The 55286-nt window shown below is 71.4% G+C and carries 53 protein-coding genes, 3 tRNA genes and 1 riboswitch (1 of these 57 only partly in view); of the genes, 29 read left to right on the top strand and 27 right to left on the bottom strand.

Translation table 11 applies throughout. The features are described 5' to 3' along the window. The 3 genes in view from AS594_RS22080 to AS594_RS22070 are tightly spaced (at most 41 nt apart) and all read left to right on the top strand, a layout consistent with a single transcriptional unit that may run on beyond the window. Positions 1-878, top strand: the 3' portion of a protein-coding gene (locus AS594_RS22080; protein ID WP_069932340.1) for a carbohydrate ABC transporter permease. It extends 154 nt beyond the left edge of the window; the window shows 878 of its 1032 coding nt (coding positions 155-1032); its start codon lies beyond the left edge, outside the window; the stop codon is at positions 876-878. Next, a complete protein-coding gene (locus tag AS594_RS22075) occupies positions 875-1750 on the top strand; it encodes a carbohydrate ABC transporter permease (RefSeq protein ID WP_069928658.1) in 876 nt (291 codons plus the stop codon). The genes AS594_RS22080 and AS594_RS22075 overlap by 4 nt, the downstream gene beginning before the upstream one ends. Before the next feature lie 41 nt (positions 1751-1791). Further along, complete coding sequence (locus AS594_RS22070; RefSeq protein ID WP_069935291.1) at positions 1792-3273, top strand: GH1 family beta-glucosidase; 1482 nt, start codon at positions 1792-1794, stop codon at positions 3271-3273. Positions 3274-3348: 75 nt separating this feature from the next. On the opposite strand, the gene AS594_RS22065 is transcribed toward AS594_RS22070, so the two are convergent. Further along, positions 3349-4221 (bottom strand): SCO4651 family lipoprotein, encoded by an 873-nt coding sequence (locus tag AS594_RS22065; RefSeq protein ID WP_069935290.1) that lies wholly within the window; start codon positions 4219-4221, stop codon positions 3349-3351. Between the two features lie 208 nt (positions 4222-4429). Between AS594_RS22065 and AS594_RS22060 the strand changes: the two genes are divergently transcribed. The 3 genes from AS594_RS22060 (at position 4430) to AS594_RS22050 (ending at position 6026) form a co-directional block, all read left to right on the top strand. Further along, positions 4430-4963, top strand: coding sequence for a hypothetical protein (locus AS594_RS22060; protein WP_069935967.1), 534 nt, complete (start codon positions 4430-4432; stop codon positions 4961-4963). A gap of 82 nt (positions 4964-5045) precedes the next feature. Next, positions 5046-5417: a cupin domain-containing protein gene (locus tag AS594_RS22055; protein WP_069930691.1), complete on the top strand. Its 372-nt coding sequence runs from the start codon at positions 5046-5048 to the stop codon at positions 5415-5417. Positions 5418-5585: 168 nt separating this feature from the next. Continuing rightward, positions 5586-6026: a CBS domain-containing protein gene (locus AS594_RS22050; protein ID WP_079144469.1), complete on the top strand. Its 441-nt coding sequence runs from the start codon at positions 5586-5588 to the stop codon at positions 6024-6026. A 132-nt stretch (positions 6027-6158) separates the two neighbouring features. On the opposite strand, the gene AS594_RS22045 is transcribed toward AS594_RS22050, so the two are convergent. The 4 genes from AS594_RS22045 to AS594_RS22030 all read right to left on the bottom strand — a co-directional run bounded on the left by AS594_RS22045 (position 6159) and on the right by AS594_RS22030 (position 10491). Beyond that, positions 6159-6458, bottom strand: a complete 300-nt coding sequence (locus tag AS594_RS22045; protein ID WP_069928654.1) for a DUF3303 family protein — start codon at positions 6456-6458, stop codon at positions 6159-6161. A 211-nt stretch (positions 6459-6669) separates the two neighbouring features. After that, positions 6670-8196, bottom strand: coding sequence for a glycoside hydrolase family 18 protein (locus AS594_RS22040; RefSeq protein WP_069935289.1), 1527 nt, complete (start codon positions 8194-8196; stop codon positions 6670-6672). A gap of 172 nt (positions 8197-8368) precedes the next feature. Then, on the bottom strand, positions 8369-9805 hold the full coding sequence (locus AS594_RS22035; protein WP_069935288.1) for a sensor histidine kinase: 1437 nt from the start codon (positions 9803-9805) through the stop codon (positions 8369-8371). Beyond that, complete coding sequence (locus AS594_RS22030) at positions 9802-10491, bottom strand: response regulator transcription factor (protein ID WP_069928651.1); 690 nt, start codon at positions 10489-10491, stop codon at positions 9802-9804. Before AS594_RS22030 ends, AS594_RS22035 begins: the two co-directional genes overlap by 4 nt. A gap of 76 nt (positions 10492-10567) precedes the next feature. Here AS594_RS22030 and AS594_RS22025 point away from each other — a divergent pair, with 76 nt between their 5' ends. Beyond that, complete coding sequence (locus AS594_RS22025; protein ID WP_079144843.1) at positions 10568-11155, top strand: hypothetical protein; 588 nt, start codon at positions 10568-10570, stop codon at positions 11153-11155. 17 nt (positions 11156-11172) lie between these two features. On the opposite strand, the gene AS594_RS22020 is transcribed toward AS594_RS22025, so the two are convergent. Continuing rightward, positions 11173-12039: a spermidine synthase gene (locus tag AS594_RS22020; protein WP_069935287.1), complete on the bottom strand. Its 867-nt coding sequence runs from the start codon at positions 12037-12039 to the stop codon at positions 11173-11175. 81 nt (positions 12040-12120) lie between these two features. Beyond that, entirely contained in the window at positions 12121-12612 is a 492-nt protein-coding gene (locus AS594_RS22015) for a hypothetical protein (protein WP_176741104.1), read from the bottom strand. A gap of 237 nt (positions 12613-12849) precedes the next feature. Between AS594_RS22015 and AS594_RS22010 the strand changes: the two genes are divergently transcribed. Beyond that, the gene (locus AS594_RS22010; RefSeq protein ID WP_069935286.1) at positions 12850-14187 is read left to right on the top strand and encodes an NsdA family TPR-like regulatory protein; all 1338 of its coding nucleotides are present in this window, start codon (positions 12850-12852) and stop codon (positions 14185-14187) included. Positions 14188-14212: 25 nt separating this feature from the next. Here AS594_RS22010 and AS594_RS22005 read toward each other — a convergent pair whose 3' ends face one another. Next, a complete protein-coding gene (locus tag AS594_RS22005; protein WP_069935965.1) occupies positions 14213-14809 on the bottom strand; it encodes a histidine phosphatase family protein in 597 nt (198 codons plus the stop codon). 202 nt (positions 14810-15011) lie between these two features. Between AS594_RS22005 and AS594_RS41210 the strand changes: the two genes are divergently transcribed. From AS594_RS41210 to AS594_RS21975, 7 genes are all read left to right on the top strand, one after another. Continuing rightward, the gene (locus AS594_RS41210; protein ID WP_079148730.1) at positions 15012-15962 is read left to right on the top strand and encodes a phosphatase PAP2 family protein; all 951 of its coding nucleotides are present in this window, start codon (positions 15012-15014) and stop codon (positions 15960-15962) included. Beyond that, positions 15847-17115 carry a hypothetical protein gene (locus AS594_RS22000; protein ID WP_069935285.1) on the top strand — a complete coding sequence of 423 codons (1269 nt, stop codon included), beginning with the start codon at positions 15847-15849 and terminating at the stop codon, positions 17113-17115. The genes AS594_RS41210 and AS594_RS22000 overlap by 116 nt, the downstream gene beginning before the upstream one ends. Then, positions 17106-18701 (top strand): hypothetical protein, encoded by a 1596-nt coding sequence (locus AS594_RS21995; protein WP_069935284.1) that lies wholly within the window; start codon positions 17106-17108, stop codon positions 18699-18701. Before AS594_RS22000 ends, AS594_RS21995 begins: the two co-directional genes overlap by 10 nt. After that, complete coding sequence (locus AS594_RS21990) at positions 18698-20053, top strand: AAA family ATPase (protein ID WP_069935283.1); 1356 nt, start codon at positions 18698-18700, stop codon at positions 20051-20053. The genes AS594_RS21995 and AS594_RS21990 overlap by 4 nt, the downstream gene beginning before the upstream one ends. Positions 20054-20160: 107 nt before the next feature. Then, positions 20161-20502, top strand: coding sequence for a hypothetical protein (locus tag AS594_RS21985; protein ID WP_069928646.1), 342 nt, complete (start codon positions 20161-20163; stop codon positions 20500-20502). 155 nt (positions 20503-20657) lie between these two features. Continuing rightward, a complete protein-coding gene (locus AS594_RS21980; RefSeq protein ID WP_069935282.1) occupies positions 20658-21308 on the top strand; it encodes a hypothetical protein in 651 nt (216 codons plus the stop codon). Next, positions 21299-21372, top strand: a tRNA-Lys gene (locus AS594_RS21975). The genes AS594_RS21980 and AS594_RS21975 overlap by 10 nt, the downstream gene beginning before the upstream one ends. A gap of 121 nt (positions 21373-21493) precedes the next feature. On the opposite strand, the gene AS594_RS21970 is transcribed toward AS594_RS21975, so the two are convergent. Continuing rightward, the gene (locus tag AS594_RS21970; protein ID WP_079148728.1) at positions 21494-22810 is read right to left on the bottom strand and encodes a M6 family metalloprotease domain-containing protein; all 1317 of its coding nucleotides are present in this window, start codon (positions 22808-22810) and stop codon (positions 21494-21496) included. A 326-nt stretch (positions 22811-23136) separates the two neighbouring features. Between AS594_RS21970 and AS594_RS21965 the strand changes: the two genes are divergently transcribed. Then, positions 23137-24939, top strand: coding sequence for a putative bifunctional diguanylate cyclase/phosphodiesterase (locus tag AS594_RS21965; RefSeq protein ID WP_069935281.1), 1803 nt, complete (start codon positions 23137-23139; stop codon positions 24937-24939). A gap of 22 nt (positions 24940-24961) precedes the next feature. Here AS594_RS21965 and AS594_RS21960 read toward each other — a convergent pair whose 3' ends face one another. The 3 genes from AS594_RS21960 to AS594_RS21950 form a co-directional block, all read right to left on the bottom strand. Next, positions 24962-26023 carry an LLM class flavin-dependent oxidoreductase gene (locus AS594_RS21960; protein WP_069928643.1) on the bottom strand — a complete coding sequence of 354 codons (1062 nt, stop codon included), beginning with the start codon at positions 26021-26023 and terminating at the stop codon, positions 24962-24964. A 302-nt stretch (positions 26024-26325) separates the two neighbouring features. Further along, positions 26326-27045: a maleate cis-trans isomerase family protein gene (locus AS594_RS21955; protein ID WP_069928642.1), complete on the bottom strand. Its 720-nt coding sequence runs from the start codon at positions 27043-27045 to the stop codon at positions 26326-26328. Positions 27046-27047: 2 nt separating this feature from the next. Next, on the bottom strand, positions 27048-27833 hold the full coding sequence (locus tag AS594_RS21950; RefSeq protein WP_206281718.1) for a maleate cis-trans isomerase family protein: 786 nt from the start codon (positions 27831-27833) through the stop codon (positions 27048-27050). A gap of 106 nt (positions 27834-27939) precedes the next feature. On the opposite strand from AS594_RS21950, the gene AS594_RS21945 reads away from it, so the two are divergent. Together AS594_RS21945 and AS594_RS21940 are read left to right on the top strand one after the other, a co-directional pair. Then, a complete protein-coding gene (locus AS594_RS21945) occupies positions 27940-28890 on the top strand; it encodes a D-2-hydroxyacid dehydrogenase (RefSeq protein WP_069935279.1) in 951 nt (316 codons plus the stop codon). Next, the gene (locus AS594_RS21940; RefSeq protein WP_069935278.1) at positions 28883-30292 is read left to right on the top strand and encodes an amidase; all 1410 of its coding nucleotides are present in this window, start codon (positions 28883-28885) and stop codon (positions 30290-30292) included. The genes AS594_RS21945 and AS594_RS21940 overlap by 8 nt, the downstream gene beginning before the upstream one ends. Here AS594_RS21940 and AS594_RS21935 read toward each other — a convergent pair. Next, the gene (locus AS594_RS21935) at positions 30261-30773 is read right to left on the bottom strand and encodes a DUF3830 family protein (RefSeq protein ID WP_069935277.1); all 513 of its coding nucleotides are present in this window, start codon (positions 30771-30773) and stop codon (positions 30261-30263) included. The genes AS594_RS21940 and AS594_RS21935 overlap by 32 nt on opposite strands. Positions 30774-30869: 96 nt before the next feature. On the opposite strand from AS594_RS21935, the gene ehuB reads away from it, so the two are divergent. The 6 genes from ehuB (at position 30870) to AS594_RS21905 (ending at position 34904) form a co-directional block, all read left to right on the top strand. Next, a complete protein-coding gene (gene ehuB / locus AS594_RS21930) occupies positions 30870-31772 on the top strand; it encodes an ectoine/hydroxyectoine ABC transporter substrate-binding protein EhuB (RefSeq protein WP_079148727.1) in 903 nt (300 codons plus the stop codon). Further along, positions 31769-32443: an ectoine/hydroxyectoine ABC transporter permease subunit EhuC gene (gene ehuC, locus AS594_RS21925; protein ID WP_069935276.1), complete on the top strand. Its 675-nt coding sequence runs from the start codon at positions 31769-31771 to the stop codon at positions 32441-32443. Before ehuB ends, ehuC begins: the two co-directional genes overlap by 4 nt. Further along, the gene (gene ehuD / locus AS594_RS21920) at positions 32440-33090 is read left to right on the top strand and encodes an ectoine/hydroxyectoine ABC transporter permease subunit EhuD (RefSeq protein ID WP_069928635.1); all 651 of its coding nucleotides are present in this window, start codon (positions 32440-32442) and stop codon (positions 33088-33090) included. Before ehuC ends, ehuD begins: the two co-directional genes overlap by 4 nt. After that, positions 33080-33835: an ectoine/hydroxyectoine ABC transporter ATP-binding protein EhuA gene (ehuA, locus tag AS594_RS21915; RefSeq protein WP_069935275.1), complete on the top strand. Its 756-nt coding sequence runs from the start codon at positions 33080-33082 to the stop codon at positions 33833-33835. Before ehuD ends, ehuA begins: the two co-directional genes overlap by 11 nt. A gap of 165 nt (positions 33836-34000) precedes the next feature. Next, a complete protein-coding gene (locus AS594_RS21910) occupies positions 34001-34759 on the top strand; it encodes an IclR family transcriptional regulator (RefSeq protein WP_069935274.1) in 759 nt (252 codons plus the stop codon). A 71-nt stretch (positions 34760-34830) separates the two neighbouring features. Continuing rightward, positions 34831-34904 (top strand) — tRNA-Lys (locus AS594_RS21905). A 59-nt stretch (positions 34905-34963) separates the two neighbouring features. Here the strand turns inward: AS594_RS21905 and AS594_RS21900 are convergent. The 3 genes from AS594_RS21900 to AS594_RS21890 form a co-directional block, all read right to left on the bottom strand. Continuing rightward, positions 34964-35554, bottom strand: coding sequence for a lytic polysaccharide monooxygenase auxiliary activity family 9 protein (locus tag AS594_RS21900; protein WP_069928632.1), 591 nt, complete (start codon positions 35552-35554; stop codon positions 34964-34966). A gap of 119 nt (positions 35555-35673) precedes the next feature. Next, positions 35674-36894: an SPFH domain-containing protein gene (locus AS594_RS21895; protein ID WP_069935273.1), complete on the bottom strand. Its 1221-nt coding sequence runs from the start codon at positions 36892-36894 to the stop codon at positions 35674-35676. Between the two features lie 10 nt (positions 36895-36904). Next, positions 36905-38248: a peptidoglycan-binding protein gene (locus tag AS594_RS21890; RefSeq protein ID WP_069935272.1), complete on the bottom strand. Its 1344-nt coding sequence runs from the start codon at positions 38246-38248 to the stop codon at positions 36905-36907. A 172-nt stretch (positions 38249-38420) separates the two neighbouring features. Between AS594_RS21890 and AS594_RS21885 the strand changes: the two genes are divergently transcribed. The 3 genes from AS594_RS21885 (at position 38421) to glxA (ending at position 42860) form a co-directional block, all read left to right on the top strand. Further along, positions 38421-38494, top strand: a tRNA-Lys gene (locus tag AS594_RS21885). Positions 38495-38982: 488 nt separating this feature from the next. Further along, the gene (locus AS594_RS21880; protein WP_069935271.1) at positions 38983-40929 is read left to right on the top strand and encodes a glycosyltransferase family 2 protein; all 1947 of its coding nucleotides are present in this window, start codon (positions 38983-38985) and stop codon (positions 40927-40929) included. Continuing rightward, positions 40926-42860 carry a radical copper oxidase GlxA gene (glxA, locus tag AS594_RS21875; RefSeq protein WP_069935270.1) on the top strand — a complete coding sequence of 645 codons (1935 nt, stop codon included), beginning with the start codon at positions 40926-40928 and terminating at the stop codon, positions 42858-42860. The genes AS594_RS21880 and glxA overlap by 4 nt, the downstream gene beginning before the upstream one ends. 72 nt (positions 42861-42932) lie before the next feature. Here glxA and AS594_RS21870 read toward each other — a convergent pair whose 3' ends face one another. Beyond that, complete coding sequence (locus tag AS594_RS21870) at positions 42933-43964, bottom strand: glycoside hydrolase family 6 protein (RefSeq protein ID WP_069928627.1); 1032 nt, start codon at positions 43962-43964, stop codon at positions 42933-42935. A gap of 144 nt (positions 43965-44108) precedes the next feature. Further along, positions 44109-44274: riboswitch (cobalamin riboswitch) on the top strand. Positions 44275-44308: 34 nt separating this feature from the next. Here AS594_RS21870 and AS594_RS21865 point away from each other — a divergent pair. Both AS594_RS21865 and AS594_RS21860 read left to right on the top strand, forming a co-directional pair. After that, positions 44309-44527, top strand: a complete 219-nt coding sequence (locus AS594_RS21865; RefSeq protein ID WP_069928626.1) for a CbtB domain-containing protein — start codon at positions 44309-44311, stop codon at positions 44525-44527. A gap of 18 nt (positions 44528-44545) precedes the next feature. Next, a complete protein-coding gene (locus AS594_RS21860) occupies positions 44546-45310 on the top strand; it encodes a CbtA family protein (RefSeq protein WP_069935962.1) in 765 nt (254 codons plus the stop codon). Between the two features lie 70 nt (positions 45311-45380). Here AS594_RS21860 and AS594_RS21855 read toward each other — a convergent pair whose 3' ends face one another. From AS594_RS21855 to AS594_RS21810, 10 genes are all read right to left on the bottom strand, one after another. Further along, entirely contained in the window at positions 45381-46052 is a 672-nt protein-coding gene (locus AS594_RS21855; protein WP_069928625.1) for a class F sortase, read from the bottom strand. A gap of 1 nt (position 46053) precedes the next feature. Continuing rightward, positions 46054-46611 (bottom strand): hypothetical protein, encoded by a 558-nt coding sequence (locus tag AS594_RS21850; RefSeq protein WP_069928624.1) that lies wholly within the window; start codon positions 46609-46611, stop codon positions 46054-46056. Positions 46612-46714: 103 nt separating this feature from the next. Next, positions 46715-47494 (bottom strand): HAD-IIA family hydrolase, encoded by a 780-nt coding sequence (locus AS594_RS21845; protein WP_069928623.1) that lies wholly within the window; start codon positions 47492-47494, stop codon positions 46715-46717. 74 nt (positions 47495-47568) lie between these two features. Then, positions 47569-49116 (bottom strand): alkaline phosphatase family protein, encoded by a 1548-nt coding sequence (locus AS594_RS21840; RefSeq protein ID WP_069935269.1) that lies wholly within the window; start codon positions 49114-49116, stop codon positions 47569-47571. A gap of 108 nt (positions 49117-49224) precedes the next feature. Then, on the bottom strand, positions 49225-50337 hold the full coding sequence (locus tag AS594_RS21835) for a 2-aminoethylphosphonate ABC transporter substrate-binding protein (protein ID WP_079148726.1): 1113 nt from the start codon (positions 50335-50337) through the stop codon (positions 49225-49227). A 38-nt stretch (positions 50338-50375) separates the two neighbouring features. After that, the gene (locus AS594_RS21830; RefSeq protein ID WP_069935268.1) at positions 50376-51173 is read right to left on the bottom strand and encodes an ABC transporter permease; all 798 of its coding nucleotides are present in this window, start codon (positions 51171-51173) and stop codon (positions 50376-50378) included. After that, on the bottom strand, positions 51160-52179 hold the full coding sequence (locus AS594_RS21825; RefSeq protein WP_107393233.1) for a 2-aminoethylphosphonate ABC transporter permease subunit: 1020 nt from the start codon (positions 52177-52179) through the stop codon (positions 51160-51162). Before AS594_RS21825 ends, AS594_RS21830 begins: the two co-directional genes overlap by 14 nt. Next, a complete protein-coding gene (locus AS594_RS21820) occupies positions 52172-53236 on the bottom strand; it encodes an ABC transporter ATP-binding protein (protein WP_069935267.1) in 1065 nt (354 codons plus the stop codon). Before AS594_RS21820 ends, AS594_RS21825 begins: the two co-directional genes overlap by 8 nt. Beyond that, positions 53233-53988 (bottom strand): phosphonatase-like hydrolase, encoded by a 756-nt coding sequence (locus AS594_RS21815; RefSeq protein WP_069935960.1) that lies wholly within the window; start codon positions 53986-53988, stop codon positions 53233-53235. Before AS594_RS21815 ends, AS594_RS21820 begins: the two co-directional genes overlap by 4 nt. Before the next feature lie 23 nt (positions 53989-54011). Further along, positions 54012-55133: a TIGR03364 family FAD-dependent oxidoreductase gene (locus AS594_RS21810; RefSeq protein ID WP_069928620.1), complete on the bottom strand. Its 1122-nt coding sequence runs from the start codon at positions 55131-55133 to the stop codon at positions 54012-54014. Positions 55134-55286 lie beyond the last annotated feature (153 nt).

Raw genomic sequence — 55286 nt, 5'->3', positions numbered from 1 at the left:
CGAAGTACAGCCCGTACGCCTTCGTCGCGCCCTTCTTCGTGTTCTTCGCGGCCTTCGGGGTCTTCCCCCTCCTCTATACGGGGTGGTCGTCGCTGCACCGCGTGTCGTTGTCGGCGCCGAACGACATGGAGTGGGTGGGGCTGCACAACTACACCCGGCTCCTGGAGGACGAGTTCTTCTGGAACGCGCTGCGCAACACCTTCACCATCGGGGTCCTCTCGACGGTGCCGCAGCTGCTGATGGCGCTCGGCATCGCGCATCTGCTCAACTACCGGCTGCGCGCCTCGGGCTTCTTCCGGGTCGCGATCCTCACGCCGTACGCCACGTCGGTGGCGGCAGCGACCCTCGTCTTCGTGCTCCTGTTCGGGCGCGACTACGGGATGATCAACTGGGTGCTGGACGCCGTGGGTCTCGGGAAGGTCGACTGGCAGAGCGGGACGCTTTCCTCGCAGGTCGCGGTGTCGACGATCGTGATCTGGCGGTGGACCGGGTACAACGCGCTGATCTATCTGGCCGCCATGCAGGCGGTGCCGAACGATCTGTACGAGTCGGCCGCGCTGGACGGGGCCACCCGGTGGCAGCAGTTCCTGCACGTCACCATCCCGTCGCTGCGGCCGACGATCCTCTTCACGGTCGTCGTCTCGACGATCGGCGCCACGCAGTTGTTCGGTGAGCCGCTGCTGTTCGGCGGGGCGGGCGGGCAGAAGGGCGGGGCGTCGCACCAGTTCCAGACGCTCGGGCTCTACCTGTACGAACAGGGCTGGTTCAACTTCCACCTCGGGCGGGCCTCCGCGATCGCCTGGTCGATGTTCCTGATCCTGCTGATCGTGGCGGGCGTCCACCTGCTGGTCGCCCGCCGGTTGAGGAAGAGCCAATGAAGCCGACGAAGCCGACGCCGCAGCGCCGGCCGGTCCTGCGCGGCCGGGCCGGACGCCACCTGCACGGCGGTCCCCTCACGTACGCCGTCCTGATCCTCTTCACCGCCGGGTCGCTGTTCCCGCTCGTGTGGACGGCGATCGCGGCCTCCCGCAACAACACCCGGCTGTCCCAGACGCCGCCGCCCTTCTGGTTCGGCGGGAACCTCTTCAAGAACCTCCAGACCGCGTGGACCGACGCCAACATGGGGCTGGCCCTGCTCAACACGGCGGTGGTGGCCGGGACCATCGCGCTGGGGACCGTGCTGTTCTCGACGCTGGCCGGTTTCGCCTTCGCCAAGCTGCGATTCCGCTTCAAGAACCTGCTGATGCTCCTGGTCGTGGCCACGATGATGGTGCCGCCGCAGCTCAGCGTCGTACCGCTGTTCATGACGGTCGCCGAGCTCCAGTGGACCGATCAGCTCCAGGCCGTCATCCTGCCGACGCTCGTCAGCGCGTTCGGGGTCTTCTTCATGCGCCAGTACCTGGTGCAGGCGCTGCCCAGCGAACTGGTCGAGGCGGCGCGGGTCGACGGGGCGAGCAGCCTGCGGATCATCTGGCACATCGTCTTCCCCGCCGCCCGGCCGGCGATGGCGGTGCTGGGCATGCTGACCTTCGTGGCCGCGTGGAACGACTTCTTCTGGCCCATCATCGCGCTGACGCAGGACAACCCGACGGTGCAGGTGGCGCTCGCCAACCTCGGGCAGGGCTTCGTACCCGACCAGTCGGTCATCATGGCCGGCGCCCTGCTCGGCACGCTGCCGCTGCTGCTGGCCTTCGTGCTCTTCGGGCGCCAGATCGTGGGCGGAATCATGCAGGGCGCGGTCAAGGGCTGAGTGGCTCCACTTCCCTTCTCTCTCCTACCGGGAGCGTTTTGATGACTGAGAGCACTGAGAGCACGGACGGCAGCGAGAGCAGTGCGGGCTTTCCGCCCGGATTCCTCTGGGGCTCCGCCACCGCCGCCTACCAGATCGAGGGCGCGGTACGGGAGGACGGCCGCACTCCGTCGATCTGGGACACCTTCAGCCGTACGCCGGGGAAGGTACTGGGCGGCGACACGGGCGACGTGGCCGTCGACCACTACCACCGGATGCGGGACGACGTACGGATGATGGCGGACCTGGGGCTGAGCGCGTACCGCTTCTCCGTGTCCTGGCCGCGTGTGCAGCCGGGCGGGAGCGGTCCGGCGTCCGGGCGCGGGCTCGACTTCTACCGCGCGCTGACGGACGAGCTGCTGGCAGCGGGCATCACGCCCAGCCTGACCCTGTACCACTGGGATCTGCCGCAGGAGCTGGAGACCCCTCGCGCCGGCGGCTCCGCCGCGGAGGGCGGCTGGCCCCAGCGGGACACCGCGAACCGCTTCGCGGAGTACGCGGGGCTCGTCGCCGAGGCGCTGGGCGACCGCGTGGACCTGTGGACGACGCTAAACGAGCCCTGGTGCAGCGCTTTTCTGGGGTACGGCTCCGGGGTGCACGCGCCCGGCCGCACCGACCCGGTGGCCGCCCTCCGCGCCGCCCACCACCTGAACCTGGCGCACGGCCTGGGCGTACAGGCGCTGCGGGCCGCCCTGCCGGGGCGGGCCCGGATCGGTGTGAGCCTCAACCCGAGCGCGGTCCGGCCGCTGACGCGGTCGGCGGACGACCTGGACGCGCAGCGCCGTATCGACGCCCTCGCGAACCGGATCTTCACCGGGCCGATGCTGTCGGGTGCGTACCCGTCGGACCTGATGGCCGACACGGCGCACCTGACGGACTGGTCGTTCGTACGGGAGGGGGACGCGGCGACGGCCGGCGCACCCCTCGATTTCCTGGGCATCAACTACTACGCGCCGACCGTGGTTTCCGGCTCACCGCCGGGAGGGGACGCCGACCGCCACGACGATCACGGTGCAAGTGACCACTCGCCCTGGCCCGGCGCGCAGTCCGTCACCTTCCACCGGCCGCCGGGCGAACTGACCGCGATGGACTGGTCCGTCGACCCGACCGGCCTGTACGACCTGCTGACGCGGTACGCCCGTGAGGCACCGGGGCTCGAACTGATGGTGACCGAGAACGGCGCCGCCTACGACGACAAGCCGGGCCCCGACGGCGCCGTCCACGACCCGGACCGCATCCGCTACCTGCACGGACACCTGGCGGCGGTGCGGCGGGCGATGCTGGACGGCGCCGATGTCCGGGGCTACTTCCTGTGGTCGCTGCTGGACAACTTCGAGTGGGCGTACGGCTACAGCAAGCGCTTCGGCGCGGTGTACGTCGACTACGAGACGCTGGAGCGCACGCCGAAGTCGAGTGCGCGGTGGTACGGGCGGGTGGCGAGGACGGGCGTACTGCCTTCCGCCGTGCCGGACGCCGCCAGGTGAGCGGCCGGCCCGGGGCTGCCGCCACGGGGGATCTCCCGTTCGGGGCGGGCGTCAGCGGCCATGTCACAGGGCTGCCTACTGCTTCGCCCTGCCGGTCAGGTCGGCGGTCCGGGCCGCTGCCGGGGGTTCGACGTCCAGCTCGGCACCGAAGTCGCTGAACTCGATGACGGTCCGGACGTCGGCCTTCTGCGGGCCGTCGGCCGCCGCGCCGCCGGGCGCCTTCAGGTGCATGTCCATCTGCTGGCGGCGGATTCGCCCGTCGTCGTCCAGCCACACGTCCATCGGCAGGGTCGGCCCGAGCTGCTTCTTCAGCCGGTCGGCCTTGGCCGGGTCGCCCGTGCGGGCGAGCTTGTCGACGTCGACCGTGACGCGGTAACGGGTGGTGTTCGTGCCGGCGATTTGCTCCGTGCCGATCTTCTTGACGTCCTTGTCGGTCACGCCCTTGGCGAAGCCGGCGGACTCGGCCGGGTCGTTCACCTGCGAGGAACCGCCGTTCTGCTGGGCAGCCTTGGCGAGGTCGATCTTGACCCAGGGCTTCTTGCCGGGGACCTTCGCCTGCTGCGCCTTGGGCAGCTTCTGGTAGACGATGCCGTCGACCACCCGCTGCTCGATCCTCTGGCCCCCGGCCGAGAGCGTCATTTCGCTGTCGCCCTCGGAGAGGTCGATGACGCCCTGGCCCTTGGCGGCCACGGACTTGCCCTGGGCGGAGGTGCGCGTGGTCAGCGTCATGCGCGCGGTTTCCGCCTCAGCGGTCTTGTCGTAGGCGGTACGCACAGCCGCGGTGCCGTCCTCCTGAACGCCCGGGCTCTTCTTCTCGGCCTGGTTCTTTTCGGCCGACTTGTCACCCGCGTCCGAGCTGTCGCTCCCGCACGCCACCAACGCGGTGCACGCGACGGCTCCCGCCACGCCCATGGCTCCGGTCCTCAGGCCCTTGCGTAACTCGAACATGGAACCTCCACTTTCCGTGATGGTCGTTCAGTTGAATGCTTGACCTGGCATCAGGTGCCCTTCCCCCGTCCGATTACGCGGGAATTATGCGGACCCGCGCCTTCCGCCCGTGAGGTGCCTGAAGGGCTGATCTTCATCCGGCGGACTGTGCTGGGATCAGCGTTCGTTCTAGGCTTCCGTGAGCCGAACGGGTGGGATGGTGGGGACCATGGACGTGCCGAACGTCGTCGGGGACTGGCAGGAATACCAGTCCGAGGAATGGGCCGGGCTGCGCGTCCGGGTGCACGGCCTCAAGAAGGCCGTACCGGCGCGCGGGCGGCACGACGACGCCAAGGGACTGACCTACGTCAGCTTCCAGGTCACGTTCGAGAATCGCGCTTCCACGTTCTTCTCGGTCGATCTGCACGGGCATCCCGAGCACTACGACGTCCGCGTGGGCCGGAACGGCAACGGCGCTTTCGTCGACGAGTACGCGGCCGACGGTATTCGCGACTTCAACCTCTACCCACAGCGCCGGGTGACGGCGACGCTCTATGTCGCCGCGCCCGCTCCGAAGCTCAAGCAGCTCGATATTCAGATCAGTCCGAAAATCGACGAGGAACCGTCCTTCGGCTACGTATGGGTGGGTGCCCTCGGAGTGCACGAGGGTTCCACGAGCGCCGGGCCTCGCACCTCGACGGCGAAATCCGGGGTCGCCAGTGAAGTGGAACGCTTCCTGAAGGGCACCACTTCCGACGACTGACGCGCGACCTGCGAAACGGCCCCCCGCGCGTAGCCTGGAAATGGACTCGGGGACACCAGCGCCCGCCGGGAGGCTGATCATCATGGCCACGCTCGTGTGCAGGAACTTCGACTCCGCCGACGAGACCCGTCCGTTCGAGGAGGGCAAGGGCAGGCTCGATCTGATCAACACCGACCGGGGCCCCGTCGGCCGCGCGGTCTTCGAGCCGGGCTGGCAGTGGTCCAAGCACGTCAAGCCCATCGCCGGGACCGAAAGCTGCCAGGCGGCCCACACCGGTTACATCGCCGGCGGGCGGATGAAGATCGTCATGGACGACGGCGAGAGCGTCGAAGCCGGGCCCGGCGACTTCATCTCCATCGCGCCCGGCCACGACGCGTGGGTGGTCGGCGACGAACCCTGCGTGACCCTCGACTGGGTCGGCTTCGGGGACTACGCCGTACCCGCCGGCTCCTGACCACGCCGGGACCGCGACGCAGGGCAAGCCACCCGGGGGAAGCCACTCGCGGGGGAAGGCCGAGCCGCCCCGGTCCCGAGGGGCGCCCGTACGCCATCCGTGTTGTCATCGGATGGAGGAGAGAACAACGTCCCGAACGCGACGCGGGAGGACCCGGACATCATGGCTATGAACAAGCAGCTCAAGGCCCGCGACATCATGACCAGCGGGGTGCAGTGCGTCGGTGCGCATCAGTCGCTGTTCGACGCGGCGCAGATGATGCGCGACCTGAACGTCGGCTGTCTGCCCATCTGCGGCGACGACAACAGGCTCACCGGCCTGATCACCGACCGCGACATCGTCGTGAAGTGCTGCGCCGAGGGCGTGGACCCGGCGACGGTGCAGGCCGGAACGCTCGGCGGGCACGTGCACTGGATCGACGCCGACGCGGACGCCAACGAGGCGCTCCAGACCATGGAGACGCACCAGATCAAGCGCGTCCCGGTCATCGACGTCGCCGGCGGCCACCAGCTGGTCGGAATGATCACCGAAGCCAACCTCGCGAAGAACCTCACCGACGAGCAGATCGCGGAGTTCGCCACCCGCGTCTACGCGAACGTCGCCGGATAGACCGGACGGCGGGCCCCACCCGGACAGCGCGTCTCACCGCGCTGTCCGACCGCGCTGCCCCGGAGCGGCCGTCCGCCGGCCGCCCGGGGCTCCACCGCCGTACCGGGCCGGGGAAGAGCGGGATCTCGGCCCTCAGCCCCGGGTCTTCAGGCTCTCCAGCCCCTTCTTGAGGTCGTCGGCGTTCATCACCGGCACGATCTCGACCTCCGCGCCGAGTTCCATGAAGAACGTCTCCGCGACCGGGGGCAGCTGCGAGCTGTCCTGCATGTCGAAGATGAACATGCAGGACCGCCGGCCCATGCTGGGGAAGAAGTAGGCGGCCTCGGGCTTGAGCTGTTCCATGACCGAGTTCATCATCTGCGGCATCTTGCCGTTTCTGATCGCCTCGTTCCCGGACTCCGTGTCGACATGGGCGTGCAGCATGACCCTCATGACGTTCGCTCCTTCGGCCCACCACGGCCGGCGCGGTCCCGTCCGCGCGCACTGGAGCCGGGTGGCGTCCCGCTCAGCCTCGCCCCGGGTGATCAGGGCGGCAACATCTCGGCGACCGTCCGTGCGGACGGCGCGCCCCGGCCGTGTGGGGATCCGGCCGGGGCGCGCCTCGGGGGGGTGGCGGTCCTGGAAGGTCGCGGTCTGCCGACCGCTAGTTGTACGCCGCGAACGCCCTGGTGAAGGCCAGCGGCTGCTGCACGATCGAGCTGCACGTGGCGTCGGCGGAGCCCTTCGCGCCGCCCGGGCACTCCTGGTCGCGGGTCGAGGACCACATGGAGAGCCGTCCGATGCCCTTCTCCCCGGCGAACTTCACGAGCTGCGCCGCGTCGTCGACCTTGAAGATCTCCGTGGTCACGTCGTTGACGCCGATCATCGGGGTGACGGCGACCGTCTTCCACGCCGCCGCGTCCGACAGCCCGAACACGCCCTTGAGCTGCGCCTGCGTGGCGGTCGCGGCCTGGACGGCGTACGTACCCATGTCACCGCTGTACGCGGGTCCGTAGTCCATCGCCATGATGTTGACCGCGTTGATCCGCACCCCGTTCTCCCTGGCGTCGGCGAGCAGGCCGATGCCCGGCTGGGTCAGCCCCTCGGGCATCACCGGCAGCGTGAAGGACACGTCGAGGTCCGGGTGCTTCTTCTGGAGCTGGGCTATCGCCCGGGCGCGGCGCGTGTTCGCGGCGCTGTCCGGCAGGGCCGCGCCCTCGATGTCGAAGTCGACCTTCGTGAGCTTGTAGGCGTCCACCACCTTGCCGTACGCGTCCGCCAGCGCGTCGGCCGAGGAACAGCGGAGCGCCAGCTCGCTGCCCGCCGCGCCACCGAAGGAGACCCGTACGTCGCCGCCCCTGGCGCGCAGCGCGCCGATCTGGGCGGCGACCTTGTCGCTCGTCAGGCCCGTGACCCCGCCCCACAGCGGCGCGCAGTCGCCGCCGGACGTGATGAAGGCCAGGTTGAACTCCTTCACGCCGGTCCGGGTGGCGGTGTCCAGCAGGTCGTACGCCGGGTGGAGCGACGTGTCGACGTACGGGGCGAACCTGGCGCCGGTGGCCGCCGGTGGAGCGGTGGCCGCAGGCGCGGTGGCCGGGGGCGCCGTGGTCGGTGCGGCACTCGTCGGTGGCGCGGTCGTGGGGGAGGCGCCGGCCGGGGGAGCGCTCGTCGGCTTCTGCGGGGGAGTGGCGGAAGCGGGCGGCTTCGTGGGCCCGGTCGGCCGTCCGCCCGGCTGCGGCGTGGCGCCCGGGTCGACCGAGCACTTCACCTCGTTGATCAGGCAACCAGTGGGCTCCCCCGCCGTGCCCCGGCCCTCGGCGGAGGCGACGAAGCCGACGGTCACCGACGCGCCGGGCGCCAGGTTCCTGGTCCAGTTCGCGGGCCTGACCGTCACGTGCCGGCCGTCGGCCTCGTACTCGGCGTTCCACAGGGAGCCGATCCTCGTCCCCGCCGGCAGGTCGAATTCGAGCGTCCAGTCCGACTGCGCGGTGCCGGTCTCATTGGTGACGACGTACTGACCGGTGTAACCGCCTTCCCAGCCACTGGTCCTGGTGTACGCCGCGCCGACCGAAGCGGCCTGCGCCGTCCCGGTGAACATGAAAGCCGCGCCACCGGTCACCGCCGCGGCGACGACCGCGCCGAGCGCCTTGGTCCGGCCGCTCGCCGTGCGCCGGTGCGTCGTTGTGCTCATCACGTGCCTGCCTCTGCGTTACGGGGACCCGGGGGGACGGCCCCGGGGTACGGCGTGGGTGACACGCCGTAGGAGTGCGGCAGCACGCTAGCGAGCCGGAAACGGACAAACCGCCGGTTCCGTACGGGGCTCGCGGATCTTAGGGTGCGGTTAAGGAACCCATGGGAGCCAGTTAAAGCTTCAGGCCCGCGGACCGCTTACCGGGCCCCCTGCCCGCGCCTGTCCCCCGCTTGCGGCGCCCCAGCCGGTGACCGTTCTGGTCCCCCGCCGTGCGCCCGCCGGGCCCCAGCCCGATCCAGATGCGGACCTCCGTACCGCCGAGCACCGAATGCCCGATCCGTACGTCGCCGCCCGTCGACTCCGCGACCCGCCGCACGATGTCCAGGCCGAGGCCCGTGGACCCGTCCCTGCCCCCGCTGTTGCCGCGCACCAGGGCCGCCTTCGGGTCGGAGATGCCGGGGCCCGCGTCGGAGACCAGCACGATGACGGCGTCGTCACCGTTGTGCACGTCCACCGAGAAGGCCGTTCCCACGGGGGTGTGCCGGAAGACGTTGCCCAGCAGCGCGTCGAGCGCCGCCACGAGTTCCGGCCGGGCGACGGGGATGCGTACCGGACGCTCGACGCCCGCGAGTCGCACCTTCCGGCCCTCGTCCTCCGCCAGCGCCGACCAGAAGTCCATGCGCTCGCGGACGACTTCCGACACGTCACAGCCCGCGCCGGGGCCCGACCCGGCGGCTCCCTGCGTCTGGGACCGCTGGTCACGTGCCGTACGGATGATCGTGTCGACCTCGCGCTCCAGCTGCTCGACCGCCGCCCTGGTCTGGTCGGCGGCCGGTCCCTCGCCCAGTGAGGCGGCGTTCAGGCGCAGCACGGTCAGCGGGGTCCGCAGCCGGTGCGACAGGTCGGCCGCCAGTTCACGCTCGTTGGCCAGCAGCTGTACGACCTGGTCGGCCATGGAGTTGAACGCGACGGCGGCGGACCGCAGTTCGGTCGGCCCCTCCTCGGGGACGCGTACGCCGAGCCGCCCCTCCCCCAGGTCGTGCGCGGCGCCCGCGAGCCGCTGGGCCGGCTGGACCATCCGTACGCCCAGCCGGTCGGCGACCGCCACCGAGCCGACGATCAGGGCGAGGCCGACGCCCGCCAGCACGAGCCACGCCGTCGCCACGCCGTTGCTGACGTCGTCCTCCGGCACGAACACCTCCACCACGGCGATCTTCCCGCTGGCGACCGCGGTCGGCTGGAGCAGCGCGAAGCCACCCGTCACCTCCGAGATCGACGCGCGGCCGATCCGCCGCGTGGTCTCCAGATCCCGCTGCGCCGCCCGGCGCCGGCCGATCTCCAGCGGCAGGCTGCCGGCCTCGCCGGTGGCCGGGACATGCACGGCCATGCGCCCCTCGATGCCGACCTCGGTGGTCTGGACGGCCCGGTTGAGCGAGTCGCGGTCCGTGGTGATGGACAGGGTGGGGCCGATGGTGGCGGCCCAGCGCTCGGCGTTGGAGAAGGCCCGGTCCCTGGCCATCTCCTTGATGACGAGTCCGAGCGGTACGGCGAAGGCGACGACGACCATCGCGGTGACGGCCAGGCTCACCTTGACCAGCGCCCACCTCATCGCGGCGGCTCCAGCTTCACGCCGACCCCGCGCAGGGTGTGCAGATAGCGGGGGCTCGCCGCCGTCTCGCCGAGCTTGCGCCGCAGCCAGGACAGGTGCACGTCGATGGTCTGGTCGTCGCCGTAGCTCTGCTGCCACACCTCGGCGAGCAGCTCCTTGCGCGCCACGACGACTCCGGGCCGCCCCGCGAGGAAGGCCAGCAGGTCGAACTCACGGCGGGTCAGGTCGAGGCGCGACCCGTCCAGTTCGGCCTGCCGGCGCAGCGGGTCGACCGACAGCCCGCCGACCCGGATCACCCGGGACGGCGGCTCGGCGCCCGCGACGGCGCGGGAGCGCCGCAGGACGGCGGCCATGCGGGCGGACAGGTGCTCGACGGAGAAGGGCTTGACGAGGTAGTCGTCGGCGCCGTCGTTCAGCAGCCGTACGATCTCCGCCTCGTCGTCGCGCGCGGTCGCGATGATCACCGGTACGTCGGTGATGCCGCGCAGCATCTTCAGGGCCTCCGACCCGTCCAGATCCGGCAGACCGAGGTCGAGAATGACCACGTCGAAGCTGAAATGGGCGACCTCGCGCAGCGCCTCCAGTGCCGTACCGACGCTGCGCACCGTGTGGGTGGCTTCGGTCAGGTGCCGGATGAGGGCGGAACGTACGAACTGGTCGTCCTCGACCACGAGCACACTTGCCATGGGCGGCACCGTACGCCATGTGGGGGAGGCGGGGTCCCCCTGGGACGGGGCGTGCGGGTGGTGCAGTATGGCCCCGATGCAACGAGGATTCGTACACGCGATCGCGTGGTCGCTCGCCACCGGCGCGGCGGTCACGCTGTCGTGGTGGGGCGTGCACACGGTGATGTCGGGTACCGCGTACGACCCCCCGCAGGCCCTCCCGATCCCCACCGGACTGCCGGACCGCGCGGACGCCGCGCGGGGCGCGAAGCCGCAGGCGTCGTCGACGCGGCGGCCCGGGAACGACGAGGACGGGAAGCCCTCCGAGCCGCCGCGTCGCTCCGGGTCTCCTTCGGGCAGCCCGGCCGGCCCGTCCGGCTCCCCTCCGCCCAGCCGTACGCCGGACAAGACCGGCGGACCGTCCGGTTCCGCCTCGCCGGCGGGCCCGTCGGCGGCGGCGAACGGGCGGGTCAAGAGCTACAGCACCGACGGCGGCCGGGTCACCTTCGATCTGGGCACGGCCTCCGCCACGCTGGTCTCGGCGACGCCGGCGACCGGCTGGTCGATGCAGGTCTGGAAGGACCCGTCGTGGATCCGGGTGGAGTTCACGGCGGGCACGGCGAGCGTCTCGGTCTTCTGTACCTGGCACGACCACCCGCCGGCGGTCGAGATCGTGAAGTCCTGACCGCCTGTTGTCCCGCGTCACGTGAAGGCGTCCGGCGGCGGCTGCGGTGAGGGCCGGGCGCTCGCGTCGGTGACGACGGCGGCGCCGCCCGTGAAGTCGGCCAGTTCCCGGCCGTGTGCCACCCGGCCGGGGTGCGGGTCGGTCGCGACGCGGCGGGTCCATTCGGCGAGCGGCAGCGCACCGTCCGATGCCAGCAGCACCGCGTTGCCGAACCGCCGGCCGCGCAGCACGGCCGGGTCGGCGGCCAGGGCGAGTTCGGGCCAGACGGCGGCGGCGGTGGCGATCTGGCCACGCAGGTACGCGAGCGGCGGCCCGTCGGCGAGGTTGGCGGCGTAACTGCCCCCGGGCTTCAGCACCCTGCGTACGTCGGCGAGGAATTCGGCGCTGGTGAGGTGCCCGGGTGTACGGGCGCCGCTGAACACGTCGGCGATCACCAGGTCCGCCCAGCCGTCCGCGACCTTGCCGAGACCGGCGCGGGCGTCGCCGGAGCGCACGCGGACACGGGCCTGGGCGTCGAGCGGGAGTTCCCTGCGCACCAGCTGGACGAGCGCCGCGTCCACCTCCACGACCTGCTGCGTGGAGCGGGGCCGGGTGGCGGCGGCGTAACGGGCCAGGGTGAAGGCACCGCCGCCCAGATGCAGGACGTGCACGGGCTGTCCCGGCGGGGCCACGAGGTCGATGACGTGGCCCAGTCGTCGCTGGTACGCGAAGTCGAGGTACGACGGGTCGTCGAGGTCCACGTGGGACTGCGGGGCGCCGTCGATCCTGAGGGTCCAGCCGCGCGGGCGGTCCCGGTCGGGTATCAGCTCGGCGAGTCCGCCGTCGACGGGAGCGGCGACGGGCTCGGGGGCGGCGCGCTCGCGCCGCTTGTTGTTCTTGGCCACGCAGCCAGTATCGGCTGCGCCGCCGCTGAGGGCGTCCGGCCGGGCTCGGCGCACGTGCCGGGACCGGCCCGTGCCGCGGGCTCAGCGCACGCGGTCGGCCGCCTCGATCAGCCGGGCCGCCTCGCCGAGCGCGGCTCTGAGCACGGCGGGGTCGGTGACGGGGCCCGTGTCGTCCGGCGGCAGCAGCCAGCCGGTGCCGGTGACGGACGGCTCCGGGGCCAGGGACGGGGCGTCGGCCCCGATGTCCCCGGTCAGGGCGAGCGGGAGGCGCAGGCCGCGTCCCGAGGTCTGCGTACAGGCGCTGCCCGGCAGGTCCCAGGCGTCCGCGGTGCCCGGCGGCACCAGGAAGCCCAGGGTGGCGCACGAACCGTCGTGCAGGACGGGGCCGACGGCGGGGGCGGAGGCGCGGCGGATGATGTCCACCGCTTCCAGGCCCTGGCGCACCGGGACCGTCACCAGGTCGCACGGGCCGGTACCGGGGCTGTCCGCGGGAGGGGGGACGGCGCTGAAGTCCTGGCTGGGCCTGTGCTGGGCCGTTGACCGTGAGCCTGCCCGTGAGCCGCTGATCTCCATACCGGCCTCCAACAAGGGAACCCTCCTCGCTCGAGTGGGAGCCGCGCTCCCACTCCTCATGGTTCAACGCGCGCCCCGGTAAACGGCTACGGCGCCGCGCCGCCGCAAAGGATGGCAGTTCATGGCAGATCGTGGGTGAGATATCCCGTTTGTAGCGAAACACCGCGTGTTCGACTCGTCACAGCCGGTACGTTTTTGCTCCGCCGAAGCACGCGAACCTTGCGGGAGGTCTTGGCCATGCCGAACAACGACTTCCGCCGACTGCGAGGGTCTCGTTCACCGGCCGAATTCGCCGCCGCCGTCCGCCGGGCTGCGCGTGAGATCGGTGAACAGGTCGCATGCGACGCCCGCTACATCGGACGCGTCGAGGCCGGCGAGATCCGCTGTCCCAACTATGCGTACGAGCGCGTCTTCCTGTACATGTTCCCCGGCCTGACGCTGGCGGACCTGGGCTTCTCGGCCCGAGAAACGGTACGTGGCAGGGGGGCGCGCACCACCACGACCCCTAGCCACAGTGACGAGGAGAGCGACGTGCTGCGTCGCGCGTTCATGACGAGCGGCACCGCCACCATGGCGGCCGCATCCCTGGGCCTCGGCACCGCGCCGGGCGCCTCCGCCGCCGCCCACCCCCCGGCCCCGGCCGCCCTTCCGGGCACGCCCCGCCGCGTCGGCGAGGCCGAGGTCAGCGCCGTGGAGGACGCGGTGCGCCAGATCAGGCTGCTGGACGACCGGCACGGCGCCGACGGCCTCTACAAGCGGGCCGCACAGCCCCTGCGTACCGCCTACGCCCTGCTCGACGCGAGTACGACCTCCCGCAGGGCGATGGCCGACCGGCTGCACACGGGCGCCGGCGAACTCGCCCTCTCGGTGGGCTGGCTGGCGCACGACTCGGGCCGCTTCGACGACGCCCGCTCGCACTACGCCGAGGCACTGGCGACGGCCCGGGTGGCCGGTGACCCGGCGCTGGAGGCGCACGCGTTCAGCAACTCCGCGTTCCTCGCCCGCGACACGGGACGCCCGCGCGAGGCGGTACGGGCGGCCCAGGCGGGCCAGCGCGCGGCGCAGCACGTGGCTTCGCCCCGGCTGCTGTCGCTGCTCACCCTGCGCGAGGCGGGCGGCTGGGCGGGGCTCGGTGACCGGGCGGGCTGCGAACAGGCACTGGTGCGCGCCAAGTTCCAGTTCGAGCGCGGCACGGCGGACGCCGACCCCGAGTGGATGAGCTTCTTCGGGGAGGCGGAGCTGGAGGGGCTGGAGGCGCAGTGCTGGTCGGCGCTGGGCGACTGGGCCCGCGCGGCGCGGCACGCCCGCCGCGCGGCGGCCCTCCAGGACCCCCACTTCACCCGGAACCTGGCCCTCTACAGCGCGGAACTCGCCGACGACCTGGCGCGGGCCGGGGCGCCGGACGAGGCGGCGGCGGTGGGGCAGGGCGTACTCGATCTCCTGGAGGAGGTCCAGTCCGCGCGCGTACGGACGATGCTGTCCGAGACGACCCGTGTGCTGCTGCCGCACCGCCGCTCACCGTCGGTTGCCCCGTTCCTGACGCGGCACGCGAACACCTCACGCAGCGGCGCGTAGGTCTCGCCGGGGGGGCGGGCGCGGGTCAGGCCGTGAGGTGGCCCGTGTCGTTCCAGCGCTCGATCGCCGGGTCGCCGTACGCCCAGCCGAGGACGGACAGGGACGTCGGGTCCAGCCGGATGCGGGCGGCGAACGACACGTCCAGGCCGAGCCAGCGGGCGCCCAGCGCGCGCAGGATGTGGCCGTGCGCGAAGATCAGCGCGTCGCGGTCGGCCGAGTGCGCCCAGGCGATGACCTCGTCCGCGCGGTCCGAGAGCTGCTGGAGCGTCTCACCGTCCGGCACCCCGTCGCGCCAGATGAACCAGTCGGCCTGCCGCTCCTTGATCTCGGCCGGCGTCATGCCCTCGTACGCCCCGTAGTCCCACTCCATCAGCGCGTCCCACTCCTGCGCGCGGTCGGCGAACCCGGCGATGGCGCAGGTCTCGCTCGCCCGCCGCAGGGGGCTGGTGCGCACCTCGGCGTCCGGGAGGCCGTCGAGCGGCGCCCGGTGCAGGCGCTCGCCGAGGAGTTTCGCGCCGCGGCGGCCCTCGTCGAGCAGGGGGATGTCGGTCCTGCCGGTGTGCTTCCCGGAGAGGGACCACTCCGTCTGTCCGTGCCGGGCCAGCAGGATGCGCGGTGCCATGACGATGTCTCCCTGGACGTGCGAAGCGTGCGTGGTGCGGGCGGGGCGAACCGCCCGCACCATCATCGCGCACCGGGCCCAGGGGCAACCTCCGGGGCATTTTCCACGTCCACCTACTCGCGCACCCGGTGCGCACAGTTGTTCTCGTACACCGTACGGTTGAAAGGGTGGCCAGTCAGCCCGTAGGCCGCACATCAGACAAATGGAGAGCGTCCGGATGCAGGACACCGCGCCCCGCAGAAGACCCCGCTGGTGGACCGAGCTGCTGCTCGTCGTGGTGGTCTACGCCGCCTACACGGGCGGGCGGCTGTTCGTTCGCGGCGGCGAGGCGGCGGCGGTCGAGAACGGGCTGTCGATACTGCGTGCCGAGAAGCTCCTGCGGCTGAACGCCGAACATCCCCTCAACCGGCTGTTCACCGAACACTCCTGGCTCGGGATACCCGCCGACTTCGCGTACGCGTCGCTGCACTACCTCGTCACCCCGGCGATCCTCGTCTGGCTCTTCCGGCGGCGGACCGCCCGCTACCGGGCCGCGCGCACCTGGCTGATGCTCTCGACCCTCCTCGGCCTCGTCGGCTTCACGTTCGCGCCGACCTGCCCGCCGCGCCTCCTCGACGCCGGGCACGGCTTCGTCGACACGATGGCGCAGTACAGCGTGTACGGCTGGTGGGGCGCCGAGGCGAGCGCGCCGCGCGGTCTCGGCGGCATGACCAACCAGTACGCCGCGATGCCGAGCCTGCACGTGGGCTGGGCGCTGTGGTGCGGGGTGATGCTGTGGCGGCACGGGCGTACGCCGCTGATGAGGACGCTCGGCGTCGCGTACCCCCTGCTGACCACTTTCGTGGTGATGGGTACCGCCAACCACTACTTCCTCGACGCGGTCGCCGGGGCCGCGGTGATGGGTCTCGGAGCCGCCCTCACCAGGCCGTTCATACGAGGTGCGGACCGGGTGCGGGAGCGCTTCGGGCCCGGACGGGGCGCGGCCGGATCGGCGATCGCCACCGGCATTGTCAGTACCGGATGCGAGACTTCCGAGGGTGAGCGAATCCCTGGGCAGCGGACCCGTACCCACACCTCCGCGAGTGCCCCCGCAGGCGGCGCCACCGACGCCGACGCCGGCGCCGGCGACGGCGCTCCGGCAGCGGCTCGCTGAGCTGCGCGGACCGTCCGTCGCGCCGCAGCCGCTGGACGCGCGTGCGCTGGCGGCGCTCGCCGCCAATCCGGGCTGCAAGCGCCGCGCGCTGCTCGACGGGGCCGGGGTGAACAAGGCGGCGCTCGCGACGGCGCTCGGATCGCCTGCCGCGTTCGGGCAGTCGCAGTTCGCGTTCATGCGGGGCAATGCCTTCGAGGCCCGGGTCAAGGCCGACGGCGGTACGGAGCTGATGCGGCTGCTGTACGCCCGCACGGGCGCCGGTGCCGAGCCGCCCGTCCCCGGCGAGACGCGCGTACCCGACCTGGCGGCGGCCGGGCCGGAGGGCCGGGCGGCCCGTACGGCGCTGGCGCTGCGCGAGGCGACGGCGGCCGCCGCCTGGACGCTGCTGGACCACCCGATGCTGGCCCTGGAGGTGGCGGGCTCCCCCGCGTACCTGGAGCCGGACGCGGTGGTGGTGCACCCGGACGGGCACTGGACGGTCGTCGAGATCAAGTCGTTCCCGATGATCGACGACTCGGCGGACGCGGCGAAGGTCGGCGCGGCGGCCCGCCAGGCCGCGGTGTACGTCCTGGCGCTGGAGCGGGTCGCGGCGAAGGTGACGGGCGCGCGGGTCGGGCATTCGGTACTGCTGGTCTGCCCCAAGGACTTCTCGAACCTGCCGGCGGCCTCGGTCGTCGACGTACGCAAGCAGCGGTCGGTGACCCGGCGCCAGCTCGACCGGCTGACCCGGATCGAGGACCTGGCCGCCGCGCTCCCCGAGGGCACGACCTTCGACGTGGACCGCCCGGCGGAGGAGCTGGCGGCGGCGGTCGAATCGGTCGACGCGGCGTACGCCCCCGAATGCCTGGCCGCGTGCGAGCTGGCGTTCCACTGCCGCGCGAAGGCGCGGGCGGCGGGCGCGGTGGAGGCGCTGGGCCGCAGTGTGCGCGGGGAGCTCGGCGGGCTGACGACGGTCGGTGAGGTCCTGGCGGCGGCGGAGGGCGCGGCCGGCGACCCGGCCGATCCGGCGGTGGCCGCGCTGCGCCGGGCTGCGGCGCTGCGGGCGCAGGCACTCGCCCTGGCGGGGACAACCGGCGGGGCGGCATCGTCCTCCGTCGCGCCGTCCTCCGTCGCGCCGTCGCCCCTCGCGCCGGAGGAGGCCGCATGTCGCTGATCAGTACGCTGGCGCGGCTCGACGCCGTGCGCAGCGGACGGGCCCAGCCGCTGGCCACCGTCCGGCACCGCCACCTGTCCGGGCGGCCGATGGTCTTCGTGCCGCTGACCACCGCGGGCGAGGCGGGCGCGCCGCTCGGCGCGCTCGTGGGGACCGACCGGGACGCGCCGCGGCTGCTCGCCGTGACGCAGCCGCGCGACCGCGACCTGCGCTTCGCCTTCCTCGCCGAACTGGCCGATTCCGTCCTGCCGTATATCGACGGGTACGGCGACGACGTCGAGGCGGCCGAGCGCAACGAGACCGACCCCGGGACCGGCAAGCGGGTCAAGGTCGAGGTCGAACTGTGCGCGGACGCACCGCAGCTGATCGTGCCGAGCCGGGCGGGCATCGAGTACGTACGGCTCCTCGGGCGTTCGACGCGCTTCCGGCGGACGGCCGAGCAGGATCCGGACACGCCCTATCCCGCGCCGCCGCACATCCCGCTGCTCGGGCGCTGGCTGACGCACTTCGGCGAGCGCGCCCGGGTGCCCGGGTCCTCGCTCCTTCTGGCGGCCACGGACCTGCTGGGCCGCCACTGGGCGACCGGGCAGTCGAGCCTGGAGGACCAGCACCTGGGCGCCCTGCTCGCCTGGATCGACCCGGACGGCCCGGCGGGCGGGTCCGGTGCCGAGGCGGCGCTGCGGGCGGAGCTGGAGCGGGACCGGGGCGGGCAGCTGGTGTGCCCGCCGGCCGGCCCGGCGACCGACCCGGCGTTCGACAACAAGCTGCTGGCCCCCGCCATCGACCGCTACGACCTGGCCCGCAAGGCGCTCGCCGCCGCCGAGGACGGCCTCGCGGCGGACGCGCACCTCGGCGAACTGAGCCGGGCCGAGCGGCACATCCGCGAACTGCTCGCCGCGCAGATGCGGCCCACCTGGGACGCGGTGTGGCGCGCACTCGACCTGTTGAGGGAGCTGCCGGAGGGCGAGCGGGCGGCGGACCGCTGGACGCGCGACCGGTGGTCGTACACCGGCCACCGCGACCGCGTACGGGCCGGGGAGCCGCCGCAGCCCCGGCGCGACGACGCGGTGACCGCCGCGCAGAAGCTCGCCTCGCGCGAGAGCGCGCAGGCACAGCTGGAGGCGCAGGAGGCGCTCGACGACCCGCTGGTGATGGCCGGACGGCGGCTCTCGGGCGAGGCGTTCGCCGGCGAGGTGCTGGACGTGGAGATGACCATGAGCGAGGGCAAACGGCCGAGCCCCCGCCCCCTGGTCACGGTACGGACCGACGACGCCCCGCACCTGGGCGAGCGCACGAAGGTCTACCGCTCGCTGGACGGCAGGCCGCAGACGGCTGAGTTCGTACGGTACGAGGAGGAGGCCGGCGTCCTGGTGCTGCGGATCACGGACAAGATGGGCCGCGGCAAGGAACCGGCGCCGGGGTCCGTACCGGAGAAGGGCGAGCCCGTCTGCTGGACCCTCTTCGAGCACGACCAGCGCGGGGGCCCGCAGCTCCCCGACCCGGAAGCCACCCCATGGACCCACGGCGGCCCACCGGGCGCGGGCGCCGAGCGTCCCGACCCCGTGACCCCGGAGGACATTCTGTGAACCGGCCCCTCTCCGCCGGAGCTCCGGCCTTCGACCCCGGCGCCGAGGCCGGCCGGGCGACGGCGGCGATCCTCCACGACACGCTGCACGGCACGCACCGCGGCGTCGTCGTCGATTCGCCGCCCGGCGCGGGCAAGTCGACGCTCGTGGTACGGGCCGCGCTCGAACTGGCCGGAGCCGGGCGCCCGTTGATGGTGATCGCGCAGACCAACGCCCAGGTCGACGACCTGGTCCTGCGGCTCGCGGAGAAAGCACCTGACCTCCCGGTCGGCCGGCTCCACAGCAGTGACACCGACCCGTACGACAAGGCCCTCGACGACCTGGGACACGTACGGAAGTCCTCGAAGGCCGCCGACCTCGCGGGTCTGGGTGTCGTCATCTCGACGGCCGCGAAGTGGGCCCATGTGAAGACCACGGAGCCGTGGACGCACGCGATCGTCGACGAGGCGTACCAGATGCGTTCGGACGCGCTGCTCGCCGTGGCCGGGCTCTTCGAGCGGGCGCTGTTCGTCGGCGACCCGGGTCAGCTGGACCCGTTCTCCATTGTCGGCGCCGACCAGTGGGCCGGGCTGTCGTACGACCCGTCGGCCAGCGCGGTCTCGACGCTGCTGGCCCACAACCCCGAACTCCCGCAGCACCGCCTGCCGGTGTCCTGGCGGCTCCCGGCGTCGGCCGCGCCGCTGGTCTCGGACGCGTTCTACCCGTACACGCCCTTCCGCAGCGGCACGGACCACGGCGACCGGCGGCTGTCCTTCGGCGTCCCGTCCGACGGCTCGGGCCCCGACCGGGTGCTGGACGAGGCGGCCGCTTCGGGCTGGGGGCTCCTGGAGCTGCCCGCCCGCCACACCCCGCGCACGGACCCGGAGGCGGTGGGGGCGGTCGCCCAGGTCGTACGCCGCCTGCTGGACCGGGGCGGCGCGGCGGTCAGCGAGCGCTCCCCGGACCCGGTCCCGCTCACGGCGGACCGGGTGGCGGTCGGCACGGCCCACCGCGACCAGGCGGCGGCGGTCCGGGCGGCGCTGGCCGGCCTCGGCGTCACGGGGGTCGCGGTGGACACGGCGAACCGCCTCCAGGGCCGCGAGTTCGACGTGACGGTGGTGCTGCATCCGTTGTCGGGGCGGCCCGACGCGACGGCGTTCCACCTGGAGACGGGCCGGCTGTGCGTCCTGGCTTCGCGGCACCGGCACGCGTGCGTGGTGGTGTGCCGGGAGGGGGTGGCGGACCTGCTCGACCAGCACCCTTCGACGGAGCCGGTGCAGCTGGGCGTCACGGTCAAGTTCCCGGACGGCTGGGAGGCGAACCACGCGGTCCTGGCGCACCTGACGGAACACCGCGTGCGCTACCGGGGGTGAGGCGCGCGGTCTGCCGGACCGGGCGCGCCCCGAGGCGTACTTGCGTGGTCCGGGACAATGGACGGTGGCCATCGAGCACACGTGGCCGCGAGAGGGAAGGAACGACCATGGCGGAACCCGAGCGGACCGAGCGGCGGCTGCGCCCCGCGCCGCTGCTCTTCGAGCCTTCGGAGGCAGCCGCCGATCCCGAGCACTTCTTCGACCTGGAGTCGATGGAAGACCCCGGTGAGCTGCTGGAACGTGCCACGGAACTGACGCTCGCGTTCCGGACGGCGACCGACCGGGCCACCGAGTTCCAGGCCATCGCGGCCGCCCAGCTCGCCGACCCCGGGCGCTTCGACCGGCTCACGACGGCGGACATCGCGCAGCGCGCGGACTGGACCGAGGACTACGCCAAGAAGATGGTGGAGTTCGGCCGCGATCTCCTGCGCGGCCCGAAGAACCCGTAGCCCGGGCCGGACATCGCGGGAGCCCATGATCCGCCGCCGGGGTCACGGGCTCTTGGCATATGCCCGGCGGCAAGATACTCCCTGCCGCCCCGCCGTGTCCCGATTTCCGGCAACCCTACGGAACGGAACCGCTACGCCCGGTACATGTGGGTGTCATGACCGCTCTCACGCAGCACGACATCCCGGCATACCCGCACTCCAACACCCCCGCCGAGGTCACCGCCGCCGGCGCCGCCTGGCTGGCCTCCGCCGCCGCGTATCCGCGCAGCACGCTCTCGCTCTGGGAGTCCCGCCCCACCGACCCGGGCGTCCTGCCCTGCGGCTCCGTGTTCGACGTCGTGAGCGTCCCGGCCGTCTTCGGCCGCCGGATGCTGGACCGGTTATGGGAGGACGGGCCCGGCTCGGGGCCGGTCGCCACGCATCGCGGCCGGATGCTGCTCTTCGCCTGCCCCGGCACAGCGCAGCGGCTCCCGTCGCTGCTCGCCTGGGAGGAGTGGGGGCGTACCGGACGTACGGAAAGCACCGGCGGCGAGGGCGCCCGGGCGACCGTGCCGCCGGTCCTGTGCCACGGCGCCGGGGACGCCGTGACCGTCCCGCCGCTGAGCGCCCCGGCCGCCCACGCGGGGGGCGGGCCGCGCTGGCTGGTGGCCCCCGACGTGCGCCGTCCGTGGCTGCCGGGCGCCGAGGCGATGCTCTGGGCGTGCGTACGGGCGGCCCGTCCGCGCCCGCCCGCCGAGCCCTCGATATCGATTTTTCCTCCTGCCGATCCGGGTGCTAATGTCTACGACGTCAGCAGGCGCCGCTAGCTCAGTTGGTTAGAGCAGCTGACTCTTAATCAGCGGGTCCGGGGTTCGAGTCCCTGGCGGCGCACAGACGGGAAAAGCCCCTCGCGGAAGCGGGGGGCCTTTTCGTTGCCCGGACGACGCCGGGGCCCGCCGCGGTCACCCCTGTCGCCGCTCACGCACCCGGCGCCCGTCACGCGTGTCGCGCCTCACACACCCGGCGTGATCCGCACCGTCCACCCGCCCGACCGCGTGCGGTCCGCCACCTCCACCCGGGTCCCCTCGCCGGGCACCGTGAACGTCTCGCCCTCCTGTACCGGCGCGTCCGCCAGCGGCGGATACACCGAGCGGTCCCAGCACGCGTCGGTCTCCGGGTGGGCGTCCACCACCTCGACCGGCCCGCCGCCCGAGGCCGCCCCGTTGCGTACCCGGTAGATCAGTACGCCCTCCGTGCACAGCGACTCGTCGTTGCCCGCCGCCCCGCGCGCCTCGATGGCGAGCACGCTGCCCTTCCCGGTCCGTACGACCGCGAGGCGCGTACCGCCCGACGCCCCCCTGGGCCGCTCGGCCGACAGCGGGTGCAGTGTGAGGCTGGTCTCGCCGGTCCCCGCCACGCAGGCCACCTGCCGCCGGTCCAGCCAGCCGAGCTTCCACTTGTGCCAGCCGAAGAGTTCCGGGGCGAGCCCGAACTGGCTGCCCATGACGTCCCAGTCACCGACGTGCGTGTCCCAGTCGCCCTTGCCGTCCACCGGCCGGTGGTAGAGATCCGGCAGGTCGAAGACGTGGCCGGTCTCGTGGGCGAGCACATTGCGGTCCGGCGGATGCTGCTCGAAGACGGTGACGACGCGCCGGATGTCCTGTCCGTCGGCGTGCAGCGGCTTGTCGAAGTTGACGACCTTCGTCGCGTCGGAGTCGACGCCCGGCGCGTCCGGGTCGGCGACGAGGTAGACGATGTCGTACCGCGTGAAGTCCACCCGCTCGTCGGCCGCCGCCACCGCGTCGCGCAGGTAGGCCGAGCGCCGCCCGGCCTCCCAGTCGCGTTGTATCCCGTACGCCGTGGAGTCCTGCGGCATCTCGACCCATTCGCGCTGCGGATGCGGCCGGAGTGCGAACTTGCCGTACGAGGCCTGCCGGAAGAAGTCGCTGGTGGCCGGGAAGTAGTCGGCGGCGAGGTCCTCGGGGGTGGTCGTGGGCTCCGCGTCGGGGAACGCCAGGAAGATCATGACCGCGTCGAGGGTGTTCAGGGGCCGCGGGTACGCCGGATTCCAGGTGTCGAGGCCCAGGGAATGGTGCGCCGCGGTGCGCGCCAGCACGCAGGGCTCGTCACCCCGCGCCGCCACCGCCGGGCCCGCGACGAGCGAGGTGGCGGCGAGCGCCGTGAGGGAGGTGAACACGGCGGCCGTACTGCGCAGGCGCTCGCGCCGGCATCGGCGGGACGGGTCCACTCCCCCGGGCGTCTGCTGGCGGACCTGCTGGCGGACCACGTCGACCTCCGGGTACGGAAATACGGGGCACGCCACCCACATTGTTGTGTTTTCGTCAGGTATGCCCTGTTCCACTGCCCCACACGAGTGACCCGCCCCCTCGGCGGTCACGGCGGCCGACACCCCGACGACATCACGGAAAGTCACAATCGATCACGTAGGAACACCGCAAGGCACACCTGTGCAGAAACGATCGTCCGCGGGCGTCGGGTGCTTCGCATCACGGTGGTGCAGCTGGATCGGCCCTCCCGGCAGCCTCTATGATCGGCACACTTTCCTGCGTGGAATCAGCCCCGTGCGGGGCTCTCCACCCCGCCGACGACCCCGACGACCCTTGTAAGCGAATCGATGCCCTGCGGGAGCGAGCGGTGAGCGGAACCTTCGAAGGACCCGGTTCAGCCCCCGACACGATCCGGCCGCCGGTCACACGGAGTAACGGCGCGGGGCGTCCGGCCTCCGACCTGCGCGACTACCGCGCCGCCTTCAACGCCGCGCACCTCGCCATGGCCGTCGTGGACCGCGAGGGCCTCGTCGTCACCGCCAACCCCTCCCTCGCCGCACTCCTGGGCACCGGCGCCGCCCAGCTGCGCGAGCAGTCCGCCGCGGACCTCCTCGACCTCGCGGCCGACGCCCGAAGCTTCCACGCCTACCTGGAAGTCCTCGCCGGGCGACGCGCCCGCTTCCGCTGCACGCGCAGGCTGAAACACCCGGACGGCCGCTCGCTGTGGGCCGAGGTCACCGTCACGCCCGTACCGGACACGGCGACCGTCCTTCTGTCGGTCGCGGACACCAGCGACCGGCGGGAACTCCAGGCCAGGCTCCGCCACCTCCAGATGCACGACCCGGTGACCCGGCTCCCGAACCGCACGCTCTTCTTCGAGCGGCTCACCTCCGCGCTGGAGAATTCGGCGTACGACGACGGGGGCACCGGCCGGATCGGCGTCTGCTATCTCGACCTCGACGGGTTCAAGGCCGTCAACGACACGCTCGGCCACCGCGTCGGCGACCGGCTGCTGACCGCCGTGGCGTCGCGGCTGGCCCGGTGCGCCGACCAGTACGGCTACGCACGGGCCGGCGGTCACCTGGTCGCGCGGCTCGGCGGCGACGAATTCGCCCTGCTCGTCGAGGACTCCACCGGTACGGAACAGCTCGCCGACCTCGCCCAGGCCGTACTGACCGCCCTTCAGCAGCCCTTCGACCTGGCGGGCCAGCGGCTGGCGGTGTCCGCGTCCATCGGCGTCGTGGAACGGGTCGCGGCCGGCACCACGGCGACCGGCCTGATGCAGGCGGCGGACACGACGCTGTACTGGGCCAAGGCGGACGGCAAGGCGCGCTGGACGCTCTTCGACCCCGAGCGCAACGCCCACCGGATGACCCGCCAGGCCCTGTCCAGCACCCTGCGGCCGGCCGTCGAACGCGGCGAGTTCACGCTGGAGTACCAGCCGCTGGTGGACCTGGAGGGCGGCGGCGTACGAGGGGTGGAGGCGCTCGTACGCTGGGAACACCCGCAGTTCGGGACGCTGGCGCCGAATCGGTTCATCTCCATCGCCGAGGAGGACGGCTCGATCGTCCAGCTCGGCCGTTGGGTGCTGCGGACCGCCTGCCGGCAGGCCAGGCAGTGGCAGATCGCGCACCCGGGCACGCCGCCGATCTTCGTCAGCGTCAACGTCGCCGTACGCCAGGTCTGGGACTCCGACCTGGTCGCGGACGTCGCCGGCATCCTCGCCGAGACCGGTCTCCCGCCGGACCTGCTGCAACTGGAGCTGACGGAGTCGGCCGTGATGGGGTCGGCGGGACGGCCGCTCCAGGCCCTTCAGGCACTGAGCGACATGGGCGTGCACATCGCCATCGACGACTTCGGCACCGGCTACTCGAACCTCGCGTACCTGAGCCGGCTGCCCGTCTCGGTGCTCAAGCTGGACGGGTCGTTCGTCCGCGGCTTCCAGGACGAGGCGCACGCCAACCCGGCCGACGAGACGATCGTCGAGGCGCTGGTGCAGCTCGCGCACCGGCTGGGGCTGACCGTCACGGCGGAGTGCGTGGAGACGTCGGGGCAGGCGGCTCGGCTGCGCCGGATCGGGTGCGACACGGGGCAGGGGTGGCTGTACTCGCGCGCGGTGACACCGGAGCGGATCGCCGCGATGATCGCCGTCAGCCCGCAGCGGGTCTGACGGCGACCGTCGGGCGGGGTGATCAGGCGCGGGGCAGGCCGTACGCGTCGGCGATCAGTTCGTACGAGCGCAGGCGGGCGTCGGCGCCGTGCGCGGTGCCCGTGATCATCAGCTCGTCGGCGCCGGTGCGCTTGGCCAGGTCGTCGAGCCCGGCGCGGACGGCGTCCGGGGTGCCGTGGACCACGTTGCCGAGCCAGCTGTCGACGAACTCCCGCTCCATGGGGCTGAACTCGTACGCCGCCGCCTCGTCCGGCGTGGGGATCAGACCGGGGCGGCCGGTGCGCAGGCGGACCATCGACAGGGCGCCGGTGAGCACCTGGCGGCGGGCCTCCTTCTCGTCGTCGGAGGCGAGGGCCGACACGCCGATGAGGGCGTACGGGGCGTCGAGGACGGCCGAGGGGCGGAACGACTCCCGGTAGAGGTCGAGCGCAGGGATGGTGTTCTGCGCCGAGAAGTGGTGGGCGAAGGCGAACGGCAGGCCGAGGGTGGCGGCGAGGCGGGCGCTGAAACCGGACGAGCCGAGCAGCCAGACCGGCGGGCGGGCGGAGGGGCCCTGGACGGGACCGGGGACCGCGTGGATGCGGGCGTACGGGTGGCCGTCGGGGAAGTCGTCGTCCAGGAACCGGGTCAGCTCGGCGAGCTGCTGCGGGAAGTCGTCGGCCCCCTCGTTCAGGCGGTCGGTGCGGCGCAGGGCGGCGGCGGTGGCGCCGTCGGTGCCGGGGGCGCGGCCGAGACCGAGGTCGACGCGGCCGGGGGCGAACGCTTCGAGGGTGCCGAACTGTTCGGCGATGACCAGCGGCGCGTGGTTGGGCAGCATGACGCCGCCCGAGCCGAGGCGGATGCGGTCGGTGTGGGCGGCGATGTGGGCGAGGATCACGGCCGGGGAGGAGCTGGCGACACCGGGCATGGAGTGGTGCTCGGCGACCCAGTACCGGTGGAATCCGCGGGCCTCCGCCCGGCGGGCGAGGGCGACGCTGGTGCGCAGCGCCTCGGTGGCGGTGGTGCCGCTGCCCACCGTGGCCAGGTCGAGTACGGAAAGGGGTACGGGCGCGCTTCCGCTCGCCGTGCCTCGGATGGCGTCCACCGGTGTCCTCCTGGGTAGTGCGGTGCGTCGCGTGCAACGTGGGCGGCAACAGGAGGGTGGCTCCGGTTATTCCCCGAGGGGCGGAGGGCACCCCGGACTCGCCGGCGGCGGGCTTCCCCTGCCCGGACCGGGGCCCGCCCGGGCCCCGGACCGTAAGGACGCCCTCCGGGCGTGCCCACGAGCGCCGGCCGGCCCGAGCAGCTCCCGCGGCGGCGCCCAGGGACCCTCGGCGTGCCGCCCTGCGGGACCGCGGCGGCGCCCCAGGGACCCGCCGCACGCCGCCCGGGACCCGCCGCGCCGCCCTACGCGCGGCCCGCGAAGAGCGTGCCCAGGTGCTTCGCGCGGACCCGGCGGCCCGCCAGCCGCAGCCCCTCCCAGACCGTGACCTGGTTCGCCGTGAGGACCGGCTTGCCCAGCGCCTCCTCCAGCTCCGGGAGGTACGCCGCCGTGTGCAGCGCCGTGTCCGGCAGCAGTACCGCGTCCGCGTCCGGATGGTCGCCCGCGCGGGCCAGCGCCAGGACCTCCTCCCGGCCCCACGTGCCCACCTCGGCGGCCGTGAGGATGCCGCTGCCGCGCTCCGCGACCACCTCGATGTCCGCCGCCTTCAGGAAGTCGGCGAAGTACGCCGCCACGTCGTCCGGGTACGTCGCCGCGATCGCGACCCGGGAGGCGCCCACGTCCCGTACCGCCTGTGTGAAGGCGAACGACGTACTGGACGCGGGCAGTCCGGCCGCCTGCGCCAGCAGCGCGACCTGGTCCCGCGCGCCGTCCGGGCCGTGGACGAAGCTTCCGCTCGTGCACGCCCACACCACCGCCTCCGCGCCCGCGAGCCGCAGCTCCTCCACCCCGGCCGCCAGGCGCGCGGGCGAGCCCATCTCCAGGAGGGCGTCGACGCGGTGCGCGTCCTCACCGATGTCCGTGTGCACGACGGACAGCCGTACGTCGCTGTCCAGCAGCATCTCGATCCGCGGATAGTCGTCCTCCGCGGAGTGCCCCGGATAGAGGAACCCGACCGCTGTCATCATTACCCCTCGTGTCGCTGTTGCTGGGACTCTTCTCGCGCTCGCGCCCGCGCGGCCTCGTCGATCAGCAGCCGCTGGTACGGGCCCACCGCGCACGCCCCGATCCGCCGCAGCGCGCCCCACATCGTGACCTGGTTCGCGGACAGCACGGGCATGCGCAGTTCGGCCTCCAGCTGCGGGATCACGTCGTACGTCGGCAGGTTCGTACAGCTGATGAAGAGGCAGTCCGCCGCCCCCACCACCGCCTGTCTCGCCATGTCGACCACATCCCGGTAGGGGACTTTCCAGATGTGCCTGGTCAGTCCGAGGAAAGCGCGTCCCGTGACCGCTATCCCGGCCTGGGCGAGATATTCCTCCAGCGAACTGGTGACGGATTCGGTGTACGGGGTGACCAGCGCGATCCGCCGCACCCCCATCCCGGCGAGGGCGTCGAGCAGCGCGCCGGACGTCGTCACCGACGGCAGGTCCCCGGCCTGCGTCATCGCCTCGCACATGGCCCGCTCCCCGGCCACGCCCGCCACGAAGCTCCCCGACGTACAGGCGTACGCGATCACTTCCGGCGCCACCGCGCACAGCGCCCGCACCGCTTCACGCAGCGTCTCGTGCTCGCTGACGAGCCGGGCGAGATCGAGGCTGACCTCGACGGGAACGAAGGGGGTGCGGGTGAGGTGCAGCGAGATCTCGTCCGGAACCCAGCGCCAGAGTTCCCGGTCGAGCGCGAAGTCGAAGGGGGCCACGACGCCTACGCCGCGCTGTGGCCTTGGTCCGCCGAGGAAGGAGATGTCCAATGCGGCCCCCAGATGCCTGTGTTGACGACCGTGGGTTCGGGTGCGAGCGTGGTCGATCCGTACATCAATCCGTACATCTCAGACGTGCCGAAGGGGTTTCGCCCTCATGTCCAAGGAGACCCTTCTCGTCCTCGACGCCGACCCGCCGCCCCGCCTGGACCGGCTGACCGGACGCGCCCGCATCCTGCACGGTGACGAGTCGACGCTCGCCCGTCAACTGCCCCTCGCGGACGTACTGCTGGTGTGGGACTTCACCTCCGACGCGGTACGCCGCGCCTGGCCCGGTGACGGGCCCCGGCCGCGCTGGGTGCACACCGCCAGCGCCGGTGTCGACCACCTCATGTGCCCGGAGCTGATCGCGTCCGACACGGTGGTGACCAACGCCCGGGGGATCTTCGACCTGCCGATCGCCGAGTACGTGTCGGGCCTGGTCATCGCCATGGCCAAGGACCTTCCCGGCACCCTGGAGCTCCAGCGGCAGCGACGCTGGCGCCACCGCGAGACCCTGCGGGTGGCGGGCAGCAGGGCGGTGGTCGTGGGCTCGGGGCCGATCGGGCGGGAGATCGCCCGGCTGCTGAAGGCCCTGGGCGTCGTCACGGCGCTCGTCGGCCGGACCGCGCGCCCCGGCGTGCACGGCGCGCACGAGCTGACGCCGTTGCTCTCACGCGCCGACTGGGTGGTGTGCGCGGCGCCGCTGACGGACGCGACGCGCGGGATGTTCGACGCGGCGGCCTTCGCGGCGATGCCGGCCTCGGCGCGCTTCATCAACGTGGGGCGCGGCCCGCTCGTCGTGGAGGACGCTCTCGTGGCAGCCCTGCGGAACGGGCGGATCGCGGGCGCGGCGCTCGATGTGTTCGGCGAGGAGCCGCTGCCGCCGCGGAGCCCGCTGTGGGACGTGCCCGGCCTGATCGTGTCCCCGCACATGAGTGGCGACACGGTCGGCTGGCGCGACGAACTGGGCGCGCAGTTCGTCGGACTGTACGAGATCTGGGCGGCCGGAGACCCGCTGCCGAACGTGGTGGACAAGAAACGTGGGTACGTCCCCATGCATGACTGACCTGAGCGCACTGACCGCCCGTCAACTGCTGGCCGGGTACGAGAAAGGTGAGTTCTCCCCCGTCGACGCGACCCGGGCCGCCCTGGCCCGGATCGAAGCCGTACAGCCCCTCGTCAACGCCTTCGTCCGGGTCGACGGCGACGAGGCGCTCGCACAGGCCGAGGCGTCCGCCGCGCGGTGGCGGAGCAAGGAGCCGCTGGGGCTGGTCGACGGGGTGCCGGTGTCCGTGAAGGACCTGCTGCTGATGCGCGGCGGGCCGACCCTGCGGGGCTCCAGGACGACGCGCGCGCGGGGCGGCTGGGACGAGGACGCGCCGTCGGTGGCGCGGCTGCGGGAGCACGGCGCGGTGTTCCTCGGCAAGACGACCACACCCGAGTTCGGGTGGAAGGGCGTCACCGACTCACCGCTGTCCGGCGTGACGGGCAATCCGTACGATCCCTCGCGCACGGCGGGCGGCTCCAGCGGCGGCAGCGCGGCGGCCGTGGCGCTCGGGGCGGGTCCGCTGTCGCTCGGTACGGACGGCGGGGGATCCGTGCGCATCCCGGCGTCGTTCTGCGGGATCTTCGGGCTGAAGCCGACGTACGGGCGCGTTCCGCTGTATCCGTCGAGCCCCTTCGGGACGCTCGCGCACGTGGGCCCGATGACGCGGGACGCGGCGGACGCGGCCCTGCTGATGGACGTCGTCAGCGGCCCCGACTGGCGCGACTGGTCGCAGCTCGCGCCGGGCGGGAGCATGACGGCGGCCCTCGACGGCGGGGTGAAGGGCCTGCGGGTGGCGTACTCGGCGTCGTTCGGCGGGCAGGTGGCGGTACGGCCGGACGTGGCGGCGGCGGTGCGTGCGGCCGTGGGGAAGCTGGCGGAGCTGGGGGCGTACGTGGAGGAGGCGGACCCGGATTTCGCGGACCCGGTGGAGTCCTTCCACACCCTGTGGTTCAGCGGGGCCGCACGGCTGGTGCAGCACTTCGGCAAGGAGCAGCGGGACCTGCTGGATCCGGGCCTGCGCGAGATCGCGGCGCGCGGGGCGCGGTACAGCGCACTGGACTATCTGGCGGCCGTCGACGTCCGCATGGATCTCGGCCGGCGCATGGGCCGCTTCCACTCCACGTACGACGTGCTGGTCACGCCCACCCTGCCGGTCACCGCCTTCGAGGCGGGCGCGGAGGTGCCGAAGGGGTCCGGACACCGGCGCTGGACGGGGTGGACGCCGTTCACGTACCCCTTCAACCTCACCCAGCAGCCCGCCGCGAGCGTGCCGTGCGGGACGGGCTCGGACGGGCTGCCGGTCGGGGTGCAGGTGGTGGCCGCCCGGCACCGGGACGACCTGGTGCTGCGCGCGGCGCACGCGCTGTACGGGAGCGGGGCGGCGGCGGTCAGCCCGGTGCCCCGCCCCGCCGGAACGTGAGGGTCTCGCCGGCCGCACCCGCGCGCCACAGGTCCTGGCACGCGTCGGCCATTCGGTCGAGACCTTCGACGACGGTGCCCCAGACGATGCCGGGGACCCAGCCCGTATCGCCGTTGAGCAGCAGGTTGTTGCGTTCGTAGAAGAGGGCGAGGTCGACGACGCCGTGGCCGGCCCGGAGCGTGGGCTGCGGGCCGTAGCCGTGGGAGGCGGTGCCCAACTGGGTGTCGGAGAAGGCGAAGTAGCAGAGGTCACCGGGGATGGGGGTGACGGTGGGGTTCTCCAGCGGCGGCTCCTGTGCGGCGAAGGGCGGAACCAGGGCGTAGATCTCGTTGCGGGCGTACTTCGCGTGATACACGTCCCCGCCCAGAGGGAGCGCCTGCCACACCGCCTCGCAGGTGACCGGCGCCCGGTCGTCCAGGAGTTCCGCGGTGCAGCGCACACCGCGCTTGTCGAGCGATACGTCCACGAATCGGTCGGTCATCTCCCCATGGTCCCCGGCGGGTCAAGGCCGCACCGGCCGTGAAAGGGGCCGGAATTCATCGGCATACCTCCGCTGCGCCGGGGTAGCCGCGCGCCCATGGCTCCACCACCAGGGAAAGACTCAGACAACTCCACAAGACACTCCATACGCCGGCGCTCGCTCCTGCTCGGCACGGCCGCGCTGGGCGCCGCGGGGGCGCTCGGCGCCGCGGGATGCGCCAAGGTTCCGTCCGGCGACACCCTCGCCCGGCTGAAGTCGCAGGGCACCGTCCGGCTCGGCATCGCGGGCGAGGCTCCGTACGGATACATCGACGAGCAGGGGGCGTTCACCGGCGAGGCGGTGGAACTCGCCAAGGTGATCTTCAAGCGGCTGGGCGTGCCCAGGGTGCAGCCCTCCCCCACCGACTTCTCCTCGCTCATCCCCGGTCTTCAGTCGCAGCAGTTCGACGTCGTCTCGGCCGGGATGTACATCAACAAGGAACGCTGCGCCCAAGTCCTCTTCGCCGACCCCGAGTACCAGATGCTCGACTCGTTCCTCGTGCGCAAGGGCAACCCGAAGAAGCTCAATTCGTACCAGGACGTCGTCGAGGCCAAGGCGAAGATCGCCACCGGTGCCGGATACGCCGAGATCGACTACGCGGTCGCCGCCGGCATCCCGCGCGAGGAGATAGCCATCTTCCAGGACCCGGTAGCGGGCCTGAACGCCGTGGAGTCCGGCCGGGTCGACGTCTTCGCGGGCACCGCGCTGACCAGCCGCGGTGTGGTGAGGAAGAGCACCAGGGCGGAGGCGACGAAGCCCTTCGCGCCGCTCGTCGACGGCAAGAAGAAGGTGGACGGCGGCGGGTTCGCCTTCCGGCTCGGTGACGCGGAGCTGCGCGACGCCTTCAACGTGGAGATCCACAAGATGAAGAAGAGCGGTGAACTCTTCCGCATCCTGCGGCCGTTCGGCTTCACCCGGGCGGAGATGACCACGATGACCGCAGAGGAGCTGTGCGCATGACAGCCGGACTGTGGACCAACTGGATTCTCCCCGGCATCTGGATCACCATCCAGCTGACCGTGTACAGCGCCGCCCTCGCGGCCGTCGTGGCCTTCGGCATCGGCATCGCCCGCACCCACCATTCGCGCGTCGTCCGCTTCCTCGCGGGCTTCTACACCGAGGTCTTCCGCGGCACGTCCGCGCTGGTCCTGATGTTCTGGCTGTTCTTCGTGATGCCGGGACTGTTCGGCTGGGCGCTCGTCCCGATGTGGGCGGCCGTCCTGGCGCTGGGACTGTCGTACGGGGCGTACGGCGCGGAGGTCGTGCGCGGCGCCCTGAACTCGGTGGCCCCGGCGCAGCGTGAGGCGGGCGTCGCGCTCAGCTTCACGCCCTGGCAGCGGATGCGGCTGATCCTGCTGCCGCAGGCGGTGCCCGAGATGATCCCGCCCTTCAACAACCTGCTGATCGAGCTGCTCAAGGGCACGGCGCTGGTGTCGCTGCTCGGCGTGGCCGACACCTCGTTCTCCGCGTACCTGGTGCGCCTGGCCACCCAGGAGAGCGTGGAGATCTACTCGGTGACCCTGGTGATCTACTTCGTGATCGCCTTCGTCCTCACCCGTGGCATGCGCGCCCTCGAACGCAAGACCAAAGCCGGTGTCGGGATCACCGCCGCAGCCGGAGGGACGCGATGAACAACTGGGACTGGTCCGCGGTTTCGGACTTCATGCCGGCGTTCCTGGACGGCCTGCTCGTCACGCTCCAGGTGCTGGTGCTCGGCTCACTGCTCTCGTTCACGCTCGGCCTCCTCTGGGCGGTCGGCTACCGGGGGCCGCGCTGGGTGCGCTGGCCGGTGAACATCGTCACCGAGTTCATCCGCAACACCCCGCTGCTGGTGCAGCTCTTCTTCTTCTACTTCGTCCTGCCGGAGTGGGGCGTACAGGCGTCGGCGCTGACGACCGGCACGCTCGCGATCGGGCTGCACTACTCGACGTACACCGCGCAGGTCTACCGGGCCGGCATCGACGCGGTCCCGGCCGGGCAGTGGGAGGCGGCGACGGCGCTCAGCCTGCCGGTCTCCCGTACGTGGTTCGCGGTGATCCTCCCGCAGGCGATCCGCCGGATCGTGCCGGCGCTGGGCAACTACGTGATCTCGATGCTGAAGGACACTCCGCTGCTCATGGCCATCGGCGTGCTGGAGATGCTCCAGCAGGCCAGGCTGGCGAGCGCGCAGAGCTTCCAGTACGCCGAGCCGCTGACCGTCGTCGGCGTCGCCTTCATCCTCATCGCCTACCCGGCTTCTCTTCTCATGCGAGCCCTGGAGCGTCGTCTTGTCCGCTGACCCGACCCCCAACGAGCTGATCCGTTTCGACAACGTCACCAAGCGGTTCGGCGACAACACCGTCCTGGACAACCTGTGCTTCTCGGTGCGAAGCGGGAAGCACGTGACGCTGATCGGACCGTCCGGGTCGGGCAAGACCACGATCCTGCGGCTGCTGATGACGCTGGTGAAGCCCGACGAGGGCGTGATCCGGGTGAACGGCGGGCAGCTCTTCCCCGCGGGCGAGAAGGAGGTCCGCGAGGTACGCAAGAACATCGGCATGGTGTTCCAGCAGTTCAACCTCTTCCCCAACATGAACGTCCTGCGCAATGTCACCGAGGCGCCCGTGCGGGTCCTCGGCATGTCGAAGGACGAGGCCGCCGAGCGCGCCAAGGGCCTGCTGGACCTGGTCGGGCTCAGCGACAAGCAGGACGTGAAGCCGACCCAGCTCTCCGGCGGCCAGCAGCAGCGGGTCGCCATCGCGCGGGCGCTGGCGATGCGTCCGCAGGTGCTGCTGCTGGACGAGGTGACGTCGGCGCTCGACCCGGAGCTGGTGGCGGGCGTTCTCGACGTACTGCGCGACATCGCCCGTACGACGGACATCACCATGCTCTGCGTCACGCACGAGATGAATTTCGCCCGGGACATCTCGGACGACGTGCTGATGTTCGACGCGGGGCGGGTCATCGAGTCCGGATCACCGGAAAAGATCTTCAACGATCCGGAGCACGAACGTACCCGCGAGTTCCTCGGCGCGGTGCTCTGACCTCCGCTTCGACCCGGAATCCTGCCTCCGTCATATGCCGTTGTGGCGCGCCCCAGCTCGCGGAGCCGGGGCGCGCCACATTGTGGTCAACACCGCCCCCGCAGCGGGGTATTGGCGGCTATCGTGGAACGGATGCAAACGGTCACAACCTGGTAGGGGGAAACCGTGGCGCTGAAGCCGGAGCCGACCGCACCGTTCCACTCGGTGCAGTACGCCCTGCGTGTACTGGAGACGGTCTCCAGGCACGGCAGCGGTGTCACCGATGTACAGATCGCCCGAGAGACGGGACTCCCGACCGCCCACCTGACCTCCCTGCTGCTGATGCTGCGCCGCGAGGGGTACGTCGAGCAGGTGACGGACGGCGCGTACGTCGTCGGCGACTCGCTCGTCCTGATCGGATCGGGTTCCACCCGGCGCGAGGCACTCCAGGCGAAGCTCCAGCAGACCCTCGACCACCTGCGCGACACGGTGGGCGCGGCGATCTACATCAGCCGCTACATCGACGGTGAGATCAAGGTCACACAGATCGCCGAGGGGCCGCAGACGCCCCGGGTCAACGAGTGGGTGGACTTCAGGTCGGCCGCCCACGCGAGCGCGATCGGCAAGTGCCTGCTGACCCAGCTCGACCAGAACGGCCGCCGCGACCACCTGTCCCGCCACAAGACCGCCCGGCTCACGTCCAAGACGATCACCAACGAGCGGGTGCTCTTCTCCACGCTGGACAGCCAGCCGCCCACGGTCCCGGTCCTCGACCTCCAGGAGTACGCCGTGGGCACGGTCTGCGCGGCCGTGCCGCTCACGGCGGGCTCCTCGGTGGGCTGCCTGGCGCTGTCCCTGCCGGTGGAGCACGCCCACCGCCTGCGCTCGGCGGCGGACACACTGAACCGGAGGGCCGCCCCGGTGGTGCTGTCGCTGGCCCTGTGACGGCCGCGGCGCCGCCGTGACCGGGCCTGGTTCGGGGCACCCCTGCAGACCAGGTACTATTTACGAGTCAAGCGCCGCTAGCTCAGTTGGTTAGAGCAGCTGACTCTTAATCAGCGGGTCCGGGGTTCGAGTCCCTGGCGGCGCACAGACGAAAGACCCTCGCGGAAGCGAGGGTCTTTTTTGTGCTCTTCCTGCCTCCCGGGGTCAGAACTGAACGTCGGAGCAGGCGTAGAAGGCGTTTGTCGTGTCCGCGACGTTCCAGACCGCCAGGATGATGTGCCGCCCGGTCTTCTGGGCCGGGACCGTGCCCTGGTGCGTCAGGGTCGACGGAGGCTGCTTGCCGCCGTACGGGACGGTCAGGAACGGCTGCGATTCCAGGGCCGCGCGGGTGAGCGGCCTGCTGGAGTCCCATCCGTTCCGGGTGATGTAGTACCGGAAGTCGCTGGTCGCGTGCCGGGCGGTGAACTGCCAGCGGAAGCCGTAGCCCTGGCCGCCGGTGAGCCTGGTGGCGGGCCAGGCACCTCCGCGCGGGTCGTCGAGCTGGGCGAACTGGCTGTTGCCGCCGGCGCAGATCTTGCCGTCGGCCGGACCGGAGGTGGGGAATCCCTTCGGCCCTTCGACGCTCTGCGGTTCCCACTGGATGTTTCCGCAGCCCGTCACCGTGCCGTTGGCACAGAGCTTCTGGCGGCTGATCGGTGAGTCGGTGTAGCCGTGACTGCTCGCGCTGCCGGTGGCGAGGAAGGACACCCCGGCCATCGCGAGGCCGATGACGGCCGCACCTGTCTTTATTCGCATGCTTGCTCCTGAACGTGGGGGCAGTTCTGTGAGCCGTGCTGCGCGCGTTGTGTTGCGGTCTAGACCAAGTCCCAATGTATTAACGGGTCATGAACATGTCCAGACCAATCGCGGCGCGTTCACAGTCCCTCCCCACGCCCCGTGTAGAAGGCCACCGTCAGGTCCTTCACGAGCGCCTTGCGCTCGTAGTCGTCCAGTTCGACCAGCCCGCGCGAGGTCAGCCGCGTCACCGTGTCGTCCACGGCGTCCACCACCGACGTCAGCACGCTGTCCCGGTGCTGCGCGTCGAGCGCCGCCACCCGCCGTCGCCGCATCGCCGCCGCGACCTCGGGCGCGTACTCGATCCGCGTCGGCTGCACCGAGAAGACGTCGATACCGACCGGCGCCGCCTCCGCCGCCAGCATCCGGGTCAGCGCGCCGCCGACCGCCTCCGCGTCGCGCAGCGTCGGCGCGGTGTCGTGGAAGGCGTCGGCCGGCAGCTGCGAGAGCACCCGCGCCATCGCCGCCTCCACCTGCTCGCGCAGGTACTGGACGTGGTCCTCGACGGCGAGCACCGCCCGCGCCGTGTCCCGGATCCGCCACACCACCAGCACCACGACCCGCAGCGCGACGCCGTGCGCGTCCACGGCCTCCATCGGTTCGCCGCGCCAGTGCCGGAGCCTGACGTCGACCCGGCGGCGCAGCAGCAGCGGACTCACCCACACCAGGCCGCTGCGCCGCACGGTTCCCCGGTAGTCGCCGAACAGCGAGAGCACCCACGCGTATCCGACCCGCCCGCGGGCCAGACCGCCGAAGGCGAACAGGACGACCGTCACCAGCAGGGCCAGCACCGCCCAGGTCCCGAGCGCGATCCCGTCGTACGGGCGCAGGGGCAGCCCGAACAGTACGGCGGCGGGCGGCGGCACCGCTCCCGTCCACCACACCAGCGCCGCGCCCGCCGCGAGCGCTCCCGCACCCACGGCCACCCCGCACCAGCCGGGCAGCGCGGGGCCCGGCCGCTCCGTGAGGCCGGGGTCGGCGGGCACGGCGGGGCGGGACGGCCCCACCTGGGCGGACGCCGGCCCGGACGCCCCATGGGCCGGCCGGGAACCGGCGGCGCCGGCCGTCACACGCGGCTGCTCGCCGGTGCCCTTCCTGCGGCTGATCACCGAGGCGCCGGACGGCAGCGTCAGCGCCGCCGGCCCGGTGTCGTCGCGGAACAGGAGGTGCACCGGGATCTCGACGGTGGACTCGTTCCTGATCACCGGGGCCCTCGGCGCGGTCTCGGCGCCCGGCCGCCCGGGAGCGGCCGGTGCGGCGGAACCGTCGGGCTCCGAGGTCTCTGAAGTCGTGGTGCTCATCGTTCCTCCGTCATGCGAAGAGCCGTCGCCAGGTCTGCGGGCCGGGGTAGCCGTCGGCCTCCGCGCCGCGCCAGCCCTGCGCACGCTGGAACGCCTCGACGTTGCGCCGGTCCGCCTCTGTCCAGCCCGGTCCGGGACCGGACACGTAGTACTTGCCGTAGCCCTTCTTCACCAGTTGTCTGCCGAGCTGCTCGACGTACTCGTTCGACCGGCCGGGCCCGAAGTGCTGCCGGCCGGGGAAGGCCGGGGCGCCGGCCGTGGAGCCCGTACCGCCGCCGTTGTCCTTGTCGCCGCCCTGGCCGCTGTCCTGCGGGGGGATGTCCTTGCCCCCGTTGGAGACCAGCAGCCGCCAGGTGTGCGGCCCCGGCAGCCCGTCGGCCTCCGCGCCGCGCCAGCCCTGGGCGCGCTGGAACGCCTCGGTCGCGCGCCGGTCCGCCTCGCCCCAGGCCGGTCCGGGGCCCTCGGTGTAGAACCGCTTGCCGCCCCGGGCGACGAGCATCTTGCCGAGCCGGGTGACGTACCGGTTGTTCGCGCCCGGCCCGAAGTGCTTCGCGCCGGGATACGCCGTCGTGGCGGCACCGCCGCCGGCGGTCCCGCTGCCGATGCCGTTGTAGCGGTATCCGATGTAGCGGGAGGAGTTGTTCCAGTAGGCGTACGGGGTCGCCTGCTTGCGGGTGTGGGGGCGGGTCTGCTCGTACGCGATGTAGTGCGTGTGGGTGGAGTCGGTCCAGCCGCCGAAGATCGTGACGTGCGAGCCCTTGTTCGGGTCGGCCGGATTGTGGAAGAGGAGGATGTCGCCGGGCTCCAGCTGGTCCCGCTCCACCGCCGTGGCGTACTGCGCGAGGCTCCCGGTCCATTCGTTGCCGTCGAGGTTCCAGGCCATCGACACGTAGCCCGAGCAGTCCTGCCGGTATCCGTCGCTCCAGTACTTCTCCATGCTGTACGGGACCTTGGCGTCCAGCCACCGCTTGGCGCGGTTGATGATCTCGGCCCTGCTGGTGATCCGCAGGGCCGGCCGGGCGGCCGTCGGGGTGGCCTGCGCGGTCTGGCCGTGGTGGCCCGGCCCGCCGTGCAGCGGGCCGGGCCCGCCCTGCGGGGTGTCGGGGTCGTGGTCGGCTCCCGTACGGGCCGGGGCCTGCCCGGGGCCGACGGCGCCCGCCGCGCCGCCCGCGCCGCCGCCGAGGACCACGCCCGCGGCGGTGGCGAGCACCAGCGCGCGCCGGGCTCCGTGGGCGGCCGGGTGGCCGCCGGCCGCGACCGGCAGGCCGAGGGCGGCGGCCCGGCGGTCCTGGGCGCAGCCCGGGCAGCCGCAGTCGGCCGCGGGTTCGAACTCCTCGAAAACCGGCATCGTCATGCGGTTCCCCTCCCGTGGGTCTCTTTTTCGGCACATCTGCACGGGTGACAGTGTTTCAACTGTCTGGACATAACGCATGTTGACGGTCCAAATGATAATCAAACGGACAGTACGCGGCGTGGCCGGTCCGGAGCACCCGCGAGGGTCGGGTAAAGTTCTCGGAGTCAGACAGGCGCCGCTAGCTCAGTTGGTTAGAGCAGCTGACTCTTAATCAGCGGGTCCGGGGTTCGAGTCCCTGGCGGCGCACATGACGTCGAAGCCCCCTCACCGAGCGTGAGGGGGCTTCGACGGTTTCCGGACACGCCGCCGGGCAGCGCCGGGCCCCGGCCCGCACCGGGTCCATGTCGGATCGGGGCCGCACTGCGACCGGCCCATTCCGAACCCATGTCCCAGGTGACCCTCAAAGACCGCGTATGACCGGTAAAGACCTTGTTTCACCCTTGCGATCAAGAGGTTGGTCGTAGACCCTATCCTGGAGCCGGTGGCTCCAATGGGGCGGGCGGTTTCGGCAAGTTGGGGGCGAGACCGGCAGCCGGGGGGCTGACGAAGCACAGGGGGGCGGGGGCCCCGTCGTGAAAAGATCCCGGGGCGACATCATGCAACCGGAAGGTTGTCGTCCCATGTCTGAAGGGATGACAGCAGGCCACTCGTGCGCCCGGGATGGTCGAGGGGGACCGCCACCGGGCGAAGACCGACGAACACACGCAGCCAGCATGCGTGCGGGGGGATGACTCATGACGTCGACGCCGACCGGCGCCCGGCACAACAACGACCCTTCCCGGACGGCGCAGCTTCGGATACCCCCGCAGCTGCGGACCGGGGGGTCGCGCATCCGGGCCAAGAAGCCGCTGCCGAGGTACGACTACGAGCACTACAGCCGGCTCGCCGGGCCACTGACCCAGCCCGACCCGGCCAAGCCTTACACCGTGCAGTACCGCTCACTGCTCTCGCAGGAGCCGCACCGCATCCGCGCCGCCCTGCTGCTGTGCGCCGCGCCGCTGCTCTCGCTGGGCCTGTTCGTCTGGCTGATGCAGCCCGAGCACTGGACCGAGCGCGACCCCAACCTCAAGAACGACACGCTGCTGATCCTCGACATCGTCATGCTGGTCTCGATCGGCCTGATCGAGCTCTTCCGCACGATGAACGTCCTGTCGAACGCACACGCGACCCTGGTCGCCCGTGATCCCGTCCCCGTGGTGCCCGAGACCGGCACCCGTGTGGCCTTCCTCACCTCCTTCGTCCCCGGCAAGGAGCCGCTGGAGATGGTGACGAAGACGCTGGAGGCGGCGGTCAAGATCCGCCACCGCGGCCTGATGCACGTATGGCTCCTCGACGAGGGCAACGACCCGGCGGTCAGGGAGGTCTGCGAGCGCCTCGGTGTGCACCACTTCTCCCGCAAGGGCATCGCGAAGTGGAACCAGGCCAAGGGCCCGCACCGCGCCAAGACCAAGCACGGCAACTACAACGCCTGGCTCGACGCGCACGGCGACGCCTACGACTTCTTCGCCTCCGTCGACACCGACCACGTGCCGCTGCCCAACTACCTGGAGCGGATGCTCGGCTACTTCCGCGACCCGGACATCGGCTTCGTCATCGGTCCGCAGGTGTACGGCAACTACGACACCTTCGTCACGAAGGCCGCCGAGTCGCAGCAGTTCCTGTTCCACGCCCTGATCCAGCGCGCGGGCAACCGCTACGGCGCCCCCATGTTCGTCGGCACGTCCAACGCCGTACGCATCAGGGCGCTCAAGCAGATCGGCGGCCTGTACGACTCGATCACCGAGGACATGGCCACCGGCTTCGAGATCCACCGCGCCACGAACCCGGCCACCGGCAGGAAGTGGCGGTCCGTCTACACCCCGGACGTGCTGGCCGTCGGCGAGGGCCCGACCGCGTGGACCGACTTCTTCACCCAGCAGCTGCGCTGGTCGCGCGGTACGTACGAGACGATCCTCAAGCAGTACTGGAGGGGCTACGGCTCGCTGCCCGCAGGCAAGCTCTTCAACTACACAATGATGATCATCTTCTATCCGATGTCCGCCATGAACTGGATTCTGGCGGCCCTCAGCTGCGCGCTCTTCCTGGGCATGGGCGCCTCCGGCGTCCAGATCGACCCGGCGATCTGGATGATGCTGTACGGCAACGCCTCGGCGCTCCAGATCGGCCTCTACATCTGGAACCGCCGCCACAACGTCTCGCCGCACGAGCCCGAAGGCTCCGGCGGCCTGGCCGGCATGGTGATGTCCGCGCTCTCGGCGCCGATCTACGCGCGCTCGCTGATGGACGCCGTGCTGCGCCGCAAGTCCGGCTTCGTGGTGACGCCCAAGGGCGACTCCTCCAGCCCCGACACGCTCTTCGGCACCTTCCGTATCCACCTCTTCTTCATCCTGGTCTTCGGCGGCTCCCTCGGCTCGTCCTTCTTCTTCGGCCACAACCACCCCGCGATGATCACCTGGGCCACGCTCGCCCTGCTGATCACGGCGGCGCCGATCTTCGCCTGGCGCTGGACCATGCGCCAGGAGAAGAAGAACAAGAAGAAGCCGGGCCCGCACGGGTCGCCGCCGAGCCAGTCGCAGCCGCCGGCCGGCCCCCCGCCGGAGACCCACGCGCCTCAGCCCAAGCCCACCTGGGCCGCTTCCGACCAGACCATGCAGATCGCCCTTGGGGGACGTAAGAAATGAAATACCGTCCGAGCCGCCGTGCTCGCCGCCTGGCGATAACGGGTGCGGTGGTGCTCGCTCTGGCGGGGATGAACGGGCCCGCGCTCTACCGCTTCGGCTCGGAGCAGTACCACGACTACAAGATCAACCGGCCCGAGTACAAGGCGGAGAACGGCCACTGGGACTTCCTCGACGTCCCGTCCGAGTTCCGCATCAACACGATCCACGCCGCGCTGCTGCACACCGGCAAGGTGCTGCTCATCGCCGGTTCGGGGAACAACCAGAAGAACTTCGACGCGAAGAAGTTCGAGTCGGTGCTGTGGGACCCGAAGACCGACTCGTACAAGAAGATTCCGACGCCGAAGGACATGTTCTGCGCCGGGCACACCCAGCTGCCCGACGGGAAGCTGCTCGTGGCGGGCGGCACCAAGCGGTACGAGAAGCTCGAAGGTGACGTCACCAGGGCCGGCGGCCTGATGATCGTCCACAACGAGGACCCCGACGCCCCGAAGACGCTGCCCGCGGGCACCATCTTCACGGGCAAGAAGAACGGCAAGACGTACGTCTCCAAGGACCCCGTCCTGGTCGAGAAGGCGAAGAAGATCTTCGACAAGCAGACCGGCCGGTTCCTGCGCACCGAGGCGGGGCTCGGCCGGATCTACGTCGAGGCCAAGGCGTCCGGCAAGAAGTACGAGTCCGGCACCGAGGACAACTACCGGGTCCACGGCCTGACGGGCACCGACGCCAAGAACGTGTACGGGATCGCACAGAAGCTCGCCCTGGACAAGAAGGACTTCCAAGGCATCAGGGACGCCTACGAGTTCGACCCGGTGGCGGAGAAGTACATCACCGTCGACCCGATGAACGAGGCGCGCTGGTACCCGACGCTCACCACGCTGGAGGACGGCAAGGTCCTGTCGCTGTCCGGCCTGGACGAGATCGGGCAGATCGTCCCCGGCAAGGACGAGATCTACGACCCGGCCACGAAGAAGTGGGAGTACACCGGGGTCGTACGGAAGTTCCCGACGTACCCCGCGATCTTCCTGATGAACAACGGCAAGCTCTTCTACTCGGGCTCCAACGCCGGGTACGGGCCGGCGGACGAGGGCCGCGAGCCGGGTGTCTGGGATCTGGAGACCAACACGTTCAAGAAGGTCCCCGGGCTCAGCGACCCGGACATGATGGAGACCTCCGCGACCGTGCGGCTGCCTCCCGCCCAGGACGAGAAGTACATGGTCATCGGCGGCGGCGGGGTCGGCGAGTCGGAGAAGTCCAGCGAGAAGTCACGGCTGGTCGACCTGAAGGACCCGAACCCGCGCTTCAAGGACGGCGACTCGCTCGACCAGGGCACCCGCTACCCCAGCGCGTCCCTGATGCCGGACGACAGTGTCCTGATCACCGGCGGCTCCAACGACTACCGGGGCCGCGGCGGCTCGGACATCCTCCAGGCGCGCCTGTACGACGCCAAGACCGGCAAGTACCGCCGGGTGGCCGACCCGGCCGTGGGGCGCAACTACCACTCGGGCTCGCTGCTGCTGCCCGACGGGCGCGTCATGATCTTCGGGTCGGACTCCCTGTACTCTGACAAGGCCAACACCAGGCCGGGCGTCTTCGAACAGCGCATCGAGATCTACACGCCGCCGTACCTCTTCCGGGACGCGCGGCCGAAGCTGACCGGCGGACCGAAGACGGTCAGGCGCGGCGGTACGGCCACCTTCAAGTCGGCGCACGCCGCGTCGATCAAGGACGCGAAGCTGATGCGGCCCAGCGCCGTCACGCACGTCACAGACGTCGACCAGCGCACGGTGGCGCTGGAGATGAAGAAGACGAAGGGCGGCATCTCGGTCACCGTGCCGAAGAACCGGGCGCTGGTCCCGTCCGGCTACTACATGCTGTTCGTGACGGACGATCAGGGCACGCCGTCCGAGGGCGTCTGGATCGAGGTCCCGTAGGCCGACGGGTACGCGAAGGGGGCCGCCCGGTGTGCCGGGCGGCCCCCTTCGCTTTCCGTGTCGCGTGCGCCGCTACTTCGCGTTGCGGGCCAGTTCGAGCGCGTACTCCTCGTACCACTCGCCGGCCTTCGGGCCGCCCTTGCAGTCGCCGTCGGACTCGCCGGGGCGCTTGATCCACAGGAACGCGTCGACCAGCTCGTCACCGGTCTTGGTGGTCGGCTTCTCACCGAGCGCGCGGCCCGGCGGGTTGCACCAGTTCTCCTCGGGGTCTCCCCCGGTGTACGGACCGTTGCCGTTGCGGCTGGTGTCGATGACGAAGGGCTTGTTGCCCACCTTCGCGGAGAGCTTCCTGCCGAAGTCCTTGCTGACGCGGGTGGTCTGGAAGTTGGAGACGTTCACCGAGAAGCCGTCCGCCTTCGCGATACCCGCCCGCTGGAGCGGCTCGAACAGTGAGTCGGGGGACTTCCAGCCCGCGTTGCCCGCGTCCAGGTACACCTTGGCCTTCGGCTGCTCCTTGAGGCGCTCGACGGCGCCCTTGAGGAGGTCGTACCGCTCCTCGTGGAACTCGTCGGGCGTGCAGCCGTCGACCAGGTGCAGCAGCGCGTCCGGCTCCAGGATCACGGTGGCCGGGCGGTCGCCGATGCCCTTGGCCACCTGGTCGACCCAGGCGCGGTAGGCGTTGCCGTCGGCGGCGCCACCCTTCGAGAACTGCCCGCAGTCGCGGTGCGGGATGTTGTAGAGGACGAGCAGCGCGTCGCGGTCCGCCTTCTCGGCCGCCTCCGTGTACCCCTTGGCCTGGGCCTCGGCGTTCTCGGGACCGATCCACTCGGCGGCCGGCTGCTCGGCGATCTTGCGGATGAGGCCGGCCTTCTCGTCCTCGCCCTTCTTGGCCAACGCAGCGGCCTGCTTGGCAGCGTTTCCTTCCGGGTTGACCCAGTACGGATCGCTCCCCTTCGGCTGCTGCTTCACCGGGTCCGGACTCGTGCCGCCGCCCCCGTCACCGCCGGAGGACGAGCAGCCCGCCAGGAGCAGCGCGGCCCCCACGGCCCCCACCGCGGCCACCCGGACACGCACGCGCCTACGGCCGCTGTAACTGCCGTACATCCACTCCCCCTTGGCTGCACCGAAGATGCACTGAAGACGTACTGAAGATACGAGGACCCCCCGGTCCCTCCCCGGACACATCCGGTCGAAACCATCCTGGCACACCGGGTGCCGCCACGGGAGCGAGGGACAGAGTCCCTGTTGACAGTGCTCAGCCAGGCTGGGACTCTCCGGATGACAACTCCACACACATCGAGGCGACGGTGGACAGGAACCCGGTGCGAACCCGGGACGGTCCCGCCACTGTGACCGTACGCGAGCCCACGGGCCCGTACGGAAGTCAGGAACTGACCCGTCGTCCTCCTGAATTGGGGCGTGGAAACCCCAGAAGGAGGCTCACCGGTATGTCTCTGCACACTGCGCAGCACACCGACACCGCGGCGGTCACGTCCGCCGCGACCACCGCCCGTCACTGGCTGATCATGGCCGCCGCGGCGATCATCGCCCTCGTCGCGCTCTACGCGGTCTTCATGGACAACGGCACCGCCATCGCCGCTACGGGCGACTACCTGCACGAGTTCTCGCACGACGGCAGGCACCTCTTCGGTGCCCCCTGCCACTGATCGGGGGCCGTGCGCACCATGTCAGAACCTGTACTGCCCCTGCTCGGACGCGGGCTGGCGGCGGGCGGGGCAGCCGGCCTTGCCGCCGGCCTGTTCTCCCTGCTCCTCGCCGAGCCCCTGATGGACCGTGCGATCCGCCTCGAAGAGGCACGTTCCGCGGCCGATGAGCACACGCACGGTGCGGCGGCCACGGCCGTCCAGCACCACGAGGAACTGTTCTCCCGCTCCACCCAGCACTTCGGCCTGGTCGTCACGGCGGTCGTGGCGGGCCTCGCGCTGGGCGTCCTGTTCGCCCTCGCCTACGCCCTGGTGCACCGCCGTACGGGCCTCGGTGAGCGGCCGTGGCCGCGCGCCCTGGCCTTCGGCGCGGCCGCCTTCGTGGCGGTCTCGCTGCTGCCGGGACTGCGCTATCCGGCGAACCCGCCGGGGGTCGGCGACTCCGGCACCGTCGCGAGCCGCCAGGCCCTGTGGCTGGCGGCCGTGGTGATCGGCATCCTCGGCATGGTGCTGGCCCGGCAGGTGTACGTACGCCTCGCCGACCGGTCCCTGCCGGTGCGGCAGGTCGCGGTGGCCGTCACGGGGGTCGCGACGCTGGCGGTGCTGTTCGCGCTGCCGGGCAATCCGGACGAGGTCCCGGTGGCGGCGACGCTGCTGTGGGACTTCAGGATGCTGTCGCTGGCCTCGCACGCGGTGCTGTGGGCGGTGTTCGCGGGGGTCTTCGGGGCGCTGGGGCTGCGCGCGGCGACCCGCTCGGTTCCGGCGGCGGAGCCGGTGGCGGCGTAACACCGACCGCACCACCAACCACACCAACCGCACCACCGACCGCACCAACCGCACCGACAACGCCGGGCGTTCAGCCCCGGCCGGCCCCCGTCAGGTACGCCGACACCACGACGTTGGCCGTGTAGGTGCGGGCCTTCTTGTCGTACGTGCCCCCGCAGGTGATCAGGCGCAGTTCCGCCCGGTCGCTCTCGCGGGGGCCGTACACCTTCTGCGGGTCGAAGCGCTCGCGGGTGAAGACCTGGATGTCGTCGATGGTGAACTCCAGGCTCAGACCGCCGGCGCCCGTCACCTTGACCTTCTCGCCGGGACGCGCGGCGCTCAGGCCGTAGAACACGGCCGGCTTGTTCTCGGTGTCGACGTGCCCGACGAGCAGGGCGACTCCCGCCGCGCCCGGCACGCTCCCGCCCCGGAACCAGCCGACCTTCGACGACTGGTGGTACGGCGGCGGATCGACGGCGCCCGACGCGTCGAGACCGCGGGGAACCACCGGGGCCGTGATGCCCAGGGAGGGCACGGCGACGCGCTGCGGCGCCGCGGCGGCCTCTACGGGGGCGTGTGCGGGAGGCAGCGGCACTCCCAGCGGGCGGCCGACAGCGGCCACGTCTCCGGTGGTGGGCGCCGAGCTGCCGCCGGGGCCGTCGGTCACCTCCCGGCCCCACAGCCACAGTCCGAGCAGCAGCACCGCCCACGCGACGCCGGTCAGCAGCCGTCCGCCACCGGCCGGCCGGTCCTCGGCGGACATGTCAGTCCGAGTCCGTACGACGGCGACGGCGCACGCTGCGGTAGGCCACCGCGACCGCCGCCGCGCCCGCCAGCACGAGGCCGATCACGGTGTGCGGCGTTCCGGGCCCGCCCTCCTCGGCCGCGGCGACCTCCGCCGTGCCGCCGCCGCCCGCGTGCACGGGTGCGACGGGGGTCTCGTGGTGCGTCGGGTGGTGGGTGGGCTCGTGGTGGTGGACGACCGTGACGGTGCCGCTGGCCCGGCCGCCGCCCTTGCACTTCACCCAGATCTCGTAGTCCTTGGCCTCGGCGTCGGAACGGATGCGGGCCTCGGCGAACAGGTCGCCGCGGTCGGCCGCCGGGTTGAAGTGCGCGGGTGAGGCGAACGCCTCCGACGTACCGGTGGCCTGCCCGCCCTTGCACACGTCGACCCGCAGATCCACCTCCCCGCCCGGAGCGATGGTGGACGGAGTGACGAGGACCTGGCCCTCGGCCTCGTTGTCGGCATGGGCGGCGGCTGCGGGCGCGATGACCGCGGCAGCCGCCACGCCGGCACAGAGCGCGAGCTGAAGTGAGCGCATAGTGAACCTCCTGGTACTACGAAGATTCACCGGTACGGCCGGTTTCCGCATCTTCAGGAGCGCTTCACTGCTCCGTACGGGCCCCCGGGCGGGAGCGGACCGCTCAGATCCGGTCGACGAGGTCCGCGATCGAATCGACGATCGTCGAGGGGCGGAAGGGGTAGCGGTCGACGTCCGCCGGCCCGGTCAGACCGGTCAGGACGAGAAACGTCTCCATGCCCGCTTCCAGCCCGGCCAGGACGTCCGTGTCCATCCGGTCGCCGATCATCGCGCTGGTCTCGGAGTGGGCGCCGATCGCGTTGAGCCCGGTCCGCATCATCAGCGGGTTGGGCTTGCCCGCGAAGTACGGGTCCTTGCCGGTCGCCTTGGTGATCAGCGCGGCGACGGCGCCGGTGGCCGGCAGCGGGCCCTCCCGGCTCGGGCCGGTCTCGTCGGGGTTGGTGCAGATGAAGCGCGCACCGGCGTTGATGAGCCGGATGGCCTTGGTGAGCGCCTCGAAGCTGTACGTACGGGTCTCGCCCAGGACGACGTAGTCCGGGTCGTGGTCCGTCAGGACGTAACCGATGTCGTGCAGCGCCGTCGTCAGTCCTGCCTCGCCGATGACGTACGCCGTGCCGCCGGGCCGCTGGTCGTCGAGGAAGCGGGCGGTGGCGAGCGCCGAGGTCCAGATGTTCTCGACCGGCACGTCGAGGCCCATCCGGAAGAGGCGGGCGTGCAGGTCGCGGGCGGTGTAGATCGAGTTGTTGGTCAGCACCAGGAAGGGCCTGCCCGACTCGCGGAGCCGCTTGATGAAGGCATCGGCGCCGGGGATGGGCGTTCCCTCGTGGATGAGGACGCCGTCCATGTCGGTCAGCCACGATTCGATCGGCTTGCGCTCTGCCATGTGCCGGACTCCTGCCGTACGCAAAAAAACGCTGGGGGCGCCCGGACCACACCGTCCGGGCGCCCCCACCTTAATCAGGCCGCTGTGATCCTCACCCCGTCGATCACCCAGTACCAGTTGTTGCTGCCGGTGTACCGGAAGCGGAATCCGACGCTGGTGGCGCCGGACGGGACGCTGAAGGTCAGCGTCTGTGGCTGCGAGACGACGTCCGCCGTGTACGACTTCACCGCGACCGGTGTGCCGCCGTTCCAGGAGACGAGGATCTGGGCGCTCTGACTGCCCTCCTGGCGGTAGAAGGTGGTGAAGTCGAGCTTGACGGTGGCCTTGCCGCCCACGGCGTGCGCCGGGGTGACGAGCGTCGAGTCGTACGTACCGGAGAAGCTCTTGTCCGCCCACTCGTCGGAGTCGGCGACCGCGAAGACGCCGCGCGAGCGCACGTTGAGCTCGCGGGACTGGTCGCGCTGGGTCCTGGACCAGAACTCGTCGGTGGCGAAGGACCAGCCGCGCCACTCGGTCGTGCCGCCCGTGCCCATGGCGTTGTTGATGACGGACCATCCGCTGGGCGCGGTGTGCGTGAAGCCGAGGACTCCGGCCGGGATGCCGGTCTCGTCGACCCGCCCGGAGAGCGAGGGGTACAGGGCGTCGAAGGGGTCGGCGGACCGCTCCTGGATGGGCTTGCCGTCCAGGCCCCAGGCCGGGTCGGGGACGATCCCGAGCTGCTTGAAGACGGTGGCGGAGACATCGACGAGCCTGGTGTCGACGGGCCGGGCACCGGCGGCGATCCCGGGGCCCTGGGCGAGGACGAACGTACGGCGCTCCTCGATGGCGCTTCCGCCGTGGCCGCCCGCGTCGGTGTGGCCGTGGTCGGTGGTGACGATGACGGTCCAGCGCTCGGACGCGTACGTCGGGCGGGCCTTGACGGCGGCGAGCAGCCGGCCGACGTAACCGTCCTGCACGTCGATCGCTTCGAGGTACTTCGGGCTCGCGGCTCCCGAGTTGTGGCCGACGATGTCGGTCTGGCCGAAGTAGACGAAGAGGACGTCCGGGTTCTGGTTCCGGATGACCGACTCGGTCTCGGTGGCGATGGCGGCGTCGTGGCCGGTGTAGCCGTCGGCGTCGCCGTCGAGGACGAGCTTGGCGTCGGCGCCGGGGGTGACCGTCCCCTGGGTGTCGAGCGGCTTCCAGTCGACGGCGGCGTACGTGGAGAGGCCGGGGCGGAGCTGGGCCAGGCGGGCGAGGAAGCCGGGGTACTTGGCGTAGTTCTTGCCGGTGAAGGTGTTGTCCTTCACGCCGTGCTTGTCGGGCCAGACTCCGGTGGAGACGGTCGACCAGCCGGGGCCCGAGGAGGTGGCGGCCATGGGGTTGGCGTACAGCAGCGAGGTGCCGTACGTGCCGTTCGCCATGAGGGACTTGAGGTGCGGGGCCCTGGCCGCGTCGATCCTGTCGTGGCGCAGGCCGTCCATACCGATCACGAGCACCTTGTCGGTGCTGGTGCCGTTGGGGAGAGTGGGCGCGGCGGTGGCCGCGTGGGCCGGGGCGGCGGTGAGCGGTCCGGCGGCCGCGACGGCGGCCGCCGCTGTGCCGGCGGCGAGGACGGAACGTCTGGGTATACCTCGGGACATGTGATCCTCCAGGGAAAACACGGGGGGCTGGACCAGACCCGTTACCTTTGCGTGATAACGGAGGCCGGTCCAGACCCTCGCAGTCAAGCTTGGCCGAATGGTTACTGATCAGCTTCCGGTGGCCGACTTCCAGGCGTCGATGTAGTCGTCGAGATGGGCTTCGATGTCCTTCCAGTCCGGCTCGAAGATCTCGACTCCCTTGATGATCCCGGCCAGTTCGGTGGCGCCCGGCCCGGTCGCCCTGATGTCCGTACGGGCCGGGAAGCCGCCGCCGATCTCGCTGACCTGCTGCTGCGCGCCCTCGGTGAGCATGAAGTCGAGGAGCTTCCTGCCGTTCTCGGTGTGCGGGGCGTCGCTGACGAGTCCGGCGGCGTACGGGAGGGCGAAGGTGGTGGGCCTGCCGCCTTCCTTCGCCGGGAACCAGATGCCCAGGTTCGGCATGGACTTGGACTGCGCGAAGTTCATCTGTACGTCGCCGTTCGCGACCAGGATCTCCCCCTTGTCGACCTTCGGCGCGAGCTTGGAGGTGGAGGAGGACGGTCCGACGTTGTTGGCCTGGAGCTTCTTCAGGTACGCCATCGCCGGCTCCTTGCCGCCGAAGTCGTGCATGGCCTTGATCACGACGGCGGTACCGTCGCCCGCCACGCCGGGCGTGGAGTACTGGAGCTTGTCCTTGTAGGCGGAGTCGAGCAGGTCCTCCCAGGTGGTGGGCGCTTCGGCCCCCTTGAGCTCCTTGGTGTTCCGGATGAACCCGAAGTAGTTGTTGACGACGGAGGTCCACTTGCCGTCGGCCGATTTGCCTGCGGCGGCGACCTTGTCGGCGCCCTGCGGCTCGTACGCCGTCAGCAGCCCTTTCTGGTCGGCCTGCTGGATGAAGGGCGGGAGGGTGACGATGACGTCGGCCTGCGTATTGGACTTCTCGCGGACGGCGCGCTGCACCATCTCGCCGGAGCCGCCCTCGACGTACTTGACCTTGATGCCGGTCTTCTTCTCGAAGTCCTCGAAGACCTGGTCGTACCAGCCGTCACCGTTCTCGCCCTTGAGGCCGTCGGCGCTGTAGACGGTGACGGTCTTCGCGTCGGACGCGGTGGACGGGCCGCCGCAGGCGGAGAGGGTGGCGGCGAGGGCGAGGCTGCCGGTGGCGGCGGTGACCGGCCTGATGAGGTGGCGGGTTCTGGTGGTACGGGTTCCGGTGGTACGGGTTCCGGTGTTGCTGGCCATGACGTTTCGTATCTCCTTGGGAAGTGAAGAGGGGCGTGTCAGCGGAAGAAAGCCCGGGTCCGGACACGGGAGACCGCGAGCAGGACGAGCAGCGTCGTACCCATGAGGACCACGGCGATCGCCGAGCCGGTGAAGAGGGACCCCCGGTCGGTGGCGGTGAAGATCCGTACCGGGAGCGGCATCCAGTCCGGCGGGTAGAGCATCATCGTGGCGCTCAGCTCTCCCATGGAGAGGGCGAAGCAGAGCCCGGCTGCCGCGTTGAGGGACGGCAGCAGGAGGGGGAGCTTCACCTTCCACAGGACGTACGAGGGCCGGGCGCCGAGGGATGCCGCAGCCTGCTCGTACATCGGGTCCAGACGCACGATGGCGGCCGAGACCGACTGATGGGCGAACGCCGTGACAAGGAGGGTGTGCGCGAGGATCACGATCCAGCGCGTTCCGTTGAGCAGCACGGGAGGCTGCGAGAACGCGACGAGGACTGCGAGCCCCACAACGACGGACGGCACGGCGACGGGCAGCATGAACAGCGTGTCGAGGAGGCGTTTTCCGCCCTTCCCGAGCGCGGCTGCGGCGAGCGCCGCCCAGGTGCCGACAGTCAGCGCGAGCACGCTGGCGGTGAGTGCGGTGACGAGGCTGGTGGTGAGTGCCTGGAGGGACTCACCACGTACGGCGGACGTGTAGTGCGCGGCGGTCGGGCCCGAGGGGAAGGCGCCGGACCAGTTGGTGGAGAAGGACGCGGCGACGATGACGATCAGGGGCAGGGCGAAGAGCGGTACGAAGAGGACGAGGAACAGCCCCCGGGCCGCCCACCTGCCCGTACGGCTATGCACCAACACGACGGCTCACCACCCGGTAGAGGCTGTAGAGGCCCACGGAGATCGCGATGTTGACCACGGCGACGACGCAGGCGGCGGGGTAGTCGGATTCGAGAATCGCCTTGCTGTAGACGAGCATCGGCAGGGTCGTGACGTCCTTGGCTCCGGTGAAGAGCACGATCCCGAACTCGTTCAGGCACATGACGAGCACGAGGCTGCCGCCCGCGGCGAGGGCCGGGAGCGCCTCGGGGAGGATCACCCGCCGGACGATCCGCGCGGGCCGGGCTCCCAGCGAGGAGGCCACCTCCAGCTGGGCGGTGTCGATCTGGGAGAAGGCGGCGAGCAGGGGCCGCATCACGAAGGGCGTGAAGTACGTGATCTCCGCGAGCAGTACGCCCCAGGGGGTGGTGAGGAAGTGGAAGGGCCCTTCGGCCGCGCCCGTGACGTCCGTCCAGACGCCGTTGGCCATCCCGACGGTGCCGTAGACGAAGAGCAGCGCGAGGGTGATGAGGAACGACGGGAAGGACAGGAACACGTCGATGAACTTCGCGACCGCCCTGCCGCCCGGGAAGGGCACGAAGGCGATGACGAGAGCGAGTACGAAGCCGAGGACGAGACACCCCACGGTCGCCCCGGCGGCCAGCCACACGGTGGTGACCAGCGCTTCCCGGAACGCCTCGGAGGCGAAGACCTCGGCGTACGGCTCGACGGAGGTTCCGCCGTCGTAGGGCGAGAAGGACTGCTGGACAACCAGGGCGAGGGGATAGAGGAAGAAGAACGCGAGCACGGCGACGGGCGGAAGCGCCCAGAGCCCGCGAGGAGCGGGGCGGTTGGGCAGCGCGGCGGCCTGCGGGGTGGGGCGGGAGGCGGCTTCGGTGACAGTGCGCGCCGGGTCGGTGTCCGTGCCCGTGTGCTTGTTTGTGCCTGTGTGCTTGTTTGTGCCTGTGTCGGAGCCCGATTCGGGGCCCGTGCCCGTGCCCGTGCCCGTGTGCACGTCTGTGCCCGTTTCCGTGCCCGTGTCAGTCATCGGAGGTCACCCCCGCCCCCAGCAGCACCGCGTCCTCGGACGCGAAGTGCACCGTGACCTCCTCGCCCAGCGCCGGAGTCGTGCGCAGCTCGCGGGGGTCCGCCTTGAGGCGGTGGCCGCCCACGTCGACGTACAGCCGGTGCGTGGCGCCACGCCACTGGATCTCCGCGATCGTGCCCCGCAGTGCGTTCGGCCCCTCGCCGAGCCCGACGAGATGCGGGCGTACGCACAGGGTGGCGGTCGCCCCGCCGCACGCACCGCCGGTGGCGACGTTCAGCGGCGTACCGGCGAAGGAGACACCAGCGCCGCCCGTACCGAGGACGGTGACCGGGAGAAGGTTCGCGTTGCCCACGAACGACGCGGTGAACTCCGTCGTCGGCCTGCGGTACAGCTGCTGCGGCGTACCGCAGTCCTGGAGCCGTGCCCTGTCCATGACCGCGATACGGTCCGCGAGCGTCAGCGCCTCGACCTGGTCGTGGGTGACGTAGAGGATCGACACTTCGGGCAGCTCACGGTGCAGCCGGGCCAGTTCGGCGAGCATTCCGGACCTGAGCTGCGCGTCGAGCGCCGACAGCGGCTCGTCGAGGAGCAGCACGCCGGGCCGGATCGCGAGCGCCCGGGCTATGGCGACACGCTGCTGCTGGCCGCCGGACAGCTCGCGCGGATAACGCCTGGCGTACGACCCCATGCCCGTCATCTCCAGCGCCTCGGCGACCCGGGCGGGGATCTCACCCTTGTTCACCTTCTGCGCCTTGAGCCCGAAGGCGACGTTTTCCTCGACGCGCAGGTGCGGGAAGAGCGCGTACTGCTGGACGACCATGCCGATGCCGCGCCGGTGCGGCGGCAGGGCGGTGACATCGCGTTCCCCGATGAGAACCCGCCCGGAAACCGGCCGTACGAACCCGGCGACGGCACGCAGGGCGGTGGTCTTGCCGGACCCCGACGGCCCGAGCAGGGCCATGACCTCGCCCGGTTCGACGGTCAGGTCGAGCGAGTCCAGGACCGTGGTGCCGCCGTACGCCACCGAGACGTTGTCGAAGCGAATGCCGCTGGTCATCGCCCCTCCCGGGCCGGCGGACCGGCCAGCAGACCGGGCAGCTCCGCGACGGAGCCGATGACGTGGGTGGCGCCGTGCGCGAGCAGTTGCTCCCGGTCGTGCGCGCCGGTCAGGACACCCGCGACGACGCCCGCACCGGAGCGGACGCCGCTGAGCATGTCGTACGACGTGTCACCGGCGACCGCGATCTCCCGCACGCCGTCGGCGGCGCCCGTACGCAGCAGCGCGGCGAGCACCATGTCCGGGTACGGGCGGCCGCGGCCCCCCGCGTCGGCCGGGCAGAGGGTCAGTTCGACGAGCCCCTGCCAGCCGAGCGCGTCGAGGATCGCATCCTGGGTGACGCGGGCGAAGCCGGTGGTCAGGACGACGCGCCGGCCGTCGGAGCGCAGCTGCTCGATGGTCGCGCGGGCGCCGGGTACGGGCGCGATGTGCCCGGCGTCGACCAGGCCGCCGTACGCCTCCTCGAACGCGGCGTTGGCCTGCCGGGCCTTGGCCTCGTCCCCGAAGAGGTGCCGGAAGACGGAGATCTTGGACTCGCCCATGGTGGCGCGTACGTAGTCCAGCTTCGCGGCGTGATCCGCCGATCCCGGTTCGACGCCCAGGCGTTCGGCGGCGGCGGAGAAGGCCCGCTCGACGAGTCCGCCGTCGGCGACGGTGGTGCCGGCCATGTCGAGGACGACCAGCTTGGTGGAGAAGCTGTCGTTCGTAGGGTCTGTGAGGTTCGTGGGGTTGGTGGGATTTATGGGGTTCATGCGATTCGTGTGATCCATGTCGTTCACCAGCCCAGTTCGTTCGCGGTGGATTCGGCGATCGCGGGTGAGCAGGTCATGCCGCGCCCGCCGGGACCGGTCACCAGCCACACGCCGTCGCGCACCTGCTGCCGGTGTACGACGCGGCTCGTGTCGGTGCACTGCGCGTAAACGCCCGCCCAGCGGTGCCGGATCCTGGGCAGCGGGCGGCCGAGGAAGGACTCGGCGACCCGGGTGACGTGCTCGTACGGCTCCTCGACGACATCGAAGGCGAAGGGGTGCTCGTACTCGTGGGTGTCACCGATGGTCAGTCCGCCGTCGCGGCGCTGGACCATGAGCAGTTGCATCCTGTGCGCGGCGGCGGCCGGTTCCTGGGCCTGCCCGGCGTTGAGGGCGTCGAGGGCGGCGCTCGCGTACGCGGGGTAGTAGCGGAAGCTGTCGGCGTCGGCGACGGAGGTGGTGAGGGCCTCACCCAGCGGCTCGGTCTGCATCATCTGGAGCCGGACGCGGCGTACGGGCAGGTCGGGGACGAGTTCCTTGACGAGCCCGCCGAGCCAGGCGCCCGTACAGAGGACGACCGCGTCGCCGGTGTGCAGGTCGCCGTGGTCGTCGCGGACGGCGTTGTGCCCCACGACCTCCCGGACTTCGCGGCCGCCCAGGAAGGTGTACCGCCCCGAGGACAACAGGGCCTTCTTGAGGAAGAGTTGGGCGGTACGCGGTTCGACGGCGGCGTCACGCTCACACCACAGGGCGGCTTCGAACGTGCCGCGCAGGGCGGGGTTCACCGCGCGCGCCTCGTCGGCCGTCAGCAGCTTGTAGCCACGGGCGGATGCGTCGGGCCGGGTCAGGGCGGCCTCGGCGACGGCGAGCTCCAGGTGGTTGCGTACGGGCGTCAGTGAGCCGATGGCCCGGAAGCCCAGCTCGGGGACGCGAGCCCCGATGCCCTCCCAGAGTTCGCGGGCGCGCAGGGCCGTCTCCAGCTCCTCACCACCGGCGCGCCCGCTCACCCATATCTGACCGAAGTTACGGAGGCTGGCCCCGCGCGCCTCGGTCTCGCGCTCGATCTGGACGACCTCGTGGCCGCGTTCCACTGCGTGCCAGGCGTGCATGGTTCCCACGACGCCGGCTCCTACGACTATGACTCTCACGGCGGTCACGCTCCTCGGGGCGGGTGGCCCGGATCGATCCGGGCGGCAACGACACGGTGAACAGCCCCCCAAGGATGGACTAGACCCGTTATGTTTCTGTTACCGGGTGGCGCGAACGACGGAGGAGGGCGGGAGTGGGTCAGCAGAGCCGAT

The organism is Streptomyces agglomeratus, assembly GCF_001746415.1.
Classification (GTDB): domain Bacteria; phylum Actinomycetota; class Actinomycetes; order Streptomycetales; family Streptomycetaceae; genus Streptomyces; species Streptomyces agglomeratus.
Note: the sequence above shows the minus strand (reverse complement) of the source record. Positions and strands in the feature narration are given on the sequence as shown.

Excerpts from the sequence above, each read along its gene's own strand:
- AS594_RS22075 (WP_069928658.1), top strand. The coding sequence starts at position 875 with ATGAAGCCGACGAAGCCGACGCCGCAGCGCCGGCCGGTCCTGCGCGGC.
- AS594_RS22070 (WP_069935291.1), top strand. The coding sequence starts at position 1,792 with ATGACTGAGAGCACTGAGAGCACGGACGGCAGCGAGAGCAGTGCGGGC.
- AS594_RS22065 (WP_069935290.1), bottom strand. The coding sequence starts at position 4,221 with ATGTTCGAGTTACGCAAGGGCCTGAGGACCGGAGCCATGGGCGTGGCG.
- AS594_RS22060 (WP_069935967.1), top strand. The coding sequence starts at position 4,430 with ATGGACGTGCCGAACGTCGTCGGGGACTGGCAGGAATACCAGTCCGAG.
- AS594_RS22055 (WP_069930691.1), top strand. The coding sequence starts at position 5,046 with ATGGCCACGCTCGTGTGCAGGAACTTCGACTCCGCCGACGAGACCCGT.
- AS594_RS22050 (WP_079144469.1), top strand. The coding sequence starts at position 5,586 with ATGAACAAGCAGCTCAAGGCCCGCGACATCATGACCAGCGGGGTGCAG.
- AS594_RS22045 (WP_069928654.1), bottom strand. The coding sequence starts at position 6,458 with ATGAGGGTCATGCTGCACGCCCATGTCGACACGGAGTCCGGGAACGAG.
- AS594_RS22040 (WP_069935289.1), bottom strand. The coding sequence starts at position 8,196 with ATGAGCACAACGACGCACCGGCGCACGGCGAGCGGCCGGACCAAGGCG.
- AS594_RS22035 (WP_069935288.1), bottom strand. The coding sequence starts at position 9,805 with ATGAGGTGGGCGCTGGTCAAGGTGAGCCTGGCCGTCACCGCGATGGTC.
- AS594_RS22030 (WP_069928651.1), bottom strand. The coding sequence starts at position 10,491 with ATGGCAAGTGTGCTCGTGGTCGAGGACGACCAGTTCGTACGTTCCGCC.
- AS594_RS22025 (WP_079144843.1), top strand. The coding sequence starts at position 10,568 with ATGCAACGAGGATTCGTACACGCGATCGCGTGGTCGCTCGCCACCGGC.
- AS594_RS22015 (WP_176741104.1), bottom strand. The coding sequence starts at position 12,612 with ATGGAGATCAGCGGCTCACGGGCAGGCTCACGGTCAACGGCCCAGCAC.
- AS594_RS22010 (WP_069935286.1), top strand. The coding sequence starts at position 12,850 with ATGCCGAACAACGACTTCCGCCGACTGCGAGGGTCTCGTTCACCGGCC.
- AS594_RS22005 (WP_069935965.1), bottom strand. The coding sequence starts at position 14,809 with ATGGCACCGCGCATCCTGCTGGCCCGGCACGGACAGACGGAGTGGTCC.
- AS594_RS41210 (WP_079148730.1), top strand. The coding sequence starts at position 15,012 with ATGGAGAGCGTCCGGATGCAGGACACCGCGCCCCGCAGAAGACCCCGC.
- AS594_RS21995 (WP_069935284.1), top strand. The coding sequence starts at position 17,106 with ATGTCGCTGATCAGTACGCTGGCGCGGCTCGACGCCGTGCGCAGCGGA.
- AS594_RS21985 (WP_069928646.1), top strand. The coding sequence starts at position 20,161 with ATGGCGGAACCCGAGCGGACCGAGCGGCGGCTGCGCCCCGCGCCGCTG.
- AS594_RS21980 (WP_069935282.1), top strand. The coding sequence starts at position 20,658 with ATGACCGCTCTCACGCAGCACGACATCCCGGCATACCCGCACTCCAAC.
- AS594_RS21970 (WP_079148728.1), bottom strand. The coding sequence starts at position 22,810 with ATGTGGGTGGCGTGCCCCGTATTTCCGTACCCGGAGGTCGACGTGGTC.
- AS594_RS21955 (WP_069928642.1), bottom strand. The coding sequence starts at position 27,045 with ATGACAGCGGTCGGGTTCCTCTATCCGGGGCACTCCGCGGAGGACGAC.
- AS594_RS21945 (WP_069935279.1), top strand. The coding sequence starts at position 27,940 with ATGTCCAAGGAGACCCTTCTCGTCCTCGACGCCGACCCGCCGCCCCGC.
- AS594_RS21940 (WP_069935278.1), top strand. The coding sequence starts at position 28,883 with ATGACTGACCTGAGCGCACTGACCGCCCGTCAACTGCTGGCCGGGTAC.
- AS594_RS21935 (WP_069935277.1), bottom strand. The coding sequence starts at position 30,773 with ATGACCGACCGATTCGTGGACGTATCGCTCGACAAGCGCGGTGTGCGC.
- ehuB (WP_079148727.1), top strand. The coding sequence starts at position 30,870 with ATGGCTCCACCACCAGGGAAAGACTCAGACAACTCCACAAGACACTCC.
- ehuC (WP_069935276.1), top strand. The coding sequence starts at position 31,769 with ATGACAGCCGGACTGTGGACCAACTGGATTCTCCCCGGCATCTGGATC.
- ehuD (WP_069928635.1), top strand. The coding sequence starts at position 32,440 with ATGAACAACTGGGACTGGTCCGCGGTTTCGGACTTCATGCCGGCGTTC.
- AS594_RS21900 (WP_069928632.1), bottom strand. The coding sequence starts at position 35,554 with ATGCGAATAAAGACAGGTGCGGCCGTCATCGGCCTCGCGATGGCCGGG.
- AS594_RS21895 (WP_069935273.1), bottom strand. The coding sequence starts at position 36,894 with ATGAGCACCACGACTTCAGAGACCTCGGAGCCCGACGGTTCCGCCGCA.
- AS594_RS21890 (WP_069935272.1), bottom strand. The coding sequence starts at position 38,248 with ATGACGATGCCGGTTTTCGAGGAGTTCGAACCCGCGGCCGACTGCGGC.
- AS594_RS21880 (WP_069935271.1), top strand. The coding sequence starts at position 38,983 with ATGACGTCGACGCCGACCGGCGCCCGGCACAACAACGACCCTTCCCGG.
- glxA (WP_069935270.1), top strand. The coding sequence starts at position 40,926 with ATGAAATACCGTCCGAGCCGCCGTGCTCGCCGCCTGGCGATAACGGGT.
- AS594_RS21870 (WP_069928627.1), bottom strand. The coding sequence starts at position 43,964 with ATGTACGGCAGTTACAGCGGCCGTAGGCGCGTGCGTGTCCGGGTGGCC.
- AS594_RS21865 (WP_069928626.1), top strand. The coding sequence starts at position 44,309 with ATGTCTCTGCACACTGCGCAGCACACCGACACCGCGGCGGTCACGTCC.
- AS594_RS21860 (WP_069935962.1), top strand. The coding sequence starts at position 44,546 with ATGTCAGAACCTGTACTGCCCCTGCTCGGACGCGGGCTGGCGGCGGGC.
- AS594_RS21855 (WP_069928625.1), bottom strand. The coding sequence starts at position 46,052 with ATGTCCGCCGAGGACCGGCCGGCCGGTGGCGGACGGCTGCTGACCGGC.
- AS594_RS21850 (WP_069928624.1), bottom strand. The coding sequence starts at position 46,611 with ATGCGCTCACTTCAGCTCGCGCTCTGTGCCGGCGTGGCGGCTGCCGCG.
- AS594_RS21845 (WP_069928623.1), bottom strand. The coding sequence starts at position 47,494 with ATGGCAGAGCGCAAGCCGATCGAATCGTGGCTGACCGACATGGACGGC.
- AS594_RS21840 (WP_069935269.1), bottom strand. The coding sequence starts at position 49,116 with ATGTCCCGAGGTATACCCAGACGTTCCGTCCTCGCCGCCGGCACAGCG.
- AS594_RS21835 (WP_079148726.1), bottom strand. The coding sequence starts at position 50,337 with ATGGCCAGCAACACCGGAACCCGTACCACCGGAACCCGTACCACCAGA.
- AS594_RS21825 (WP_107393233.1), bottom strand. The coding sequence starts at position 52,179 with ATGACTGACACGGGCACGGAAACGGGCACAGACGTGCACACGGGCACG.
- AS594_RS21820 (WP_069935267.1), bottom strand. The coding sequence starts at position 53,236 with ATGACCAGCGGCATTCGCTTCGACAACGTCTCGGTGGCGTACGGCGGC.
- AS594_RS21815 (WP_069935960.1), bottom strand. The coding sequence starts at position 53,988 with ATGAACCCCATAAATCCCACCAACCCCACGAACCTCACAGACCCTACG.